The following is a 54,854-nucleotide window of genomic DNA, read 5'->3' on the forward strand; positions in this document are numbered from 1 at the left end:
ACAACCTCGCCCTCGCCGGATGACCGGCAGGGCACGTGCCCCAATGCTGCCAGGTGAGTTACGAGACAGCCTTTAGGGTGTCGTGACTGTCACAGCTGTCACTCTGTCACTGCAAGCTTGATGACCTGCGGTGACGGCAGTGACAGCGCAGTGACGGGCTCCGTGGCAGACGCAGATACCGAATCCACGGAGCCCGCCAGCTCCAGCCGGTGCTCCACCCGCTGGGCCGCCGCGTGGATTTCCGGCTCCGCCCGCCGGATGAACCTGCCGACGATGCTGTCCGGCCCGTACCGGCCCACGATCTCCGCGATCCGCGCCGGCGTCGTGGTCGCAGTGCCGTCCGGGGTGGTGGTCATGTCGCAGTAGATCAGCGCATCGACCAGCTCGGGCGTCTCCAGCGGGAACTCGTCCTCCAGCTCCTGGCGCAGCCCCCGCTCCTCGGCCTCCAGCAGAGCATAGGAGTGGTGCGCAACGAGCCGGACGACCCGCTCGTCCACGCGCTTGACGTTGCGGATGAACCGCGCGCCGTCGAGCGGGTGGAATCCGGTGTCGGTGATACGTGGCGAGTAGCCGATGTCGTGCAACACGGCGGCGGATTCGAGCAGTTCCGCGTCCGGCCCGAGAATGGGCGCCAGCAAGCGGGCCCGCTCGGCCACTCCCTGCGAGTGGGCCCAGCGGCGGGGAAGGTTGTCGGAGAGCAGGGATTCGGCGAGGTCGTAGGCCCACACGGTGGTGTCCTCCCTAGGAAGCGGGTGGTGCGGTGTTCGTCCCGGGCAGCGCGCGAACGAAGCGGCCCTTGCCCCGTCGGACTTCCAGCACGCCGGCGCCTTCGAGCTGGGCCAGTGCGCGGCGCACCGTACCGCGGGACGCGTCGGTCAACTTGCGCAGCTCGCTCTCCGACGGGAACTCGTCGCCCGGCTCCAGCCCTTGAATGGCGATTACCCCCAAGACCTGGTCGTAGACCGTAGGCGGCTCCTGGGCGACCGCGACCGTCCGGCGGGCACCCTGTCGCGAGCGGATGAGTCCTTCGTCCGCCAGCACTTTGAGCGCGCGCCCAACAGTCGTCCGAGCCACCCCGTACCGGGCCATGAGCTCCGCCTCGGAGGGGAGCATCGTCGGTCCGGAACTCTCGTCGAGTTCGGCGCGCAGCGCCTCAGCGATCTGCAGGTACGTACCGCGTGGACTTCGCTCACTCACTGGCCACCCCTGCTCATACTGTGATCTCCAGCCACGATGAAGGATGCCGCATCGCGGGAGCCTCATCGAGGGCTTGGCCAGTATGGCCGAGAGGTGACGGTGCTCGGACAGTACCCGAGCCGTAGCAACCCATCTCAGCGGGCTGCGGAACCCATATCAGGCACCGCGCCGGACAGCCAGTGACTAGGGTCTACTGTCCGGGCTGTCCGACTGTCCGGACATCCCACCTGAGTCGGGAAAATAGGCCGGACAGCTTGCATGGCTTGTCCGGGCACTGCGCCTACCTCTTGACCACTGGTGGTTCAGTCACAGGTACCCCACACCCCTTGGCGTTCCAAGTTCCCCATTATGTTAAGGCGCGCACAGCGTGCCAGCGCGCGACACTTCCCGCTCTCCAAAAGTCCTGCCTTCGTTCCCACTCCCGCGGCGTCCCGACTGCACACAAAATCGCGAAATAATTATCTAAGGCAATTGGAATAGGTTCCATCGCTTCATTGCGTTGCAGGATATGCAAACAGCGCCCTATCCACTTCTTTCCGTAATCCGCAAATTAAATATCAAGAAGCCCTTCCCCGCTGGATTCTCTTCCGAGCCAATTCAAATGACCTATTCGGGACAGGCGAGTCCGTAGATACGATTTGAAGATACTCATCGTTCAAGATCCTCACCTTTTCCATAATTCTGTCCATTTCTTCAACTTGGGATATAAGTTGAAGTTCAAGCTTGATTTTGTGTCGCAGCACAGTGTAGGCCCGAGCAGATCCAAGAAAATCTACAGACTTCTTGGCCCCTCCCAGGAATGAAGCAGTAGCAGCCACGGCACCAGCCACTGCTGAAACCGCACCCCAGATCGGTCGACTTGCGAGCGCCGACATAAAGCCAGCAGTGGCAGATGCACAGGCGGGCAAGAAAATCATCAGTCTTCCCCAGCGCTCAGATCGCTTAGATGCTTCAAAATATGCCTGAGCGCTGTACAGGCAATTCTCGTGCATCTCTTGCAGCTGTGCCTTGAGTAGGTCGGTCTGCTCTTGGGTCAACACTGGCATTTCACCTCTCAACAGATCGGGATAGTGGGGCGATCACTCAAATACCGACAAACCCATTTAAGGGGTGGCAGGTACTCTTGCACTTCATTAAGATAATTTCGGGAAATATTTCCTGATTCATAAAGTGCCATCAGGAGAGATCGGCGCATCGCGATACTGGGCTCATCTTCAAATTTATGCCGAAGCAGCTGCGCCTCCCCGATCGATGCATCGCGCCCCAGATATCTAGCTGCAAACTCGCGCGGGAAGTCCTCCCGATTCCTATCGTCGAAAATATTCCAGGCAGCCTCTTTGAGCTGCGCAGTTCGCTCTCCCGAAACTAGGAAGTAGCGTAGGATCCTCTGCTCCAGATAGGGATAACTCGCACTTCCTCCCGAAGTCATAAAACGCGAGAGTTCCCGCTCTATATCCCTGGCCCGACTCTTGCATGACCCCAGATACCTGAATAGCTCCTTGGCGACATGCGGCAAATAGGCAAGGTTATCGAGGCACCAGCCGATGGCGTAATCATCGCCAAATCTGGCAAATCGATTTAGAGCAAACCGGATCTGCGTCTGCTTTACTTTATCCTCCTTGATTGTCTCTTCAAAGAAAATGCGCACTTCGTCCTGAGCGCCAGGGATTTCCATACGGCAGGCCGCACTCAGCGAAGTCATCCTCGGATCTCGAATTTGCACTAGGCTATCAATTCGGTCCAGGATCGCCGTCTTCTGCGAAGATACAGAAAGCCGTCGAGACCGGAAGATTCGACTAACCTCCCCGAGGATATCCCTGAGCTCAGTCCAGTCAGAATGAAATATTCTAATGTCATCAGAATATCTAGCGAAATCCGCACCCGACCTCCCTAGAAACTCATCAACTGGGAACAAGTAAAGGTTCGCCAATATCGCGGAAGCATCGGACCCCTGCGGAAGTCCCCAGGCATGGTTAATTCGCTGAAAGGCAGAGAGGAATCGAATCAAGTTCTGCGTATCACCCCGACCTCCAGTAAGGCAGGATAGATCATCCGAAAGAATTCCCACATCTACGTGCTCATAAAAAGATGAGACATCCAGCGTCGCCATTCTCATCCAGGGGCTGCTATTCAGAAATCTTTGCGATATCTTCTGCATTGCACCCCAGAGCTTTGCCCAGAATATCGGCTCGCGGCGCCCATGATCCCATCGATAGCTCAGAACTCGACCGTCCGTATGCCTATCGACAATGGGCGCAATCGAATATATGAGAGCATCGTAGATTAGCCTGTCTCGTGCCGAAAACCTCGCCAGCGGCCTAAATGTAATCGCATCTTTAGGGAAATCAACAATCTCGGTATAAGTGGGCAGGCAATCCCCGTCGCGAATTGAAGCGATGAGCGCCTTCTTGTAGCCCTGATCCCACTGGTGTGATATGTCCGCATAGCCAGCCACATCGGGGATAGCCGAAAAGTCTTGATTTCCTGCCAGTAGGCGTTTGGCGAGATCCAGCGCATTGGCTGTCACGGCATCTCCAGCCGACTGCACCACTCGCCCCCAGCGCTCACCTAGCATGATTGTAAGAGGTAGGAGTCTACGTCGTCCCAGCCTGGCTTCCCAAGGCTTGGACGGTCTCAGGCTTGGTCAATCAGCTTTCGGCGGCTGAAGGTTCAGGCAGTTGACAGAAGTAGCGACACCACAGGCTGCAATGCCGCTCGCCTCTGGGCCGCCTGGGGGCCGTGCAAGGGTGGTTGACAGCACTCAACTTTGACGGTTGATAACGAGGTTCCCACAGGTCATCGCGCTTCCCGGTAGCAACGCCGCAGGCCACATCGACGGTGCGTCACTCCTGGTACTACTGGTCGACCCTGATCTGACCGGTCGTCATGGCTCGAACGGGCCGCCCCCTCCCCGGGTGCGGCCCGTTCGGCGTTTCGAGGGGTCGGGGCGTCAGGGCAGTCGCGGCGGGGCGGCCAGGGCGGCCGCGACCAGGGCGTGGACGGCGCGGTCGTCGAGGTCGCCGGCGAGGAGGAGGCCGCGGAAGAGCATCAGGCCGGCCCACATGTCGAGGAGGGTGAGGACGTCGGTGTCGGCGGGGAGGACGCCTCGGGCGACGGCGCGGCGCAGGACGGTGGCGGAGCGTTCGCGGCGGGGTTCGATCAGTTCGGTGCGCAGGCGGTGGGCGAGTTCGGGGTCGGTGGCGGCGTCCGAGATCAGGGCGGGGAGGATCGCCCGGACCTGCGGGGCGCCGTAGAGGCCGGCCAGCGCCCGGGCCACGGCGAGGATCTCGCGCGGGCTGTCGCCGAGGTCGTCCACCGGGACGTCGGGCAGCCGGGTGCGGACGGCGTCCAGGGTGAGGGCGGCCTTGTGCGGCCAGGAGCGGTAGACGGTGGCCTTGCCGACGCCGGCCTCCTGCGCGATGCCGCCGACCGTCGCCTTCGGGTAGCCGACCCGTGACAGGACCCGCAGCGTGGTCGCGAGGATCCGCTCCCGCGCCGCCAAGTCCCGGACGGGAGCGCCCTGTTCGTCGGACAGCGGGAGCAGGTTGCGCTTCTCCCCCATGGTGTGTCGCCTCCGTGGTGTCTCGGCTCAGCGACCGGCCAGCCAGCCGGTGATCAGTTCGGCGATGCCGCCGCCGGAGCGGGCCCAGCGGACGTGGTCGGCGGCTTCGCCCTCGGCGGGGACGTGGTGCCGGCGCTCCACGTCCGCGGCGGGGAGCTTGGCGACCAGGCGGTCGACCGCGGTGGCGGGGGCGAGGTGGTCGTCGGGGAGGGAGACGGCGAGCACCGGGAGGGTGAGCGCGGTGAGGGCCTGCTCGTAGTCGAGGTCGGCGCCGGTGGGCGCGTATCGGCCGGTGCGGCCGAGGCGGGCCCAGTCGCGCATCAGTCGGGCCGGCTGGCGGCCGCCGAAGCCCAGTCGGTCGCCGGGCCAGTAGCCCCACAGGGCGGCGACCAGGGCCACGAGTTGGGTGTTCGCCAGCACCCGCCAGCGGGCGGCGCCGGTGAATCCCCGGAAGTCCACCGAACCGGACGCGACCAGCACCAGGCCGTCCACCGCCTTGGGTTCGCGCGCGGCGGCCAGCACCGCGCTCTGCCCGCCGATGCTGTGGCCGAGCAGGAACAGCGGCACGTCCCCGCCGAACCGGCCCCGGGCGGCCGCCGTCGCCGCCGGGAAGTCCCGGGACGCCAGCGAGTGGTAGCCGTGCGTCGAACGGCGGGCGGCGGGCGGACCGCTCTCGCCCTGGCCGCGCAGGTCGACCGCGACGACGGCCACCCCGCGGGCGGCCAACTCGGCGCAGAACGGCCCGTAGTAGCCGGCCGGCACCCCGAGCGCGGGCCACAGCACCAGCACCGCCGACGGCGGGCCGTCCGGCGCCGTCACCGTCGCGGCCAGCGGCTCGGCACCGGGCACCGGTATCCGCAGCTTCTCCGGCTCCGCGATCGGCTCCGCCGCCATCGATTCCTCCGCCGTCCGTCGCCACCCGCGCCGCAGGTCGGAACGGGTCGTCTCGTCCGCACGCTAGCGACACCCGGTACGGGCCGTCAAGTACCGTTCCGGGAGCCGGTTTTGGCCCCTTGCGAGGCGCTTCGCCGAGCGATTACAGTCCGGGACGCCCAGCCCTGCTCGCCAGTCACTTCCAACCGCGGAGGCCCGCGTGACCCGTCAATGGACCCTCCGGGAGAGCGTCACGGTGCACGCGTCCGCCGAAGCGGTGTACGCCGCCCTCGGCGACCTGCAGAACCTGGCCCGCTGGAGCCCCGAGTGCATCGCGGTCCGGCGACTCGGCGGCGGTCCGGTCGTCGAAGGCACCCGCTTCCTGGGCTTCAACCGCAAGGGCCTGTTCCTGTGGTTCACCGACTGCCGGGTCACCACCGCCCGGGCCGCGCAGGAATTCGCCTTCCGGGTGTCCACGTTCGGCCTGCCGGTGGCCACCTGGGGCTACCTGGTCGAACCGGAGGGGCCCGACGCCGTCCGCGTCACCGAGTACTGGGAGGACCTGCGCACCGGACGCGGCTCCCGCCTGACCGAACTCCTCGGCCGGGTCTTCACCGGCACCCGCCCCACCGACCGCGCCGCCGTCAACAGCGCCGGCATGCGCGCCACCCTCGCCCGCCTCCGCGACGCCGTCGAGGCGGCGCACCCCGCGTAGGGCAGGTCGGGCATCGAGGTCAGCCGGCCGCTGTCTGCTCGGCCTTGCGGCCCCTCAGCAGGGCTGCGATGAGCACGAGCAGCGCCAGGCAGATGCCGCCGAGCACCCACAGGACGGTGTGGAAGGCGCCGTCGTAGGCGTGGACCAGGAGGTCGGTGAAGCTGCCGCGCCGCGCCTCGGCGACGTGTCCGACCGGGCCGGAGATGTTGCCGCTCGCGACGGTGCCGGCGACGGTGGCCGGGTCGCCGGCGTCGGCGAATTCGGCGATGCCGTCCCGGGTCCTGCCGCTGATGACGGTCGCGAGCAGCGAGCCGTAGACGGCCACGGCGACGGCCTCGCTGCCGAGGCGCAGGGTGTTGAGGAGACCGGCGGCCATGCCGGCCCGTTCCGGGGCGACGAGTGCCAGGGCCTGGCCGTCGACCAGGCCGGCCGCGAGGGCGAAGCCGGCGCCGGTGATCAGCATCGGCAGGGCGACCAGCCCGAGGTCGATCCCGGGCCGGAAGAGCTGGAGGCCGACGGCGCCGACCACCAGGAGGACCACGCTCAGGCGGATGATGCGCATCGCGGGGACGCCCCTGGCGACGAGCTTGGCGGTCACCAGCGGGAGGACCAGCATCGGGGCCGTCAGCAGCAGCATGGCCGCCCCGGCCGCGCCGCTGGACCAGCCGCCGGCGGCGGTGAGGTAGCCGGGCAGGTAGGTCAGCATGGTGACGAAGCCGAAGGAGCCGGCCACCGGCACCAGGCAGAGCGCCATGAACCGGCGGTCGGTGACGATGCCCAGGTCGAGCATCGGGTGCTCCGTGCGCTTCTCCACCGCGGCGAAGATCGCGAGGACCGCGATCGTGCCGGCGAACAGGCCGAGCACGCCCGGGCTCGCCCAACCCCACTGCGAGCCCTGGGCGATGCCGGTGGTGAGCAGCAGCATGGCGAGAACGAACAGGGCGGAGCCGCGGACGTCGATGCGCGCGCCGTCGACGCGGGTCTCCCGAACGGCGCGGCGCATGGTCGGGACGGCGAGCAGGGCCAGGGCCGGCACGATCGCGTGCACGGCGAACACCCAGCGCCAGCCGGCGCTCTCGATCAGCACGCCGGAGAGCGACGGGCCGAAGGAGACGCCGACGCCGGCGACAGTGCCGAAGAGCGCGAACGCCCGGCCGCGGGCGGGACCTTCGAAGACGGTGGACAGCAGCGCGGCGCCGCAGGCGAAGATCGCGGCGCCGCCGATGCCGGCCAGGGCGCGGGCGGCGTCCAGCAGGATCACGTTGCCGGCGAAGACGCTGACCAGCGAGGCGGCCGCGTAGATCGTGGCGCCGAGGGCGAAGGCGCGGACGCGGCCGATGATGTCGGCGACGGATCCCCAGGCGAGGGTGAAGCAGGCGAACGCCACGTTGAAGGCGTTGACGACCCACTGCAGGGGCACCAGGCCGGCGTCGAGGTCGGAGCCGATGTACGGCAGCGCCACGCCTGTGCCGGAGATGGACATGGGGACGACGAGGACGGCCAGCAGGACGGCGACCAGGATCAACGTCTGCCGTCGGCGCCCCGCCCCCTGAGGTCCGGCGCCTTCCCCGACGAGGGGAACTTCGGTCTGTGCAGCCATGGTTGAGGATGCTCCCGTTCCGGAGGACTCCGAGGACTCCGAACCCAAGGTTCGGTTTTTGTCGAACCTGAGACTGGCAGGAAGCAGAGGTATCATGCAAGTCGAACCTGACCCGCGACTGCGGCGGGCGAGCGACGGGAAGACGGAGAGATGGTCGACGCGGAAGGTCACCCGAGCCGGGACGAGATGGAGCTCGCAGCGGTCCTGAACGCCCTGTCGGACCCCTTGCGGTACCGGGTCGTCCAGGAGTTCGCGGAACTGCCGGACGGCACCGAGCGGACCTGCCTGTCCTTCGAGCTCGGGGTCTCGAAGTCCACGCTCAGCCACCACTTCCGCATCCTGCGCGAATCCGGGCTGGTCCAGCAGATCAACCGGGGCAACAGCCGGAAGGCGCACCTGCGCCGGGAGGACCTGGAGGCACGCTTCCCGGGGCTGCTCGACCTGATCGGCCAGAACCCGCCGCCCCGGAAGGATCCGGCGGACGACGCCGACGCCTGAGCACCGCGTTCGGTCACCTCGGGCGTGCGGGACCCCGGAAATCGGTGTGCAAACTCTTGACCCTCCGCCGTTCGGCGGCTTAGCTGACGGCCGCCGCCCGGTCTTTTCCGACGGGGCGTCACATCAACGACACGGGGGTCAAGTTGATCATCTCTCGCCTGCCCGCGCTCCGGACGGCGGCCGTCGCCGCCGCCGCGCTGGCCGTCAGCTGCACGCTCACCGCCGCCGCGCCCGCGAGCACCGCGGACGCCGCCCCGAAGGACCGTCTCACGCCGTTCACCCTGACCAGTCCGGACTTCCGCGACGGCGGCAAGCTGCCGGCCTGGACGGAGTTCGGCGGGCCGGGCTCCGAGGGCGCGTCGTGCCACGGCAAGAACCTCGCGCCCCAGCTGAACTGGCGCAACGCCCCGGCCGGCACGGCCGGTTACGCGCTGCTGGTGAACGACCCGGACGCCCCGCTGGCCGGCGGCTGGCACCACTGGGTGCTGTACGACATCCCGGGCTCGACGCACCGGATCGACGGCCACGGTGCCCTCCAGTTCACCCAGGGCGCCAACAGCTTCGACGTCTACGGCAGGCCGGTGGTCGGCTGGGGCGGTCCGTGCCCGCCCGCGACCGGTCAGCCGCACCACTACGTATTCACGCTCTACGCGCTCTCCACGCCCACCCTCCCGTCCGCAGGCCTGACGTACGAGCAGGTCACGGCCGCCATCGAGCCGTACGTCCTCGGGGCGACCAGCATCGTCGGCACCTTCGTCCGGGTGCCTGCCTGACACTGCTGAAGCACCGCCGGTGTGGCACTCCGGCGGCTGCGGGCACCCGCCTCTAGCATGGGCGGTGCCCGCAGCCGTCAGCAGCGGCCCTGCCGCTCGCGCGCCGGAGGTACCCCGTTGACCAGCGCACGCGAACTGTACGAACGCACCGTCGCCGAGCTGGCCCCGGCCGCCGCGCACAACCGCCTGGTCGAGCGGGTGGAGGCGGGCACCGCGCCGGTCGGGGCGCTGCAGCGGATCGCCGGGGAGGAGGACCGGATCATCCGCAGCGACCGCCGCTCGTTCGCCCTGCTCGCCGCCCGCTTCGCGGACTCCGGCCCGACCGCCGCCCCGTTCTTCCTCGGGCTCTCGCAGGGCGAGGGCCAGGCACTCGACCTGCTGCCGCCGTTCGCCGCCGCCGTCGGCCTCTCCCCCGCCGACCTGGCCGCCTACCGCCCCCGCGCGGCCGCCCAGACCTACCCGCACCACCTCGCCTGGCTGGCGCAGTTCGGCACCATCGCCGAGACCGTCCTTGCCCTGCTCGCCAACTTCGGCTTCTGGGGCGGCTACTGCGGCCGTCTCGCCACCGCCCTCCCCCGCCACTACGGGCTCTCCGCCGAGGCGACCGCCTTCTTCCGGTTCTTCGCCACCCTGCCCCCGGACTTCGAGCCCACCGCCCTCGGACTCCTCCAACACGCCCTCGACGAAGGCGAGTCCGCCGAGGACGCCCGGCACGCCGCCCACCTGATGCAGGCGTACGAGGCGTCCTTCTGGACGGCGGTGCTCTAACCTGCGCTCGGCCTCAGCCGGTACACCACCGTCCGGCGGTGCGGGCCCGGCGGCAGGGTCGGGTCGTCGAAGTCCGCCGCCGGGTCGTACGTCATGCCGAGGCGTTCCGCCACGGCGCGCGACGGGGTGTTCCCTTCCGCGATCAGGGCCAGGATCTCCGGCAGCGCCAACTCCTGGAAGCCGTACCGGAGTACGGCCTGCGCCGCCTCGGTGGCGTAACCGTGGCCCCAGGCGTCGCGGTGCAGGCGCCAGCCGGCCTCGACGCCCTCGACGGGCGCCTCCTCGTCCACCGGGTCGAGCCCGGCGAAGCCCAGGAACCGTCCTCCGTCGCGGAGTTGGACGGCCCACCAGCCCCAGCCGCGTTCGGCGAGCTCCGCCCGGAAGGCCGCCAGGGAGCCGGCCGATTCGGCGCGGGTCAGCAGACTGCCGAAGTGGCGGCGCACCTCGGGGTCGGCGTTCAGCTCCGCCCAGCGGTCCAGATCGCCGTCCTTCCACTGGCGCAACAGCAGGCGGGGGGTGGTCAGTTCGACGAACTCAGCCATGTCGGACCTCCGCCCCGGCCAGCACCTCGGCCGCCAGTGCCTCCGCCGCGTCCAGCACCGCGCCGAGCGCGGCCGGGTCGACGGCGCCGGGGGCGAACAGGGCCTGCGCCCGACGCTCGAAGTCCGGCGGTGCACAGGCGAGTTGACTAGCTGACGCGATCGCGCCCTTCTCGTTGACCAGCCACCGCCCGGCCCGGGCGTGCAGTGCGTGCACCAGCAGCCCGACCGCCCGGAACAGGCAGCCCTGCACGTGGCCGGCGTCGCCGCGCCGCGCGCCCTTGCGGGCGACCGCCAGCGCGAACGGCGCCTCCCATGCGGCGTCCGCCTCCAGCCGCTTCGTCAACTCGACTGGGAATTCCCGCACTTCGGCCCGGAGCGAGGCCAGCTCGCCGTCCGGGTCGGCGAGCACCCGCCCCAGCGCCAGCTCGCCGACGTACGCGTAGGACGGCACCCCGTACGGGTGCCCGGCCTGCTGGCCGGCGAGGTAGCGGCCGGCCCGGGCCTCGGCGGCGTAGTGGCGGACGCGGGCGATGTCCCGGTAGATCCAGTCGACGCGGGCCGGGCCGAGGTCGAGCCAGGCGCCGCCGTCCACCCACGGGCCCCAGCCGCCGGGTTCGGTCACCTCGACGGGGTGGCCGCAGAGTTCGGCGGCGAGGGCGCGCAGGGCGGCGGTGTCGAGTTCGCCGGCCCGGTAGTACAGGCCGAGGTCGTAGTCGGAGCCGTCGACGTGCGCCCCGCGGGCCCGGCTGCCGCCGAGGCAGACGCCGACGATGCCGTCGATCCCGGCGAGCCGGGCGGCGATCCGCCCGATCTCGCCCTCGATCGCTTCGCTGTTTCCGGTGTTCTCGTTCATCGTCCGTCAGGATGCCGCACCGCTCCCGCCCTCGCGAGGAGGTTTCGGTTCGGACGGGCGCGGCGCGACCGACTGGGGCCCGACGCGGGATCAACCGACCGTGCAGGCCACTCCGTTGAGCGAGAATCCGGTGGCGGCGGCCGGGTTGCCGGTGTGGTTGGCGTTGAACCCGAAGCCGGTGGACCCGCCCGCCGGGATGGCCGCGTTGTAGGCCAGGTCGGTGGCGGTGACCTGCCCGCTCGCGGGGCTGACGGCGGCGTTCCACGCGCTGGTGACGGTCTGTCCGCCGGGCAGCGTGAACTTGACCGACCAGCCGTTGACGGCGCTGCCACCGGTGTTGGTGACGGTGACGTTCTCGGTCAGGCCGGTGGCCCAGGCGTTGACCTGGGTGCTGACCCGGCACCCGGAGCCGGTCGGCGGCGTGGACGGCGAGGCGGAGGACGACGGGGACGAGGACGGCGAGGGCGAGCCCGCGGTGCCGCCGAGCGCGGTGACGGCCGAGCGGTAGGAGGCCTTCGGCTGGTAGTTGTCGTCGTACATGGTGGCGGCGCCGTAGCCGCCGAACGCGCCGGGGATCCACGAGTCGGCGTCGCCGACGCCCCACTGGGAGATGCCCACGCAGCCGCTGACGGCCAGGCAGTTGGCGATCACCGTGGCGTAGTCGGTGGCCTGCTGGGCCAGGTTCGCGGCGCCGGCGGGCACCTGCATCCGGTCGTCGAGTTCGGTGACGGCGACGTCCAGGCCGAGCGCGGCGAAGCGCTGGATGTTGGCCTTCATGGTACTCGGGACCTGGCCGACGATGAAGTGGCTCTCCAGGCCGACGCCGTCGATCGGCACGCCCTGCGACTTGAGCGAGGAGACCAACTGGTACATGGCGTCGCTCTTCGCGTTGACGCCTTCGATGTTGTAGTCGTTCAGGTAGAGCTTGGCGTTCGGGTCGGCGGCGTGCGCGGTGCGCAGCGCGTCCGCGATGTAGCCGCTGCCCATGGCGTTGTAGAAGGCGCTGGTGCGCAGCGAACCGTCCTCGTTGAAGGGCTCGTTGACGACGTCCCAGGAGTAGACCTGGCCCTTGTAGTGGGTGGCCTGGGTGGTGACGTGGTTCTCCATCGCGGCCTGCACCTGGGCGGTGGGCAGGCTGCTGACCCAGGACGGCAGTTGGCTGTGCCAGACCAGGGTGTGGCCGCGGACCCGCATGCTGTGGGCCTTGGCGAAGGAGACGATCTGGTCGCCGGGGCCGAAGTTGAAGGTGGTGGCGGAGGGTTGGGTGGTGTCCCACTTCATCTCGTTGCCGGGGGTGACCATGTCGAACTGGGCGCCGGCGACGGCGGTGAGCGTGGAGTTGCTCAGGTTGGACTGGGTGAGGGCGGTGCCGAAGTAGCGGCCCTTGGCCTCGGCGAGGTCGTGCAGGGTGCCGCCGGCGGCTCCGGCGGGGCCGCTGCCGAGGGTGGCGGCGGCCAGCAGTCCGCCGGCGGCGGCGACGGCGAGCGCCGCGAGGGCGCGCCCGCGCCGGCGTGCTGCGCGCAACTGTGCAGCCATGGTTCGTCCTTCCGGGGGTGGGTGGGTGGACGGACCGTACGGTCGGGTGCGCTCCCCGGGCAACGGACCGCCGAGGCACCGGTCGGCCGCGCCAACGGGCTTGACGCACACGGAAGTTCGACGGAAGTCAGCCCCGTCCGAGCCCCGACCTGCGGCGGGCCGGGAGAACGGCGGAGCGGCCGCCGCCCGCGGATCACGGGTCGACGGCCGCTCCAACCGGCCCGGCGGGTGCGAAAGTTACAGCGTGCCCAGCTCCTTGCCCAGGCAGATGCTGAGCTCGTGGTCCTTGTAGAAGCCGAACTTGCGGATCTCGGCGTAGCCCTCGGAGGCGTACAGGCCGACGGCCTCCGGCTGCAGGGTGCCGGTCTCCAGCACCAGCCGGGTGCGGCCGGCGGCGATCGCGGCGGCTTCGAGGTGGCGCAGCAGGGTGCGGGCGTAGCCCTTGCCGCGGGCTGCGGGGACGACGTACATCCGCTTGAGCTCGGCGTCGCCGTCGCGCAGGCCGTCCGCGTCGCGCTCCTTGACCCGCCAGCCGCCGCAGGCCACCGGCTCGCCGTCCTGGTAGCCGATCACGAACAGCCCGGCGGGCGGGTCGAAGTGGTCGGTGTGCATGACGGTCTGGTCGCCGTCGCCGTAGCGCAGGACGTACTCCTGCTGGACGTCGGCGGCGAGCTGCTGGGCGTCGGGGTGTCCGAAGCCGGTGGTGCGGATCTCCATGTCGGTCAAGGGTACGGGCCGCTATCGGGCGGCCGTGAGGCGGGCGGCCAGATCGTCCTTGCCGAACAGTCGGGCGGCGTCGAGCGCGGAGGGCGTGCCGGCGTGCGGGTCGGCGCCGTGGGCGAGCAGGGCGTCGACGACGTCGGTGGCGCCCTTGAAGACGGCGCCGGCCAGCGGGGTCTGGGCGCGGTCGTTGGCCCGATCGGGTTCGGCGCCGCGTTCCAGTAGTGCGGTGACGGTGGCGGCGTGGCCGTGGTAGGCGGCGAGCATCAGCAGGGTGTCGCCGCGGTCGTTGGTGAGGTCGGCGGGGACACCGGCGTCGAGGTGGGCGGCCAGCAGCGCGGTGTCGCCGGTGCGGGCGGCGTCGAACAGGCGGCCGGCGAGGGCGACGACCTCGGGGTCGGGCGGAGTGTGGTCGGTCATGCGCGAACGGTAGCGGACGCCACTCGGGGCGTGGTTCCGGACGGCCGTTCGGGCGATCTCCGGGCGGGCGGGGCGCGGTCGCGGCGGGCGGCCCGGTGAGATCCACCCGTTTGCCGCACACCATCATCTATTACTTTTTGTCACCATAAAGGCACTTTCTGTCACACTGTCCCCGCCCTTTGTGAGGAGCGTCCCGTGATTCTCTCCATCTCCGGCATCGTGCTGTTCGGCGTCATCGCCTTCCTGTTCTTCCGCCGGGACGGGCTGAAGATCTCGCATGCCCTGGTGTGCGCGCTGTTCGGCTTCTACGTCGCGGGCTCCTCGATCGCCCCGAGCATCCAGGCGGGCGGCGCGAGCCTGGCCAGCCTGATCGGCGGCCTGAAGTTCTGAACCGTCCCGGCTCCCGGCGGCCCGGGCGCGGAGGTCCCACCGCCCCGGGCCGCTCGCCGACCCGGGCCGACCCCGCCCCCGCCCGACCCACCGCCACCACCCCATCCCGCCACCGGAGCCCGCATGTCCTTCACCCGCCACTTCCACCGGGGCCGCGACCTCGCCCGCACCGCCGGCGACCACGCCGCCGACGTGTTCGCGCCGCTGACCGTGATCGGCCGCGGCCTGCGCCGCCACGCCGACTGGACCAAGGCCCGCTGGGCGGCCACCCCGAAGGAGCGCCGCGGCCCGACGCTGCTGGTCGGCGCAGCCGTCACGATCGGCGTCTTCCTGCTGCCGCACGGCCCGCTGATGGCGCTCGTCGCCCTGGTCGCCTCGGCCGCCTGGGCCGGCCGCGGCCCCAAGTCCGAACCCGAACCGGAGGCGGACCTCGCCGACACCAAGCTGACCGCGCTGTACGCGGCGCTCACCCCGTACCTCGGCGGGATCGACGAGCCGTTCGCGCTGTACCGACTGGACGGCGAGTGGCGGGCGGCGTTCTCCGGCTGGGAGTTCGACCCGGACGGCCGCCTCACCGCGCTGGAGATCTCCTACCCGGCGTACTTCACCGACACCGAGCCCGCCGCCCGGGCCCGGATCGAGCAGGTCGTGCAGGGCAAGGCCGGCCGCTCCCGGGAGTACCGCTTCGACTGGGACGAGGAGATCAACCGGCTGCGGGTGAGCGCGCTCGCCCCGCTGCCCGCCGACATCGTGGCGCAGCGGTTCGTCACCGCGCCGGGCGAGATCGTGCTCGGCTTCACCGACGGCGCGGGCAGCAACCGCACCATCCCGGTCGAGCAGGGCGGGGCCACCGAGCAGCAGCCGCCGGTGGTGTGGCGGGTCGGCCCGCGCTCCGCCGAACCGCACCTGCTGGCCCTCGGCACCGCCGGGTACGGCACCTCGACGCTGCTGCGCTCGATCGCCCTGCAGGCGCTGCCGCACGGCGACCTGGTGGTGGTCGACGGGGCGAGCACCGGCGAGCACGCCTGCCTGGTGAACCGTCCCGGCGTGTACACCGTGGAGACCAGCCTGCACGGGGCGCTGGCCGCGCTGGACTGGGTGGCGAAGGAGACCGAGCGCCGGCTGATCGCGCTGAACGCGGCACGCCACCACGGGGTGACCGCGCCGGCCGACGTCACCCGGCCGCTGTGGATCCTGCTGGACCACCTCACCGAGCTGTCCGAGCTCGCCCACGCCGAGGGCCGCACCGACCCGCAGGAGCTGCTGGAGGTGCCGCTGCGGCACGGCCGGGCGGCGCGCGTCACGGTGGTGTTCGTCGACGACCTGGAGGCCCGCCACCGGATCGCCGCCACCGTGCACGCCTGCACCCGGGCCCGGGTGGTGCTCGGTCCGATCACCTCCGAGTCCGGCTCGGCCGGGCTGGGCGTCCCACTGGACATCGCGCCCGCCGCGCACACCCCGCCCGGCCGCGGCTACGCCCGGATCGGCACCGCGGCCCCCGTCCGGGTGCAGGTCCCGGTCACGGTGGACCCGCTCGACGAGGAGGCCCCGCAGGCGCTGCGCGAGGCCGTGGTCGCGCTGCTGCCGCACCGCGACACCCGCACCGAGGAGTCCCCCTCCGCCGGAGCGGAGGTCACGGGGTCGGAGGCCGCCGGGACCGAGCCGGAGCGGGCCGAGGTCCGGCTGACCAAGGACCACGCTCCCGCACAGCCCGGGATGGCCTGACGACCCGCCCTCGACCCGTCCTCGACCTTCCCTCGATCGCTTCTTCGAACGCTCTGCGCGCGCCGACCAGAAGTGCACAAAATGTGACACGCCGGGTGATATCACCGCTCAGATGTGACAAATCGGGCGACCATGGGTACAAACAGGGGCGGCACGACAGGCGACGTATGTCCCGGACGGGAATCTTCGTCGGAGGTCGGGCGTTGGACCCATCGACGAAGACAGCGACCACTAGTCCTGTGGGCAAGAAGCCCGGGAGGCACGATTCATGAGCGAGCGAGCTCTCCGCGGCACGCGACTCGGGGCGACCAGCTACGAGACCGACCGCGGCATTGATCTGGCACCGCGCCAGACCGTCGAATACGCATGTCAGAACGGGCACCGATTCGAGGTTCCGTTCTCGGTCGAGGCGGAGATCCCCGTGGTGTGGGAGTGCCGTTTCTGTGGCCAGGAGGCCGCACTCCTCGACGGCGACGAGCCGGAGGAGAAGAAGACCAAGCCCACACGTACCCACTGGGACATGCTGATGGAGCGCCGGACCCGCGAAGAGCTCGAGGAGGTCCTGGCCGAGCGCCTGGCCGTCCTCCGCTCCGGCGGGATGAACCTGGCGGTCCACCCGCGGGATTCCCGCAAGTCCGCCTGACGGACCGAAACCCGCACCACTGCCGAAGGGCCCCGGAAGTTCCGGGGCCCTTCGGCGTTGCCTGCTATTCGGCGCTACCTGCTGTCGGGATCAGGAGCGGATCACGGGGCGATCGGCGGCCGGTACTCGGTGTCCGGCCCCTTCGGGCCGGCCGGCGGGTCGACGACCTCGCCCTGGACGATCTTGCCGTCCGGGCGGTGGATGCGCAGCTGCTCCTGCAGGCGCATCGCGTCCGCGAACCGGTCCGCGCCGACCGGGGCGGTGGAGCGCAGCACGCTGCCGGTGAGCCGGCGGGCGACGGCGCGCCACACGGCGCGGGTCGGCGGGAGCAGCAGGGTGGCGGCCAGCAGGTCCGACAGGAAGCCCGGCAGGATCAGCAGCACACCGGCCAGCACCGTCATCGAGGTGCCGGTCTGCGGCTGCGCGGACTGCGGGTCCTTGGACAGCTCGACGGCGGCGCGGAACGCCCGCGCCCCGGCGCGCTTGATCACCGTGCCGCCCAGGAACACCCCGGCCAGCAACAGCACCAACGTCAGGAACCAGCCCACCCAGCCGGCCACCACGGTGACCAGCCAGATCTCCAGCACCAGCCAGACGGCGATCAACAGCGGCACGATCCGGGCAAGACGCCCACGCCGGGTCGGACGGGCCGGGGTTGCTTGCTGGGACACGGTACGGATCCACTCCATCGCGGTGCTCTCAGCGACGACCGGCGACTCCGGCCGCATTCACGGCACCACCCTGGACAACGGCCCACCGGGCCCGCGTGTTCCGCCGTACGGGCCCGTGGCCCGTCCCGCCGCCCGATCGGGCCTGCGTGGCTGCTCGACGTCGGACCTGCCTCAGGGGTGCTTCCCGCCCGCCGCGAGGCGGCAGGCCGGGTAGCGGCAGGAGCCCGCTCCGCTGCCCACGGCGCCACTGCCAGACGTCGGACCCGCGAAGGCCGGCGGGCCGCCGAGGGCGAACCTCCCACCCTCGCCCGGCAGCGCTCCGTGCTCCGCCGCCCGGGCCGTGACGCGTCCGGCCGACCGCTCAAGCCTGCTTGGCCGCCCGGCGGCGCTGCAGGCCCGTCGCGGCCGCGAAGGCGCAGGCCAACAGGCCACCGAACGCGAACCTCCCGCCCACGCCCGGCGACGATCCGCGCGCCGCCACCCGGACCGTGCCCGCCCCGCCGCCCGCTCAGGCCTGCCTCAGGGATACCTGCCCGCCCGCCGCGAGGCCGCACGCCGAGCGGAGGCAAGGGCCCGCTCCGGCCGCACACTCCGCTGCCCGCGACCCCGCCACCTGACCTCGGACCCGCGTGACAACCCGGGGCCCCGCGAAGCCGAAGGCCGGCGGGCCGCCGAGCGCGAACCTCCCGCCCTCACCCGGCGGCACCCCGTGCTCCCGCCGCCCGGGCCCTGACACGTCCTACCGACCGCCCGGCCTGCTTGGCCACCCGACGACGCTCCAGGCCCGTCGCAGCCGCGAAGGCGCAGGCCAACAGGCCGCCGAACGCGAACCTCCCGCCCTCGCCCGGCGGCACTCCGTACTCCGCCACCAAGAGCGTGACGCGACCTGCCGACCGCTCAGGCCTGCTTGGCCGCCCGGCGGCGCTGCAGGCCCGTCGCGGCGGCGAAGGCGCAGGCCAGCAGGCCGCCGAGGGCGAGGATCCATTCGGGGCCGGCGCCGACCTTGTCGGCGATGGTCTGGCCGTCGCGCAGCGGGACCACGGCGTTGAGGACCTCCTGGTCGAGCTCCGCGGTGCGCTGCTGGACCTCGCCGTCCGGGGTGATCACGGCGCTGACGCCGCTGGTGGCCGCGATCAGCACGGCCCGGCCGTGCTCGACGGCGCGCAGTCGGGACATCGCCAGCTGCTGCTCGGTCTGGCCGGTCCGGTTGTAGGTGGCGTTGTTGGTCTGGACGACCAGCACCCGGCCGCCCTGGTTGACGGTGTCGCGGACGATCTCGTCGTACGCCACCTCGAAGCAGATCACGTCGCCGATCCGGGCCGGGCCGAGGTGCATGACGCCGCTGCCGGTGCCGGGGTAGAAGTCGCGGGCGACCCGCTGCAGGCGGGTGATCACCTTGGACAGTTCGGCGCGGAACGGCACGTACTCGCCGAACGGCACCGGGTGCTGCTTGGTGTAGGACTCCCCCGGGCCGGTCGTCGGGTCCCACACGATGCCCTCGTTGCGCACGTGCTGCTGGTCCGGTCCGTCGACCAGGGCGCCGACCAGGGTGGGGACGCCGATGGTCTTCACGGCCTCGTCGATCCGGGCGTAGGCCGCCGGGTCGGTGAACGGGTCGAGGTCGGAGGCGTTCTCCGGCCAGATCACCACGTCGGGCTTGGGCACCCGGCCGGCGGCGACGTCCGCGGCGAGCTGCTCGGTGGTCTTGGCGTGGTTGTTGAGCACCAGCATCGGCCGGCCCAGGAAGTCCATGCCGGGACGGTCCACGTTGCCCTGGACGATCGCGACCTTCACGGTGTCGGCGGCCGCGGTCGGCACCGGCACGACATAGCCGATCAGCACCAGCGCGACGGCCGCCAGGCCGCCCGCGACGGTGCGCCACGGCAGCATGGCGGTGCCGGCCCGGCGGGCCCGCAGCACGCACAGCACCGCCCAGGCGAGCAGCGTGCCGCAGCCGGCCACCGCGAAGGTCACCAGCGGGGCGCCGCCGAGCGCGGCGAGCGGCGTGAACGGGCTGGCGGTGTTGGCGAACGCCAGGCGGCCCCAGGGGAAGCCGCCGAACGGCAGCCGGTCACGGGCCCACTCCTGGGTCACCCAGAGCATCGCGGCCCACAGCGGCCAGCCGCGCAGCTTCGAGGTCAGCGCCAGGCCCGCGCCCATCAGCGCGAGGAACAGCGCTTCGATCGCCGACAGGCCGATCACGCCGTCCCAGCCCACCACCCGCAGCCAGGACAGCAGCACCACGAAGAACGGCACGCCGAACACGAAGCCCAGCCAGGCCCCGTGCCGGGCCCGCCGCCCCCGGGTCAGCAGCGTCAGCGCCGCCACCCCGAGGATCGACAGCGGCCACACGTCGTACGGCGGGAAGGCGAACGCCATCGCCGTCCCGCACACCGCGGCCAGCCCCGTCCGGGCCCACCATCCCCCGCGGCCGGGGCGCTGCGGCGCGCTGTCCGCCTGCCCCTCGGTCACGGGGTGCTCCTGCGAAACGGGCAGTGCCACCTGCGCACCATCTCTCTACTTCGTACGACGTCCCCCGAAAGGTACCTCACCCGAAGAGACGGCCTACTGGCCCTGGTGGGTGTGGACCGTCCGGCCCCGGACGACGGTGCGCAGGCAGGTGGGGAGGGGCTCGCCGGGGGTGAGGTCGGGGAGGCCGGGGGTGCCGGAGCGGGGGTCGGTGGACCAGCCGGCGATGCGGTTGTCGGGAGCCTGGACGACCAGGTCGGTGGTGGCCCAGACCGCGTAGGAGGCGATCGCGCCGGGCACCAGGACGCCGTCCGCGTCGTGGCCGAGGGCGCGGTGGCCGCCGCGGGTGTGGGCGGTGAACGCGGCGCGCACCGAGATCCGGTGCTCGGGGGTGCGGTGGAACGCGGCGGCGCGGACGGTGCCCCACGGGTCGAGCGGGGTGACGGGCGCGTCGGAGCCGAAGGCCAGCGGGATGCCGGCCCGCAGCATCGCGGCGAACGGGTTGAGCTGCGCGGCGCGGTCGGCGCCGAGGCGTTCCACGTACATGCCGTCGGGGCCGCCCCAGGCGGCGTCGAAGGCGGGCTGGACGGAGGCGGTGAGGCCGAGTTCGGCGAACGCGGCGAGGGTCTCCGGGGTGAGCGCCTCGGCGTGCTCGACGCGGTGCCGCATCGCCTTGACGCGTTCGGCGCCGAGCTTGTCGCCGGCGGCGCGGACGCCTTCGACGACGGCGGTGATCGCGGCGTCGCCGATGGCGTGGAACCCGGCCTGCAGGCCGGCCTCGGTGCAGGCGGCGACGTGCTCGGCGATCTGCCCGGCCGTCAGGTAGGCGACGCCGGTGTGGTCGGTGTCGGCGTAGTCCTCGTGCAGGCAGGCGGTGTGCGAGCCGAGCGCGCCGTCGACGAACAGGTCGCCGCCGGCGCCGACCGCGCCGAGCCGCTTGGCGGTCTCGACGCCCGCGGCGCCGAGTTCGCCCCAGTAGCCGAACACCTCGGGGCCGGGGGTCTCGGCGGCGAGGGCGAGCAGCGCGGCGAGGTCCTCGGCGGAGGAGATGTCGGGGCCGGCGCACTCGTGCAGCGCGCCGATGCCGAGTTCGGCGGCGCGGCGCAGCGTGGCGAGCTGGGCGTCGCGGCGCTGGGCGGGCGTGAGGTGGGCGAGCGCGGCGCGGCGGACGGCGTGGTGGGCGTCCTGGGTGAGCGGGCCGTCGGCGGAGTACCCGGCGCAGTCGGCCAGTGCCGGGACGAGGGCGCGCAGGGCGCTGGTGGCGAGGCCGGAGTGGACGTCGGTGCGGGACAGGTAGAGCGCGGCCCCGCCGGCGGCGGCGTCGAGTTCGGCGAGCGAGGGGGCGCGGCGCTCGGGCCAGCGGGTCTCGTCCCAGCCGTGGCCGAGCAGGACGCCGTCGGCGCCGCCCGCGGTGAACTCGGCGATCGCGGCGAGCGCTTCGGCGAGCGAGGCGCCGGCGGTGAGGTCGAGGCCGGTCAGGGCGAGGCCGGTGGAGGTGGCGTGCACGTGGGCGTCGACGAACGCGGGGGTGACCAGGGCGCCCTGCAGGTCGACGATCTCGTCGGCGACGTCGGCGTACGCCTCGGCGGCTCCGTCGCTGCCGACCCAGGCGATGTGTTCGCCCTCGACCAGCATGGCGGTGGCGAAGGGGTCGGCGGGGCTGTAGACGTTGCCGCCGCGCAGCAGGACGGTCCGGTCGGTGCGTTCGGTCATGGCGACCAGTCTCGCACCCTGGCCGATTGCACAGTCGGGGGGTCAGAGCTTCGGCGGGCGGGCCTCGTACGGGGTGGAGAGGACGACGGTGGTGCGGGTGGACACGCCGGCGGCGGAGCGGATCCGGGCGAGCAGGTCCTCCAGGTCGCCGGGGCCGGGGACGCGGACCTTGAGGATGTAGTTCTCGTCGCCGGCGACGCTGTGGCAGGCCTCGATCTCGGGGAGGGCGACCAGGCGTTCGGGGGTGTCGTCGGGGGCGCTGGGGTCGAACGGCTTGACGGAGATGAACGCGGTGAGCGCCAGATCGACCGCCTCGGGGTCGACGATGGCGGTGTAGCCGCGGATGACGCCGCGCTGTTCGAGGCGGCGCACCCGCTGGTGCACGGCCGAAGTGGACAGGCCGGTGGCCTTGCCCAGGTCGGTGTAGCTCATCCGTCCGTCCTGCAGCAGCAGCTGGACGATGCGCTGGTCGAGTTCCTCCACAAGGCGTCAACCTACTCGATGGACGGCCGGGCTGTGCAGACAGCTCGCTGGGGGCGCATTCGGGGGGCACATGCCAACGGAATGTGGCGAGGAACACACTTGGTGCATCACCGTGCGCCGGAGCGCAGGGTTATGACGCGTCGTCAGCGGGAAGTGCTGCTGGTGGCCCGGTCAACGAGTGATTCCGGCCCGATCCGAGGGGGATCAGATGCCTTCCACCGACCAGCGTCCCGACGTCGAGGACGAACCCGTCGCGTCCGAGCCGTCCTTCGGGACGGACCCGGGCGCGGCCGACAACTGGGACATCGTCCGGGTGCACTGCCCGGCCTGCGACCGCCCGATCGCCCTGATCGGGGACGAGGAGAGCCTGCCGCAGCACGCGGTGCTGCCCTCCGCGTGGAACCCCTTCCAATCGGCGATCTGCCGGGGCACCGGCGCGCCGACGGCCGACCTGCCGGAGAGCGTGGAGCAGCCCGAGCAGGGCGCCGTCGAAAACCTGGTGGCCCTGCCGACGGCGCTGGACTGGCGCACCCAGCCGTTCTCGCACGCGGGCGCCCACCGCGCCGTGCGCGCCCTGGTGCCCGCGCAGCGCGACCGCCGGGCGGCCTGACCCGCCCGTTCCCGTCGAGGGCGCCGCGGCTCCGGTGCCCTCCGGGAGCTCCCCGCCCAGCCACGTAGGCTGGCCGGATGACCGATGCCTTCCCCGACCTGTCCGCGCTGGCCGCGGGCCTGCTCGCGCTGCCGCCGTCGCTGGGCCCGGTGCGACTGGTCGCGGTGGACGGGCACGCCGGTTCCGGCAAGACCACCTTCGCCGGCCGGCTGGCGGCGGCGCTGGGCGGCGCACCGGTGGTGCACCTGGACGATCTGGCGACCCATCGGGAACCGTTCGGCTGGGTGGACCGGCTGCGCGCCCAGGTGCTGGAGCCGATGGGGCGGGGCGAGTCGGCCCGGCACGGCGTGTACGACTGGACGGCACGGCAGTTCGACGACGTGGTGACGGTGCCGCCGGCCCCAGTAGTGCTGCTGGAGGGAGTGGGCGCGGGCCGGCGGGCGGTGCGCCCGGCGCTGGCGGCGCTGCTGTGGATGGAGCTGGACGCGGCGGCGGCGCGGGCCCGCGGAGAGCTGCGGGACGGTCCGGAACTGGCCGAGTTCTGGGCGGGTTGGGCGGTCGCGGAACGGGCGCACTTCGCCGCCGATCCGAGCCGTCCGTTCGCCTCGCTGCGGGTCGACGGGATCACCGGGCGGATCGCCGGGGACACCCTGAGTGAACCGTTTGAACCACTCTTGACCTGCGACGTCGCCAGGATCTAAGTTCAGCCTGTCGCGGAAATCAGTTGAATCCGCAACCACAGACACGGCGTCTCCGGCTTGTTCCCCCGTGAGCCGGAGACGCCGTTCCCTTGCGCCCCGTGCGGTGTTCGCGCCCCCAACACCCGATCGTCTCGCGCCATTTGACCCGCGCGCCACCCTTACGGATCAGCTCCGCGCCGGTACCATGCCCACGCAGGCCCGTTTGAAGCGGCCCGAGGTCTGGCGGGGGGCGTCAGTGACGGTGGAGAGTTCCGGCGGCAAGGGGCCCGCCGCGGCGGGGCCGGATCCGGAGGCCGACCGCTCGTGGTCGCGTGCCATGGACGCCTACACGGCCGGTTCCTACGCCCGCGCGGAGGAGGAGTTCAAGGCCGCGGTCCGGGTCGACCCGGGCATGGCGGACGCCTGGCTGGGCCTGCACGCGCTGCGCAGCGACACCGCCGGCGCGCTGCTGGCGATGCACCGGCACCGGGAGCGGTTCGGCGAGCAGCGCGAGCGGCACCGTCGCCCGCTCAGTTCCTGGTACTGGCTGGGCTGGTGGGTGCAGCCGGTGCTGGAGAGCGCGCAGGACCTCGCCCTGGCGCACGCCTCGCACTGGCTGGACGGGCGTCATCTCACCGAGCTGGACCAGGCGTTGGCGTCCTGTCCGACGCCGGAGCAGGAGCCCGCGGTGCGGTTCCTGCACGCCTGTCGCTCCTACCTGCTGAAGGACTGGGAGCAGTTGATCCGGGACACCGACCGGCTGCTCGACGATCCGGTGCTGGGCATCGAGGCCGGCCTGTTCGCGGGGATGGCCCGGGTCCGGCTCGACATGTGCGCGCAGGCGCAGCGCCCGCTGGCGGCCTCGCTGGCCCGCTGCCGTTCCGAGCAGCCACAGCGCAAGGAGTTGCGCTACTGGCTGGGCCGGGCGTACGAGGGCGCGGGGCGCAGCGCGGCGGCGCTGCCGCTGTACCGGGCGGTGCACCGGGCCGATCCGGCGTTCATGGACACCGAGCAGCGGCTGGCGGCGATCTCCGCCGAGGACGGGCTGCTGGACGGCGCCGCGCTGTCGGGCGAGTCGTACGGCGAGTACCGGGGCGCGGTGGTGGAGAGCGCGGTCGAGACCTTGGAGGACGTCGAGCCGGAGCGGGCCCAGCCGTCGGCCGGGGAGCCGCGCGGCGGGCAGCTGGCCGAACGGGCGTCCGCCACTTCGCCGTTACCCCTGCGGCTGGGCAACTGGCCTGCGGCGGCGGCGATTCCGCCGGCCGGGCCGAACCCCGGTCCGGCGGCCCGGCTGGAGCTGGACCAGGCGCTGGCGGAGCTGGAGGCGATGGTCGGCCTCGACCCGGTGAAGCGTCAAGTACGGGCGCTGTCCGCGCAGTTGCGAATGGCCCGGCTGCGCGCGGACCGGGGGCTGCCGGTGCAGCCGCCGAAACGGCACTTCGTGTTCTCCGGGCCCTCGGGCACCGGCAAGACCACGGTGGCGCGGATCCTCGGCCGGGTCTTCCACGCCCTCGGGCTGCTCTCCGGCGACCACCTGGTGGAGGCGCAACGAGCCGACCTGGTGGGCGAGTTCCTCGGGCAGACGGCGGTGAAGGCGAACGAGCTGATCGACTCGGCGCTGGACGGCGTGCTGTTCATCGACGAGGCCTACTCGCTGGCCAACTCCGGCTACAGCAAGGGTGACGCGTTCGGCGACGAGGCGCTGCAGGTGCTGCTGAAGCGCGCCGAGGACAACCGGGACCGGCTGGTGGTGATCCTGGCCGGCTACCCGGAGGGCATGAACCGGCTGCTGGCGACCAACCCGGGCCTGAACTCGCGGTTCACCACCCGGGTCGACTTCCCCTCCTACCGCCCGGCCGAACTCGCCGAGATCGGCGCCCAGTTGGCCGGCGCCGACGGCGACGCCTGGGACGTCGACGCCGCCGAGGAGCTGGCCTCGATCTGCGCCCACGTGGTCGCCGAGGGCTGGATCGACCAGCTCGGCAACGGCCGCTTCATCCGCACCCTCTACGAAAAGTCCTGCGCCTACCGGGACTTGCGGCTCTCCGGCCAGCGCGGCATCCCGTCCCGCGAGGACCTGGCGACCCTGCGCCTGCCGGACCTGCTCCAGGCGTACGGCGAGCTGATCGACGGCCGCCAGTGACGGTCAGAAGGGCCAGATCGGCAGGCACTCCAGCAGCAGCAGGACCGCGACGACGCCGCTCACGGCAAGCGCGGCCCACGCGCCTCGGCGCCGCGCCTCCGGACTCCGATCGAGCCTATGGACATACGGGCTCCCGGCCCGTTCGAACTGCGCGATGCCCTCGCGGAGCAGCCAGAACAGCAGCGGGAAGGCGAGCAGTATGTCCGCCGCCACCAGCATCATCGTCGGAACGCTGCCGCCCCGGAGACAGGGCAGCATGATCGCGGGGACCAGCGCCGCGATGGAGAGGAATGCCTTCTGCCGGTTCCTCGGCTCCGTGTAGACGTGCAGCACCGCCGCCACGTTCAGCAGCTATCCGGCCGCGAGCAGGCACAGCACGAGGGGTATCGGCGGTGCGTCGATCAGTGCCATGGTTGTCGGTCCTCCCGCCGCGGCGCATGGATCGCCGCTCACTCTAGGCCCTGTCCGACCTCGGCATCTGCGCCTGTGTTCCCGTCAGGAAGGCGGTGAGGACGCGGCGCAGCCGGGGTTCGACCTCGACGATCGCGTGGCCGAGGCGGGGGTCGGAGGCGTAGAGGGCCTGCAGGCGGGGGCCGGGGGTGGCCATCTGCCAGAGGGCGCCGGCCATGCCGGTGGCGGTGGCGGCGAGGTCGAGCACCTGCTGTTCCGTCAGGCCGAGGAGGCGGTTCAACTCCGCGCCGATCAGGGCGACTTCGTCCAGCGTGACGAGCTTGAAGGCGCGCACGGCGTCCAGTGAGACGTTGCGTTCCAGGTTGAGCGGGGCCTGGGCGAGCAGGTCGCAGAACATCGGGCGGGCCGACAGGGTGGCGGCGAGCACCTCGGCGACCTCGGCGGGGGTGGCGTGCGCGCGGGCCGCGAGATCGGTGCGCAGCGCGCCGGACCACTCGCGCCAGCCCTGGGCGGTGAGTTCGAGGAAGATCTGCTCCCTGGTCTCGAAGTACCGCAGCAGCGCCGACTTGTGCATGCCCACTTCGGCGGCGATGTCCGTGAGGGTGACGTCGCGGATGCCGCGCCCTTCGCCGAGCGCGCGGGCCGCGTCCAGGATCGCCCCTTCGCGCGCCTGCTTGGCCTCGGCGCTGCGCGCCCGTCGGAAGGCTGGCTGAGTCATGGGGCCATTCTAGGAGCCTCTAACACAACGATGTTGCGTTAATAAGAGAACGGTGTTGTACTAAATCCATGAGCGAAGAAGCGCGCACCACCCAGCAGCAGGTCTGGTTCATCACCGGTTCGTCCCGCGGCTTCGGCCGCGCCCTGGTCACCGCCGCCCTTGAAGCGGGTGACCTGGTCGTCGCCACCGCCCGCCGCCCCGAGCCCCTCGCCGCGGAACTCGCCGAGTACGGCGACCGCGTCCTCACCGTGCCCCTGGACGTCACCGACCCCGTGGCGGCGCAGAGCGCGATCGACGCCGCGCTCGCCCGCTTCGGCCGCATCGACGTGCTGGTGAACAACGCCGGCTACGCGAACGTCTCGCCGGTCGAGACCTCGGACGACGCCGACTTCCGCGCCCAGTTCGAGACCAACTTCTGGGGCGTCTACCACGTCACCAAGGCGGCGCTGCCCGCGCTGCGGCGCCAGGGGTCGGGCACCGTCGTGCAGTTCTCCTCGGTCGGCGGGCAGGTCGGCGGCTCCCCCGGCATCGCCTCCTACCAGGCCGCCAAGTTCGCCGTCGACGGCTTCACCCGGGTGCTGGCCACCGAGACCGCGCCGTTCGGCATCCGGTACCTGGTGGTCGAGCCGAGCGGCTTCGCCACCGACTGGGCGGGCGCTTCGATGACCGCCTTTCCCGTCCCCGAGGCCTACGACGAAACGGTCGGCGCGATGAACCGGCGGATGCGCCAGGGCGAGGCCGGGGCCGCCGGCGACCCGGAGCGCGCCGCCGCGATCATCGTCCGCACCGTCAAGCGCGGCGACGCCCCGAGCCACCTGCTGCTCGGCGTGAACGCGGTGACCATGGCGCTCGACTGGTCCCGCCGCCAGCTCGCCGAGGCGACCGCCTGGGAGCAGGTCAGCCGCTCCGCCGACTTCGCCGAGCCGTACCCGGTGGAACTGCCGTAGACGGCGGCGGCCCCGCCGCAACAGGTGCGACGGGGCCGGGAGCAGCGGGTGATCAGTGTCGGTGGTCCGGGTCGTGGACCTCGCCGACCAGTTCCTCCAGCACGTCCTCCAGGGCGACCAGGCCGAGCTGGCGGCCGTCCGCGTCCACCACGGCCGCCAGGTGGGCGGCGGCGCGGCGCATGGAGGCGAGCGCGTCGTCCAGCCGCAGGCCGGAGCGGACCACCGTGATCGGCCGCCACAGCCGGTCCGGGACGGGCGCCGTCAGGTCGTCGACCTCCAGCGAGTCCTTGACGTGCAGGTAGCCGAGCACAGTGCCCTGCTCGTCGGCGACCGGGAAGCGCGAGAAGCCGGTGCGCACGGCGAGCTGCTGGATCTGGTCGCCGGTGACGTCGCGGCCCACGGTGACCAGCTGGTCGGCGGGCAGCAGCACCTCGGTGACCGGGCGGCTGCCCATCTCCAGGGCGTCCTCCAGGCGTTCGCGACGGGTGTCGTCGAGCAGGCCGGCCTCGCCGGAGTCGGCCAGCAGGTGCAGCAGCTGCTCGCTGGTGAACACCGAGTTGACCTCGTCCTTGGGCTCGACCCGGAACAGCCGCAGCACGCCGTTGGCGAAGGCGTTCAGCAGGGTGATCACCGGGGCCAGCCAGCGGGCCAGCCGGTCCAGCGGCGGGCCGAGCCAGAGCGCGGCCTTCTCCGGTCCGGCCAGCGCCAGGTTCTTCGGCACCATCTCGCCGATCACCATGTGCAGAAACACCACCAGGCTGAGCGCGATGGCGTAGCTGAGCAGGTGCATCGCCGAGTCGGGCACGCCGAGCGCGTGGAAGACGGGCTCCAGCAGGTGCGCGATGGTCGGCTCGGCGAGCGCGCCGAGCAGCAGCGAGCAGACGGTGATGCCGAGCTGGGCGGCGGCCAGCATCGCGGAGACGTTGGACAGCGCGTGCAGCACGGTGCGGGCGCGCCGGTTGCCGGCCTCGGCGAGCGGTTCGATCTGGCTGCGGCGCACCGAGATGACGGCGAACTCGGCGCCGACGAAGAAGGCGTTGCCGAGCAGCAGGAGCAGCGAGAAGGCGAGTTGCAGGGCGCTCATCGGTTGCTGTCCTGGTCCTCGTGGTCGTCCTCGGAGCGGGTGCGGCGCACCTCGACCCGGCTGGTGCGGTGGCGGTCGACGGCGGTCACCGTCAGTTCCCAGCCCGGCAGTTCGACGCTCTCGCCGACGGCGGGGAGCTTGCCGAGCAGGTCGGCGAGCAGTCCGCCGAGGGTCTCGTAGGGGCCGTCGGGGGCGTGCAGGCCGATCATGGCGAGCTGGTCGAGCCGGGCCCGGCCGTCGGCGTCCCAGACCGGCAGTCCGTCGCGCGGGGCGAGCGGGCGCAGGTCGGGGGTGTCGGCGGGGTCGTGCTCGTCCTGGACCTCGCCGACCACCTCTTCGACGATGTCCTCGATGGTGGCGACGCCGGCGGTGCCGCCGTACTCGTCGACCACCACGGCCATCGGTTCGCGGCCGCGCAGCAGGTCGAGCAGGCGCTCGGCGGGCAGCGTCTCGGGGACCAGCAGCGGCGGGGACGCCAGGTGGCGGACCTTGGTGTGGTCGCGGCGGTCGGCGGGGACGGCCAGGGCGTCCTTGAGCGTGACGGTGCCGGTGACGTTGTCCAGGCTGTCGCTGTACACCGGGAAGCGGCTCAGCCCGGTGGCCCGGGTGAGGTTGAGCACGTCACCGGCGGTGGCGTCCTGCTGGAGCGCGGAGACGTCGATCCGCGGCGTCATCACGGACTCCGCGGTCAGCTCGCGCAGGCCCAGGGTGCGCACGAACAGCGTCGCCGACTCCTCGTCCATCGCGCCGGCCTGGTACGAGTGCCGGGCAAGCGCGAGGAGTTCGTCGGCGGTGCGGGCGTGGCCGAGTTCCTCCTGCGGCTCGACGCCGAAGAGCCGGACGATCCGGTTGGCGGAGCCGTTCAGGAACGCGATCAGCGGGCGGCAGGCGGCGGAGAACACCCGCTGCGGTCCGACCACGGCGTAGGCGACCTGCATCGGGTGGGAGATCGCCCAGTTCTTCGGGACGAGTTCGCCGATCACCATCTGCAGCACGGTGGCCAGTACCAGGCCGACGATCAGCGCGGTGCCGCGGGCCGCCGAGTCGGGCAGGCCGACGCCGGTGAACACCGGCGAGAGCAGGGTGGACAGCGCCGGCTCGGCGAGCATGCCGACCACCAGCGAGGTGATGGTGATGCCGAGCTGGGCGCCGGAGAGCTGGAAGGACAGTTCGTGCAGGGCCTTGGCCAGGCCCTTCGCGCGGCCGTCGCCGGTGGCCGCGGCGCGTTCGACGGCACCGCGGTCGGCGGTCACGAACGCGAACTCGGCGGCCACGAACAGGCCGTTGGCGAGGATGAGCAGGAAGGCCGCGAGCAGCAGGAGCCAGGCGGTGGTCATCGGGCCGCCCGCCTTCCCTGGCTCGGAATGTGCATGGCGGCGCGGGTACTACCGGACGGATCGTCCATCGAGGGGAGGTGTCACTCCTCAGGTCGCGGGTGGACGCGGCAGGCCTGACACTGGTGGGCTTTGCCGCGGTTTTACCAGCGTAGACGATACCCGAACGGTCCTCCGGCGCTGTTCGGCCGGGCTGCCGGGGGCGTGTCAGCCCCGGGCCGCGCCCCGCTCCTCGACCAGGTCGCGCAGCGTGCGGGCGGCCGTGACGGCCTGGTCGCGTCCGCCGGCGGGCTGGATGCCGACGGCGGCCAGCGCGGTGCCGTCGGCGAGGTCGAGCATCACCCACGGGTCGCCGTGCTTGAGGTTGACCCGGACCACCTCGGCCCAGGCCAGCCGGCGGCTGCGGACGAAGTTGACCACGGTCAGCCCGTCGGCGTCGGCGACCACCTTGGGCCGGGCCAGCATCAGGCCGACGGCGGCGAACAGCAGCCCGCTGATCACCATCATCGCCCGGTCCCTGAGCTGCCAGTTCTCCGGCAGCGCGACGGCGAGCACGGCGAACAGCACCACCATCAGGGCGCCCAGCGTGAGCAGCACGGCACGGTTGCGGCGGGGGGCCCAGGTGACGGGCAGGGTGAGGGGGGTCGACACGGGTGGCTCCAAGAAGAAGCGGGGGCCGCCGGGCGGGCGACCCCCGTTCCGGTGACGGATCAGATGCGGCAGGCGTGGATGTTGGTGACCAGGATGGCGCGGGCGCCGATCGCCCACAGGTCGTCCATGATCCGCTGGGCCTCCTTGCGGAGCACCATGGAGCGGACCGCGACCCAGCCGGCGGTGTGCAGCGGCGACACGGTCGGCGACTCCAGGCCGGGCGTGAGCGCGACGGCCGCGCTGACGTTCTCGGCCCGGATGTCGTAGTCCATCAGCACGTAGCGGCGGGCCACCAGGACGCCCTGCAGGCGGCGCAGGAACTGGTCGACGCCGGCGTCCTGGCCGGCGCCCTTGGGCCGGACCACCACGGCGTCGGAGATCAGGATCGGGTCGCCGAACACCTCCAGGCCGGCGTTGCGCAGGCTGGTGCCGGTCTCCACCACGTCGGCGATCACGTCGGCGACGCCCAGGTGCACGGCGGTCTCCACCGCGCCGTCCAGCTTGGTGACGGTGGCCTTCACGCCGTGCTCGGCGAGGTGCTGCTCGACCAGCCCGGTGTACGAGGTGGCGATCCGCAGGCCGTCGAGGTCCTGCACGGTGGCGATCTCGGCACCGACCGGCTTGGCGAACCGGAAGGTCGAGCCGGCGAAGCCGAGCGCGAGCACCTCCTCGGCGTCCGAGGCGGAGTCCAGCAGGAGGTCCCGGCCGGTGATGCCGATGTCGAGCCGGCCGGAGCCGACGTAGACGGCGATGTCACGCGGGCGCAGGAAGAAGAACTCGACCTGGTTGTCCGGGTCGACCAGGACGAGTTCCTTGGGATCCTTGCGCTGCCGGTAGCCGGCCTCATGGAGCATCTCCGCCGCGGGACCCGAGAGCGAACCCTTGTTGGGGACGGCGATGCGGAGCATGAGAGGCGAACCCTTCGTCGACTGCGGTGGGATTTACAGGTACTTGTAGACGTCTTCGAGCGTCAGCCCGCGAGCGATCATCATCACCTGGACGTGGTAGAGGAGCTGGGACATCTCCTCCGCCGCTTCCTCGGGCGACTGGTACTCGGCGGCCATCCAGACCTCGGCGGCCTCCTCGACGACCTTCTTGCCGATGGCGTGAACGCCCTGCTGCACGAGCTGGGCGGTGCGGGAGGTCTCGGGGTCGCCGGTGGCGGCCTTCTGCTGGAGCTCTGCGAAGAGCTCCTCGAATGTCTTGGAAGCCATGATGACCTCACCTTACGGGGTGCGGGCTGACGGGCGGTAAACGGTTCCGCACCGTGGACAGTCCGTTGGACATCCGAACGGACCGCCACGGTGCGATCAGCCGATCAACGCCAGGGCTCGACGACCTCGCGGAGCGCGGCCGCGGTGGCGACGGCGGCGGTCGCCGCCTCGTGGCCCTTGTCCTCGACGGAGTCGGGCAGCCCGGCCCGGTCCAGCGCCTGCTGCTCGGTGTCGCAGGTCAGCACGCCGAAGCCGACCGGGACGCCGGTGTCCACCGCGACCTGGGTCAGGCCGAGCGTCGCGCCCTGGCAGACGTAGTCGAAGTGCGGGGTGCCGCCGCGCACCACCACGCCCAGGGCGACGATCGCGTCGTAGCCGCGACCGGCCAGCTGCTTGGCCGCGACCGGCAGCTCGAAGGTGCCGGGGACGCGGACCACGCTCGGCTCCTCGATCCCGACCTCCTTGAGCGCGCGCAGCGCGCCCTCCAGCAGCCCGTTCATCACCTGGTCGTGCCACTGCGCGGCGACGATCGCGACCCGCAGGTCGGCGCAGTTCTGCGGGGACAGCACGGGGGCTCCGTGTCCGGCCATTTTCGGTTCCTCTTTCGACGGTGCGTCAGAACGGGTGCTTCGACGGCTGCTTGTCGTCGACGGCTATTTGTTGTCGTCCTCTAGCCACGGCAGGTCGTGGCCCATTCGGTCGCGCTTGGTGCGCAGGTAGCGCAGGTTGTGTGCGCCGGCGGCGGTGGGCAGCGGGCGGCGGGCGGCGACCTTCAGGCCGTGCTCGGTGAGCGCGGCCTGCTTGGCCGGGTTGTTGGAGAGCAGGGTGAGCGAGCGCACCCCCAGGTCGGCGAGCATCTGCGCGCCGATCGAGTAGTCGCGGGCGTCGGCGGGCAGCCCCTGGTCGAGGTTGGCATCGACGGTGTCACGGCCCTGCTCCTGGAGCTGGTAGGCGCGCAGCTTGTGGGTCAGTCCGATGCCGCGGCCCTCGTGGCCGCGCAGGTAGAGCACCACGCCGCGGCCGGCCTCGGCGACGGCGCGCAGCGAGGCGTGCAGCTGCGGGCCGCAGTCGCAGCGCAGCGAGCTGAACACGTCGCCGGTCAGGCACTCGGAGTGCACCCGCACCAGCACGTCCTCGCCGTCGGGGAGCTTCCCGTCGGCGTCCAGGCCGCCGGCCACCAGGGCCAGGTGCTCGACGCCGTCGATGGTGCCACGGTAGCCGACGGCGGTGAAGTCGCCGTGGTCGGTGGGCAGTCCGGTGACGGCGACGCGGTCGACGTGCAGTTCGGTGCGGCGCCGGTAGGCGATCAGGTCGGCGATGGAGATGATCGCCAGGCCGTGCCGGCGGGCGAAGGCGTGCAGCTCGGGCAGCCGGGCCATGGTGCCGTCGTCGTTGACCACCTCGGCGATCGCCGCGGCGGGGGCGAGGCCGGCCAGCCGGGCCAGGTCGACGGCGGCCTCGGTGTGCCCGCCGCGCGCCAGCACGCCGCCGTCCACCGCGCGCAGCGGGAAGACGTGGCCGGGCCGGGTGAGGTCGCCGGGCTCGGTGCCCGGGGAGGCCAGCAGCCGGACGGTGCGGGCCCGGTCGGCGGCGGAGATGCCGGTGTCGATGCCCTCACGGGCGTCCACCGAGACGGTGTAGGCGGTGCCCTTGCGGTCCTCGTTGACCTGGGTCATCGGGGGCAGCCTGAGCCGGTCGAGCTCGGCGCCGGTCATCGGGGCGCAGACCACGCCGGAGCTGTAGCGGATGGTGAAGGCCATCAGCTCGGGGGTGGCGGCCGACGCGGCGAACACCAGGTCGCCCTCGTTCTCGCGGTCCTCGTCGTCGACCACGACCACGGCACGGCCGAGCGCGATGTCGGCGATGGCGCGTTCGACCGGGTCGAGGGCGATCGGTTCTTCGGGCTGGTCGGCGCTCATGCGGCAACTCCCTCGGCGCGCGGGACGGTTCGGACGGTGCGGGCCTTCGTCCACCAGCTGGCCAGGCCGGCCACCACCAGGACGAAGTAGACGGTGAAGGTGAGCGCGGAGAACACGTAACCGTGGGCGTAGCTGTACGGCACGCTGATCACGTCGACGGCGATCCAGGCGAACCAGAACTCCACCCAGCCGCGGGCCTGGGCGTACATCGCGGCCAGCGTGCCGGTGAAGATGTACGCGTCCAGCAGCGGGTTCCAGGACAGCTTCGGGAAGGCGTTGAACAGCGCGGCGACGGCGGCGGTGCCGGCCGCGGTGGCCAGGACCAGCACGGCGCGCTGCCGCCAGCCGGCGAACCGGACCTCGATCTCGCCGGTGTCGCGGCGGCCGCGGTTCCACTGGGTCCAGCCCCAGATCGCGGTGACCACCACGATCACCTGCTTGCCGATCAGGCCGGGCACCTGCCCGCCGAGGAAGACGCTGATCAGCACGGCGCCGGCCAGCAGCTGGGCGGGCCAGGTGAGCACGGAGCGCCGCCAGCCGAACGCCAGCCCGGCGAGCCCTATCAGGTTGCCGACCATGTCGGCCACCTTCACCTTCTCGCCGAAGGCGGTGAAGGTCAGATCTGCGATCGCGCTCACTTGGATTCCCCCAGGGTGTCGGGCAGGGCACGGGTTTCGAGCAGTCGTTCCACGTACTTGGCGAGCACGTCCACCTCCAGGTTGACGGGGTCGCCCACCGCCTTCACCCCGAGCGTGGTCAGGGCGAGCGTGGCGGGGATCAGCGAGACGGTGAAGCTGTCCAGGGCCGCCTCGACGACGGTGAGGCTCACTCCGTCCACGGTGATCGACCCCTTCTCCACCAGGTAGCGCGAGATCGGCTGCGGCAGGGAGAAACGCACCACCTCCCAGCGCGGATTCCCGTCCGCGTCCAGGTCGCCCGGCTCGCGGGAGAGCAGAGTGCCGGTGGCGTCGACGTGGCCCTGCACCAGGTGGCCGCCGAGTCGGGCGCCGAGCGCCATCGCCCGCTCCAGGTTGACCCGGGAGCCGGGGCGCAGCGCGCCGAGGCTGGAGCGGCGCAGCGTCTCGCGCATCACGTCGGCGCTGAACTCGCCTTCGCGCTTGGCCAGTTGCTCGCTGTCGTCGACGACGGTGAGACACACGCCGTTGACCGCGATGGAGTCGCCGTGGCGGGCGTCCGCGGTGACCAGCGGGCCGCGCAGGCGGATTCGCGAGGATTCGCCGATCTCCTCGATGGAGACAACCTCGCCGAGCTCTTCGATGATGCCGGTGAACACCCGGGTTCTCCTCGCGCTTGGGGGCGCGGACTCCGGGGCGGCATTCGGGAGTTGACTGCGGACGTGGCGTGCCGAGGACGCCCCCGCGAGGCCATGACTCGTCGTCGTGGCACGGGTTCGCCGCCGGAAATGCCGTGCTTCCGCACCCCGGCCCTCGGGTGGGCCGTGGTGTGAACACACCTGTCCGCCGCGCACGCCTCCCATCCGGACTTTAACCGTCGGTCCAGGAATTTCACCTGGTCAACCGGCCGCTGGCTGCGGACGGGTCGCGGACTGTAACCGCCGGCTCGGAATTTCACCGACCCCGGAGTGCGCTGAACGTCACTGCTACTGCACCAGCATTCTTGCACGCGCATGTACGTCGAAGGCAAGAAACGCTCCCTGTGGCCTGGTTCACGCCCCGGGGCGCAGGGTGGAGGTGAGCGCCCCCGCACGGGGGGCTCCCGGCCGAGGAGTTGAGCGACGATGACGATGTTCATGGACGTCCACCACGGGATGGCCGGCATCACCGCCGAACAGTTGAAGGCCGCCCACGAGGCGGACCTCGCGGTGCAGGACAGGGAAGGCGTGGAGTTCCGACAGGCCTGGGCCGACCCGGAGTCCGGCACCGTCTACTGCCTGTCCTCCGCACCGTCCAAGGAGGCCGTCCAGCGCGTCCACGAGCGCACCGGACACCCCGCCGACGAGGTGCACCCCGTTCCGCTGCAGGTCTGACCCGCTCGCCGCGGACGCGGTGAACGGGGATAGGGTCGGGTCGCGTGATCTTCGACGCCCTCGCCGCTGAGGCGATCCACGACCCGGCCCGACTCCGGGAGTTGTACGAGCAGCCGAGCCCGCTGGTGCAGCGCAAGCAGGTCGACCGCCTGCACGAGGCGGCCCGCCTGCTGATCGGCTGCGCCTCCCTGGTGTTCGTCGCCACCGCCGACGCGGACGGCAACTGCGACGCCACCCCGCGCGGCGGCCCGCCCGGATTCGTCTCCGTGCTGGACGAGCGGACGATCGCCGTCCCCGACGCCACCGGCAACCGCCGGCTGGACAGTCTGCACAACATCGTCGCCACCGGAAAGGCCGGGCTGATCTTCCTGGTGCCCGGCCGGGCCGCCACCCTGCGCATCAACGGCCGGGCCTGCGTCAGCACGGACCCGCGGCTGCTGGAACAGCTCACCCCGGTCGGCAAGCCGCCGCGCAGCGCGATCGTGGTGTCCACCGACGAGGTCTACGGGCACTGCCCGAAGGCGCTGCTGCGCAGTTCGGCCTGGAATCCCGAGCAGTGGCTGGCCGCCGACGCGATGCCCAGCTCCGCCGAGATCACCCTGTCCCACCTGGACGACCCGTCGCTGACCCTCGACCAGATCCTGGCCGCCGAGGAGGAGTCGCTGCGCCTGCGCTACGAGTGAGTCCGGGCCGGTCCGGGGGCGGGGCGGCGCTTCGTGCATGCTGGAGGGCACGGGGAAAGCCGCATAGGCAGAACTTTGGGGGGCCATAGCTTCGACTTATGACGACATAAGCCGAAGCACCGTACCGGGCGCGCCCGCACGCCGGAAGGCTGGCGGTACGCGCCCAGAGCCGAACAGGAGTACCTGCCCATGTCCCGCCCCGTCCGGGTGGCCATCGTCGGTGCCGGCCCCGCCGGGATCTACGCCGCCGACGCGCTGCTGAAGTCCGAGCTGGCCACCGCTCCCGGTGTCTCCATCGACCTGATCGAGCGGCTGCCCGCCCCCTTCGGCCTGATCCGCTACGGCGTCGCCCCCGACCACCCGCGGATCAAGGGCATCGTCACCGCCCTCCACCAGGTCCTCGACAAGCCGCAGGTCCGCCTGCTCGGCAACGTCGACTACCCCGGCGACCTCTCCCTCGACGAGCTGCACCGCTTCTACGACGCCCTGGTCTTCGCCACCGGCGCCGAGGCCGACCGCGACCTGGCGATACCCGGCATCGAGCTCGACGGCTCCTACGGCGCCGCGGACTTCGTCTCCTGGTACGACGGCCACCCCGAGGTCCCCCGCGAGTGGCCGCTGGAGGCCGAGCAGGTCGCCGTCCTCGGCGTCGGCAACGTCGCCCTGGACGTCGCCCGGGTGCTCGCCAAGACCGCGGACGAGCTGCTGCCCACCGAGATCCCGCCGAACGTGTACGAGGGCCTGTCCGCGAACCGCGCCGTCGAGGTCCACGTGTTCGGCCGCCGCGGCCCCGCGCAGGCCAAGTTCTCCCCGATGGAACTCCGCGAGCTCGACCACTCCCCCACCATCGAGGTGGTCGTCGACCCCGAGGACATCGACTACGACGACGCCTCGATCGCCACCCGGCGCGCCAACAAGCAGGCCGACATGGTCGCCTCGACCCTGGAGAACTGGGCGATCCGCGACATCGGCGACCGCCCGCACCGCATCCACCTGCACTTCTTCGAGAACCCCGTCGAGGTCCTCGGCGAGGACGGCCGGGTCGTCGCCCTGCGCACCGAGCGCACCGAACTCGACGGCACCGGCAACACCGTCGGCACCGGCGCCTTCCGCGAGTGGCCCGTCCAGGCGGTCTACCGCGCGGTCGGCTACCGCTCCGACGAGCTGCCGAAGCTGCCCTTCGACGCCCTCTCCTCGACCGTTCCGCACGAGGCGGGCCGGGTCCACGAGAACGGCGCCCACCTCCCCTCGGTCTACGTCACCGGCTGGGTCAAGCGCGGCCCCGTCGGCCTGATCGGCCACACCAAGGGCGACGCCAACGAGACCGTCGCCTGCCTCGTCGCCGACCACGCCTCCGGCCGCCTCCGCCCCGCCACCGAGCCCGCCGAGGACGCGGTGGTCGACTTCCTCCGCTCCCGCGGCGTCGACTTCACCACCTGGGAGGGATGGAACCGGCTCGACGCGTTCGAGAAGTCCCTCGGCGACGCGGAGGGCCGCGAGCGGGTGAAGGTCGTGGACCGGGTGGCGATGCTCGACGCTTCGGCGAGCGACCGGGTGGCGGAGCGCAAGCCTCAGTAGCCGGCGGGCTCGAACCCGGCAGCGCACCACCAGGGGCGCGTGGGGGCACCTCCCGGCCCGCCAGGGCTGGGGGAGAACTGCGCGACAAGCGCACGCCCGTCCGCAAGGTCGCGATCACGTGCAGGTCGTTCTCCTGCGTCGCGATCTTGCGGACGGGGTGCCTTCCGCTGCGCGCAGTTCCTCGCGCCCCTGCTTTCGCGCTCGCCTACATCGAAATCACCTCTGTCGCCGCGTCCACGACCACCGGATCGTGGGTCGCCACCAGTGCCACGCAGCCGCGTGCGCGGGCGGTGCGGGCGATCAGGTCGGTGAGGGCGCCGGCCTGGTCGCGGTCGACGGCTGCGGTGGGTTCGTCGATCAGCAGGAGCTGGGGTTCGAGGAAGAGGGCGCGGGCCAGGGCGACGCGTTGCCGCTCGCCGCCGGAGAGCTGGTCCGCGCGGTGGCGCAGGCGGTGGCCGAGGCCGACGTCGCCGAGGGCCGTCTCCGCCGCGGCGCGCAGCCGCCTGGCGGGGCGCCCGGCGATGGACGCGGCGGCCAGCAGCTGCTCGACGGTGGTGAGTCCGCCGAGCAGGTTGCCGCTCTGGAACATGTAACCGATCCGTTCGCGCCGGGCCTTGGCCCGCCCGCCGTCCCCGAGCTGCGCCAAGTCCGTGTCGCCGAGCAGCACTTGTCCGCTGTCGGGTCGCAGCAGCGCACCGGCCACGGCGAGCAGGGTGGACTTTCCGGAGCCCGACGGTCCGACCAGGGCGGTCAGCTCGCCGGGGCGGCACGCGGCGGAGACGCCTCGCAGGACGGGTGTCCTCGCGTCGCCGTGGCCGAGCGAGACGGACACCTGGCGCAGGGTGAGTGAGGTCATCGTCCGGCTCCCAGCATGGTCATCGGGTCGGCGTTGGCGACCCGGCGGAGGGTGAGGGCGGCGCCGGCGAGGGCCGCGAGGGCGACGGTGGCCATGGTCGCGGTGAGGGCCAGTCCGGGGAGGCTGAACGGGACTTCGGCGCCGACCAGGAGGCCGACGGCGGAGGCGAGCGCCGCGCCGGCCAGGGTGCCGCCGAGAACGACGGCCGCAGCCTGGACCAGGGTGTGCCCGAGGAGCCGGCGCCGGGAGGCGCCCATCGCGCGCAGCAGGGCGAGCTCGGGTTGCCGTTGGACGGTCCAGACGCCGAAGAACGCGCCGACCACCAGCGGGGCGATCAGGTACAGGAAGAACTGGATGGACGTCATGGTGACGCGTTCGCCGGTGTAGCCGGGCGCGGCGGCGTACGCGTCGGTCACCGAGACGGTCCTGGTCCCGAGCTCGCCGTCCGCGCCGTCGAGGTCCGCGGAGGACGCCGCCCGCAGGGCTATCGCGCTGTACTGCTGCGGCAGCCCGGCGGCGGGCGTGCTCGCGCCGGGGGCGGTGAAGCGGATCGCCTGCCAGGTGGCGGTGGTGACGTAGCCGGCCGGGACGTGGCCGTAGGAGGCGCGGCCGGTGATGCCGGTGACCTTGAGGGCGATGCCGAGCCGGTCGACGGTGAGGGTGTCGCCGATCGCGACGCCCTCTTCGGCGAGCTTCCGGGAGATCACCAACTGGCCGTCGCCGCCGAGGCGTTGACCGTCCTCGACGGCCGGGTCGAGGAACGAGCCGACCTCGACGCCGAACGCGGCGAGGTCGACCTCGGCGTGCCGGTCGGTGGTGCCGCGGGTGATGGTGACGCCCAGCGGGGTGGCCTGCACGCCGGGGCGCTGCTGCCAGCCGGCCAGGGTCTCGGCGGGGACGAGGCTGCGGGCGAACTGGTCGGACTTGGCGTCCGGGGAGAACGCCAGGTGGGTCGCGGGCAGGCGGCGCAGCGCGGAGACGGTGTCGTCGCCGAGTCCGGTGGTGAATCCGGAGACGATTCCGACCAGGGCGGCGACCAGCAGGACGACGCAGCCCATGAGCAGGAAGCGGCCGCGGGCGGCCTTGAGTTCGAGCAGGGCGAGGTACACCGTGCTCCTTCCGAGAGGCGGACAGTGATGGGGACAGTGCGTCCCCAAGATAAACATGGCGACACCGCGTCCCCAACACCGGGGGTACCGCCTCCTAGACTGTCGGGGTGCCGAAGATCAGCGCCGCCACGGTCGCCGACCATCGCGCCCAGCAGCGCCGGGCGCTGGTCGACGCTGCCCGCGAGCTGCTGGAGAGCGAGGGCGACGCGGCCGCCGTCACCTTCGCCGCGGTCGCCCGCCGCACCGGCCTGGCCCGCAACAGCGTCTACAAGTACTTCGCGGACCGCGCCGAACTGCTCTCCGCCGTGGTGCGGGAGTCCGCCCCCCGCTGGACGGAGCGCATCACCGCCGCGATGGCCGCCGCCGACACCCCCGAGCAACGGGTCGCCGCCTACGTCCGCGCCCAGTGCGAGCTGGTCCGCGACGGCGAGCACCGCATCGCCCGCGCGCTGGCCGGCGACCGCGACGCCGCCGCCCTGCGCGAGGCCGCCGGCCACGCACACCGCGAACTGCTCACCCCCCTGATCACCGCCCTCGTCGAACTCGGCGACAACAGACCGGAGTTCACCGCCCAACTCCTCCAGGGCCTGGTGAACGCGACCGTCACCGCCCTCGAATCCGGCGCCCCGTACGCCCCCACCACCGACCGCGCCACCACCATGGCCGTCGCCGCCCTCGGCGCAATCCGGGGCGCACAGCACAACCAGACGTGATCGCGGCCTTCCGCGTGAGCGTTCTCGCGCCCGTTCGGGCGACCGGCGGTGTGTCAGGCCCCGCACTCGCTCCTGTACTTCGCGGCCGCGTGTTCAGCTCAGGACGCCCCTATCGCCGATCCGACGGGTCGTCATGCGCACTCTGCGGGTTCCTGCTCATCGCCGCGGTCCTCGCGGCACTCCCCGGTGCGGCCGCGGCCGCACCGGAGGCTTCCGACGCCTTGCTGGTCACGTACGTCGCGCGGGTGTGCGACAACTACGACGAGGTGATGGCCAACAGGGCCCGCAACAATCTCCAGGAGTCGTTGCGGGATCTCGGCCCGGATTCGAACTACGCCCCGGGCGTGGCGGTCAATCCGACCAACGAGGCGGAGGGGACGCCCGTCCCACCGTGTCGTCCGCTGCCCGGGTGGTCGTTCAGCACCGGGACGGGGTTCTTGGACGCGAACGAGCTCGCGGCCGCCCGGAAGGCCGCGCTGGTCGCGCAGGGCGGCACCAAGTCCGCGCCGCTGAACGGGATGCAGGACACCTACGGCTTCGCCGCACTGCGCTGCTCGCAGGACAACCAGAACGGCGACAACGCGGAGTACGTGGACTTCCCGTCCGGCACCACGCACGTGTTCTGCTACTACTACGCGATCACCCCGCCGCCGGGCGCGGGCACCATCACGGTGACCAAGCGGATCGTCGACGGCTCCAACGGCGTGGGCTCGTTCCGCTACGACGGCAACCTGTCGTACGCGGACACCAACAACGACGGCGTCAACGACTTCGTGCTGACGGCGAGTTCGACCAATTCCGCGTCGATGAGCTTCGTCCGCGGCGAGACCCGGGAGGGGGACGAGCCGTGGCACATCACGGAGTTCGTCGATCCGGACAGCGGGTGGGTGCTGGTCGGACGGCCGGTGTGCACGGCGGTGAACGCCGGCGGCGGGCCCGGCACCAGCACCTCGGTGACCGACCACAGCGGGCTGGCCTCGGTGACGCTGGCCGCCGGTGACCATGTGACGTGCGTGTACAACAACGAGCGGGCGGCGGGCCCGGCCCTGCTGGAGAAGGAGAGCCTCGGCGGGACGGGCGCCTTCGACCTCACCGTCACCGGGCCGCCCGAGGCGGAGATCACCGCCGAGAACGTCGTCACCACCACCGACCCGGGCGTGCCCGTCACCGTCGCGTACGCCGCGCACCCGGTGCCCGGGCACTACGAGCTGAGCGAGGTGATCCCGGCGCCCGACGCCACCGGCCACTGGGCGACGCCGACGGCGTTCTGCAACGGCACCGAGCTGCCCATCACGGTCGGCACGCCGACCCCCGCCGCGCCGAACGGCACCTGGCGGGCCGGGTACGACCTGGTCACCGACGTCGAGGCGAAGTGCCTGATCACCAGCCGCTTCGTGCCCGGCGGCCGGATCGACATCGAGAAGGTCACCGAGGGCGGCACCGGCACCTTCCGCTACACGATCAGCGCCGGCCCCGAGCCGCGGGACGAGAGCGTCGCATTCCCGAACCCGCAGTCCGCGGTCGTCACCACCACCGCCTCGGGCACCCCGACCACCGCGCACCCCGCCGACGGCTCCTCCGGGCCGGCCGCCGACCTGCTCCCGGTCGGCACGGGGCAGCCTTACGTCATCCAGGAGCTGCTGCCGGCGCCGCCCGAAGACGGCTGGTGGGAGCTGGAGGCGGCGGACTGCGGGTCCGGCCAGGGCCGGACGGACCTGGAGCAGGCCGTGGTCGAGGTGAACCTGACGGCCGACCACCCGACGCCGACCTGCCGGTTCACCAACCGGCTGCACCACTTCACCGGCCTGGACGTGGTCAAGGTGACCAGCGACGACACCGGGCTGCGCCCGGGCGCCGCCCACCTGGACCTGCGCTGCCCCGCCTACGCCGAGCCGCTCGGCCTGGACGTCCCGCCGGGCACGGACCGCGGCGAGATCGAGGTGCGCACCTCCATCCCGCCGGCCACCTGCGTCCTCACCGAGCCCGCCACCGGCGCGGCCGACGACGTCACCGTCGTCACCAGCGCGGTGCTGACCGGCGACGACGGCAGCAGCACGCCTGTCACGCTGGGCGAGGAGTTCACCGTTCCCGCCGAGCACACCTCGACGGTCACCGTCACCAACCGGATGACCCGCCGGGCCCCGTCGCAGTCGCCGTCCCCCACGTCGACGCCGACGCCGCCCCCGTCCGCCGGCGCCCCGGGCGGCCCGCAGCCGTCCGCCCCGGAGGGCCCCGGGTCGGAGGAGGCGGCGGGGACGCCCGGCCACCATGCGCTGCCCAGCACCGGCTCCTCGCCACTGCCGCTACTGGTCGCGGTGTCGGCCACCGTCCTGCTGCTCGCCGGCGGCACCCTGTTCGCGGCGGCCCGCCGACGCCGGCACTGACGGCGCGGCCGACGAACCCTCACCCGCCCCGGGCCGCGTCGAGCGGTTCCGGGGCGGGTTGCAGTTCGGCCCGGCCGGCGGCGTCGGAGAGTTTGATCAGGACGGCGGTCAGCAACCAGTTCGCGGTCAGCGAGGAGCCGCCCGCGGCGAGGAACGGCAGGGCCTTGCCGGTCAGCGGTATCAGCCCGGTGACGCCGCCGACCACCACGAAGACCTGCAGCGCCACGGCGGCGGCCAGGCCGGAGGCGAGGAGTTTGCCGAACGGGTCGGTGACGGCGACGGCGGTGCGCAGGGCGCGCTGCACGAACAGGCCGTAGAGCAGCAGGACGGCCATGCCGCCGGCCAGGCCGAGTTCCTCGCCGATGGTGGTGAAGATGAAGTCGCTGCGTCCGGCGAACCCGATCAGGAAGGGTTTGCCCTGGCCGAGTCCGGTGCCCAGCACCTGGCCGCTGCCGAGGCTGAACATCGCCTGCGCGGGCTGGTCGGAGACCAGGGCCGGGTTGTGCACCGGTTTGTAGTAGTCGAGCGGGTGCAGCCAGGCCTCGACCCGGCCGTGCACGTGCGGTTCCAGGTCGCCGACCACGGACGCGCCGGCGGCGGCCATCAGCAGGCCGATCAGCACCCAGCCGGTGCGTTCGGTGGCGGTGTAGAGCATCACCACGAAGACGCCGAAGAAGATCAGCGAGGTGCCGAGGTCACGTTCGAAGACCAGCACCAGCAGGCTGACCACCCAGATCGCCAGCACCGGCCCGAGGTTGCGGCCGCGCGGCAGGTTCACGCCCCACACCTTGCGGCCGGTCAGCGCGAGCGCGTCCCGGTTGGCCGTCAGGTAGCCGGCGAAGAACACCGCGATGGCGACCTTGACGAACTCGTCGGGTTCGAAGGAGAGCCCGCCGAGCCGGATCCAGCGCTTGGCGCCGAAGCTGTCGCCGGGGAAGAACGCGGGCGCGGCCAGCAGCACCAGGGCCCCCGCCATGATCAGGTAGACGTACTTCTGGAACAGCCGGTGGTGCTTGACCACCGCCAGCAGCACGGCGGCCGCCAGCATGGCGATCACCGTCCACTGCACCTGGCTGGGCGCGGCGGGGATCTTCTGCCAGTCGCCCTTGGCGGCGTGCCAGATCGCGTACGAGTGGTCGAGGCGGTCGAGGAGCACCAGGCCGAAGCCGGTGAGCAGCACCGCCAGCGCCAGGATCAGCGGGTCGGCGTAGGGGGCGAAGCGGCGCACGACGAGGTGCAGGACGGCGGCGAGGGCGGTCAGGCCGGCGCCGTAAGGGAGCAGGCCGGGCGGGAGGGTGCCGCGCAGGGCGAGGTTCGCGGTGCACCAGCCGGCCAGGCAGACCGTCACGGCGAGGGCCAGCAGGCCGAGTTCGACGTTCCGGCGGTGTGCGGCGCGGCGGCTGCCGACACTGCGTTCGGTGCGTCCCACCCGGCCCCCCTCCCAGTAGATTTCTACAGGCGTGTAGAACTTCAGTGCCGGATCCTCGCACGGACCCCGGCGCTGCGACGACGCCGGGCGCCCGCCTCCGGTTCCACCCGCCGGGCGACGCGGCCGGAAGACGACCGAAGGAGAGCCACCGCCATGTCCCGTTCCGCGCCCTGGCACTGGTCGGCGCTGGCCGACACCTGGACCTTGGAGCCGGCCGTCGCCGCCCTGACCGTCCTGCTGGCCGGCAGCTACCTGGTGGGCGTCCGCCGCCGCGGCGGCTGGCCCTGGTACCGGACGGCGGCGTTCCTCGGCGGCCTCGCGGTGTGGGTGTGGACCACCAGTTCCGGCCTGGGCGTGTACGAGCGCGTGCTGTTCACCGACCGCGCCGTGCAGCTGGTGCTGCTGCTGATGCTGGTCCCGTTGCTGCTGGCGCTCGGCGCCCCCGTCTCGCTGCTGGCCGACACCCTGCCGGCGGCCGGCCGGGAGCGGCTGCGCGCGGCGCTCGGCGGCCGGGTCTCCCGGGTGCTGATGTTCCCGCTGGTGTCGACCGTGCTGCTGGTCGCCCCGCCGTGGCTGCTGTACTTCACGCCCTGGTACCGGGAGACGCTGACCAGCACCGCCGGGAACATCGGCTTCCACCTGCTGCTGGTGCTGCTCGGCCTGCTGTACTTCTGGCCGCGGCTGCAACTGGACCCGGTGGCGCACGAGTACCCGCTGCTGCTGAGCGTGGTGATCACCTTCGTCGAGGTGGTGTTCGACGCGGCGCTCGCCCTGGTGCTGCTGTACGGTGGCCATCTGGTCGCCGAGCCGTACTACGCCTCGCTGGCCCGCGACTGGGGTCCCTCGCTCGCCCGGGACCAGTTCGTCGGCGGCAACGCGATCTGGATCCTCGGCGACCTGGTCGGCCTGCCGTTCCTGGTCGCGCTGATCCGCCGCCTGATCGTCACCGGCCGGGCCGAGACCGCCGCCGTGGACGCCGCGCTGGACGCCGCCGAACGGGCCGCCGAGCGAGCGGTGGACGCGGGCGAGGCCCCGGCGGGCGACCGGCCGTGGTGGCTGGACGACCCCAATCTGCGCCACCGCTACGGCGGCTGACCGCCGTCCGGCAACCGGGTGAGACGCGCGTCACCCGGCGCGTCCGGGAATGCGCCTCCCGACAGTCCGGTTGCACCCGACGTACGCTGAATACCCATGGGGGTATCGAAGCGCCCCAATTCGGACAACGCGGCATCGACCAGAGAGGCTCGGCGACATGACCGACGACTTCACCGCCCTCCTGAACCACCCGTTCACGGACGCGGCCGACCGGGTCCGCGCGGCCCTCGCCGAGCAGGGCTTCGGCATCCTCACCGAGATCGACATGCCGGCCACCCTGAAGGCCAAGATCGGCGTCGACATGGAGGACTACCTGATCCTCGGCGCCTGCAACCCGGCGCTCGCGCACCGCGCCCTGGAGATCGACCGCCGGGTCGGCCTGCTGCTGCCGTGCAACGTGGTGGTGCGGGACATCGGCGGCAGCGTCCTGGCCGAGGCCATGGACCCGCAGCTGATGGTGCAGTTCACCGGCCGTCCCGAGCTCGGCGCCGTGGCCGACGAGGCCGCCGCCAAGCTGCGCGCCGCGATGGCCGCCCTGAAGGCCTGACCCGCACACCCCGGCAGGGGGCGCCCCCACGCCCCCTGCCCGCTCCGCATTCGCACCCTGGCCCCCGCCCGCCTCCGCATATACCCCCCTAGGTATTACCCTTGGACCGGCGGACCCCCGCCCGCTTGGAGAGAAACCTGTGAACCGCTCCGCCCCCGCGCCGGCCGCCTCCGCGCCCCCGGCCGTCGCCCCGCCCCGGGACGGGCTGCTCGGCCGCCTCGGCGTCTGGTCCGTCCACCACTTCAAGACCGTGCTGGTCGGCTGGCTGATCGTGGTGATCGGCCTCGGCGCCTTCGCCCCCAAGGTCACCTCCGCGCTCTCCGGCGCGGGCTGGCAGGCCAACGGCTCCGACTCGGTGAAGGTCCGCACCCTCGCCGAGGAGCACTTCGCGGGCAACGCCTCCTCCGCGATCCAGATCGTGGTGCACGCCGACCGCCCGGTGACCGACCCCGGCGTGCAGCAGGTGGTCGACCGCGTCACCGCGCTGGCCGCCGCCGACTCCCGGATCTCCACCGTCGTCCCGCCGCAGCCCGGCGCGACCATCAGCCAGGACGGCCGCACGGCCGTGCTGCTGGCCGGCGCCAACGCCTCGCCGGACGACATGGTGCGCGCCGCCGACGACCTGAAGGAGCCGCTGCGCGAGCTGTCCGGCGGCGGCGTGGACGTCACCGCGACCGGCGCGTCCGTGCTGTGGAGCGACTTCAACACCGCCAACCACGACGCGATGATGAAGTCCGAGATCATGTCCTGGCCGGTCACCCTGGCCATCCTGGTGCTGGCGTTCGGCTCGCTGGTCGCCGCCGGACTGCCGCTGCTGCTGACCATGGCCGGCCTGGCCGCCTCGGCCGGCTCGCTGGTGCTGATCAGCCACCTGTTCCCGGTCTCCATCTGGGCGATGAACTTCGCCATGATGTTCGCCCTCGCGCTGGGCATCGACTACGCGCTGTTCCTGGTCGTCCGGTTCCGCGCCGCCCGGGCCAAGTCCGGACGCGGCAGCGACAGTTCACGGTCGGTCGCGGAGACCATGGACACCGCCGGCAAGGCCGTGCTGCTCTCCGGCGCCACCGTGCTGGTCAGTCTGTCCGCCGTGATGCTGGTCCCGTCCCCCGCGTTCCGCTCGATGGCCGGCGGCATCATGCTGGCCGTGCTGTTCGTGCTGGCCGCCACCCTGACCCTGCTGCCCGCCGTGCTCGGCAGGCTCGGCCACCGCGTCGACGCCCTGTCGCTGCCCTGGGCCAAGCGCGAGGCGCAGACCTCGCCGCGGTTCGAGGCCTGGGGCGAGCGGCTGTGGAAGCAGCCGCTGCGCTGGGGCGCACTGGCCCTGGTCGCCCTGCTGGCCCTGGCCGCGCCGGTGATCGGCCTGCGCACCGCGATGCCCTCGATCAACGTGCTGCCCGACGACGCCAGCGCCAAGGCCGGCTACACCGCCGTCCAGCAGGCGTTCGGCGACGGCGCCCCCGGCACCCTGCAAATCCTCACCCCCACCGACCAGGCCGCGGCCACCGCGCAGACCGTCGCCAACACGCCCGGGATCGCCGGCGTGATGCCCGCGATGCCGGCCGCCGACGGCGCGAACTGGTCGATGATCCAGGCCGTCCCGTCCGTCGACCCGTCCGACCCGCAGCTGGGCCACACCGTGAACACGCTGCGCGCCGAACTGCCCGACCACACCCTGGTCGGCGGCGCCTCGGTGGAGAACCTCGACCTGCAGCACCTGCTGACCGAGAAGACCCCGCTGGTGATCGGCGTCGTCATGGTGCTCGGCTTCGTGCTGCTGCTGCTCGCGCTGCGCGCCCCGCTGATCGCGGCGCTCGGCACCGCGGCCAGCCTGCTGTCCACCGGCGCGGCGTTCGGCGTCGCCCGGCTGGTCTTCCAGGACGGCCACGGCTCAGGGCTGCTGGGCTTCACCCCGCAAGGCTTCCTGGACGGCTGGGCGCCGGTGTTCTTCTTCGCGATGATCTTCGCGATCGCGATGGACTACACCGTCTTCCTGCTGGCCTCCGCGAAGGAGCAGTACGAGCGCACCGGCGACCCGCGCAAGGCGATGGTCGGCGCGCTGTCCCACTCCGGCCGGGTGATCTTCGCGGCGGCCGCCGTGATGGTCGCGGTGTTCTTCACCTTCGCCATCTCCGGCCCGCTGCCCCCCAAGGAGATGGGCATCGTGCTCGGCGTCGCCGTCCTGCTGGACGCCGCCCTGGTCCGCCTGGTCCTGCTGCCCGTCCTGCTCCGCCTGACCGGCCGCGCCGCCTGGCACACGCCCCGCTGGCTCGACCGCATCCTCCCCAACATCCCCTTCTCGCACTCCTGACACCCCCTCCCCCGAAAGGACCCACCACCATGTGTCGTCGCATCACCTGCAAGACCTGCAACAAGCCCTCCTACGCCGGCTGCGGCATGCACGTCGAGCAGGTCCTCGCGGGCATCCCCAAGTCCCAGCGCTGCTCCTGCACCCTGGCCGACAAGGCCTCCTCGGGTTCCTGGCTGAGCCGGATCTTCGGCCGCTGACCCGACCGGACCGCGCCCCCGCCCACCGTCAGGGCGGGGGCGCTCCGCGTTCCCGGGGGTCAGACCCCGGCGGGCTCCGCGCTGTCGGGGGAGGCGGCCAGGACGCGTTCGGCCATCGCGGGGTCGAGGGCGGCGCGGACCAGGGCGTCGGCCAGCCGGTGGAGGTCGGCGGGGTCGATCAGATCGGCGAGCTCGGCGGGGTCGGTGGGGAGACCGAGGCGTTCCGCGCCGACGGTGGCGCGGGGGTCGAGGGCGGGGCGCAGGTGCGGCCAGACCGCCTGGGCCTCGCGGCAGAACGCGGCCGCGCCGGCCGGGCCGATGCCGGGGAAGCGCTGCAGCAGGGCGCGGGTGCGCTCGGGGCGGCCCTGGGACGCGGCGGCGAGCTTGCGCAGGTCGCCGCCGTACTCGCCCTCGGCCAGCCGGGCGCATTCGCCGAGCCGGGTGGCGGTGCCGTCGGCGAAGTGCTGGTAGCGGCCGGCGATCAGCGCGTCCTTGCGCTGCTGCCAGTCGAGTTCCAGCGTGCCGGCGGGCGTGCCGGCGCCGGCCGCGACCAGGGAGGCCGTGCCGGTGACGGCGATCTCGGCCTGGATCCGGGCCGAGACCAGGTTGCTGAGCATCAGCAGCTGCCACAGTTCGGCGGGGCGGTCGGCGATCTCGATGCCTGCCTGTTCGGCGTGGGTGGTCCCTGCGTCCGCCACCAGCACCGCCACTCGTTGTCGCGCGTCCATACCGGCCTCCCTGGATCCCTTCGCTGACGAACCGTCAGCCCTCCGGCCCGACGGTACGCGGAGGGGGGCCCGGGCGGCCCGGAGGCACGCCGCGCAGGGGGTCAGTCCAGGAGTAGGGCGACCTCGGCCAGGGTGCGGACCCGGGGCACCTCGACGGCGACGCCGGTGGGCTCGCGCTCCAGCCAGATGCCGAGCAGCCCGGCCTCGGTGGCGGCCTGCGCGTCCACGTCCAGCCGGTCGCCGACGTACGCGGTGCGCCCGGGGGCGACGCCGAGGGTGCGGCAGGCCAGGTGGAAGATCGCCGGGTCGGGTTTGGCGCAGCCCGCCTCGGCGGAGGCGGTGGTGTGCGGGGCCAGGACGCCGAGGCCGACGGTGCGCAGCTTGTCGCGCTGTATGTCGCCCTCGCCGTTGGTGATCACGCCGAGCTTCCGCCCGGCCCCCAACTCGCGGATGGTGCGCGGCACTTCGGGGAACGCCCGCCAGGATCTCCGGTACCTGCGCAGGTAGCCGGCGAACCAGGCGTCGGCCCGTTCGTCCGACCACTCCCCCAGCCCGAGGTGCCGGGCCAGGCCGAGCGCGCGGACCCGGCGCTGCTGCTGCACCGTCAACTCGCCTGCCAGGTAGCGGTCGTACTCGCGCTGTTCCAGCTCCCGCCAGAACTGCAGCAGCCCGTCGCGGTCCAGCTCCCGCCCGGGGAGTTCGGCGGCCGCGCCGGCCAGCACGGCGGCCTCGGCGGCCCCGTCGTGGTCCATCAGCGTGCCGTCGAGGTCGAACAGCACCGCCTCGATGCGCATCCGCCCCTCCTCGGCCCGTCCTGCCTGCACCGTCACCCTATCCGGCGCGCCGACGGACCGTCACCAGGGCCCCGCCGGCAGCGGCCCGCGGGTCTGGAGCCGGCCCTCCAGTTCCATGACGGTGGCCAGCAGTACGCCGGGCCGGCGGGCGCCGTTGCAGTGGGACGGGTGCGACTCGACCTCGGCGCCGACGGCCCGTTGCCCACTGCCGGACGGGATGACCTGGATGGCGGCGACCTCGTCCCCGGAGACGGCGAAGTGCAGGTGCAGGACGCCCTCTTCGGCCCGGGCCACCCAGCGCGCGGCCCGGTAGCCGGCCCGGTAGCGGTTCCACTGCTCCTCGGCGAAGTGCATCGCCTCCGGGACGGGGTGGGGCCGGGGCAGCCGCATCCGGGTGAGGTGCGGCAGCGGCGCGGGGATGCCGCCGGGGGCGGGGAACGCCCAGCCGGGCAGCGGTTCGCGGGCGTCCAGCCAGGCGGCGGGGATGCCGGCGGCGCCGGTGCGGGCGGCGACCACGCCGCCGGTGATCGCGGCGACGGTGTCCATGTCGCCGCCGGCGCCGATCGCCGACCGGACGGCCGTCGGGTAGTCGTCGAGCCACCGGGCGGCGCACCAGAGCGCGAACGGGACGGTGTCGAGGGCGCTGGTGCGGCTGCCGTTGCCGAGCACGGCCGCGACCTCGCGGGCGTCGCCGCGGTCGAGCAACTGCCGGGCCTGGTACAGGCCGTCGCGGACGACGCCGTACGGGGTGAGGTCGGCGACGGCGGACAGGAAGCGCTCCGCGGTGAGCGGTTCGGTGCGGCAGCGCACCGCGTGGGCGGCGGCGACGGCCACCGCGATCGCGCCGTCCACCGCGTCCGGGTGGGTGTGGGTGATCACGGCGGTGTCGGCGGCCGGCCGGACGACGGCGGCCGGGTCCTCGGCGTACGCGGCGCCCAGCGGGGCCACCCGCATGGCCGCGCCGTTGCCGAACGAGCCCTGGCCGTCGAAGAGTTCGGCCGCCAGTCGGCGGGCGTCGCCGCCCTCCCGGATCAGCCGCAGCAGGCGGTTCGCGGCGGGCCCGTAGCCGCGGTCGAAGTCGTGGCGGTACGCGAAGGCGTGGGTGAGGTCGTAGCTGTCGATGGCGCCGCGCTCGGTCTGCGCGGCGTACACCGAGCAGGCCATCTCGGTGTCGTCGGTCCACGGCCAGGGGCCGGGCGGGACGGTGCCGGCGGCGAAGTGGGCGCGGGCGGTGGCGGGGACGAAGAACTGGGCGCCGAGGGCGTCGCCGACGGACAGGCCCTGGAGGGCGTCGAACGCGGGGCCGGTGTGCGGGGCAGGCGTGGTCATATGGCCCCCACCGAAGCGCGCCGGACGCCGGTCCGTCAAGTCCGGCCCAGTGGGCGGTAATTCGTTTGCGGCACCGCGTGGACCGGTCGAGAATCCGCTCCCATGAGTGTCCTTTCCGAGCAGCAGATCGAGCGTTTCGTCACGGACGGCTTCGTCCGTCTGGAGGGCGCGTTCTCGCCCGAACTGGCCGCCGAGTGCCGGGAGTTCCTGTGGCAGGAGATGGGCCTCGACCCGGCCGACCCGGCGGGCTGGACGCAGCCGGTGGTGCGCCTGGCGGGGTTCGGGCAGGAGCCCTTCCGGCGGGCCGCGACCACCGAGCGCCTGCACGGCGCGTTCGACCAACTGGTCGGCGCAGGCCGCTGGACGCCGCAGCCGTGGCTGGGCGGCTTCCCGATCCGCTTCCCGCACCCGGACGACCCGGGCGACGCCGGCTGGCACATGGACGCGAGCTTCACCCCGGACGGCGAACAGGGCTACTGGCTCAACCTGGTCTCGCGCGGCCGCTCGCTGCTGATGCTGTTCCTGCTGTCCGACGTGGACGAGGCGAACGCGCCGACCCGGATCAAGGTCGGCTCGCACCTGGACCTGCCGCGCCTGCTGGAGCCGGCCGGGGACAAGGGCGTGGAGATGTTCGCGTTCTGCGCCGAACTCGACCGGGCCGGAGTGCTCGACAGCCCCGAGCGGGAGATCGCCCTCGCCACCGGACGGGCGGGGGACGTGTACCTGTGCCACCCGTTCCTGATCCACGCCGCGCAGCCGCACCACGGCACCGAGCCGCGCTTCCTCGCCCAGCCGGCGCTGCTGTCCACCACCGACCTGGTGCTGGAGCGCGCGGACGGGGCGTACTCGCCGGTGGAACGCGCCGTCCGGCTCGGCCTGGGTCGCGCCTGACGCCGTCCCCTCCTGCGAGGATCGGGACAGGTTCGCGGAAGGGGAAGCCATGATCGGCGTGTTGCTGGTGGTCGTACTGCTGCTGGTGGTGGGCGGCTGCGGCTGCGTGGTGTGGGCCGAGCGCGGCGGGCCCGCGTGGGTCCGTGCCGTGTCGCGGGCGACGCTCGGCGCGGGCGAGGCGACCCGGCGGGCCGCGCGTCGCCGGGCGATCGAGCAGCGCCGCCACCGGAACGACTCGGGCGACACGGACTGAGACCGACGGCGCGTCAGTCCGCGATCCCCAGTGGGTCGGGGGCCTCGGCAAGCAACTGCGGGCCGTTCTCGGCGACCCGGTTGACGGCCGTGGGCACCGCCCGGACCAGGATGTCGCCGTCCGCGGGGCGGTGCAGCAGGTGGTGCAGGTCGGCCCGGTCGCTGTGCGCCGGGTCGAGCCAACTGTCCACGTCCTGGCGGGTGATGGTGAGCGGCATCCGGTCGTGCACCCGCCCCGCGCTGTCGGTGGCGTCGGTGGTCAGGATGGTCGCCGTCGCCAGCCAGGCCGCCGGGTCGTCCTCCGGCAGGCTCGCGTCCCGCCAGAACTCGTACAGCCCGGCCATCAGCATCAGCTCGCCGGTGCTCAGGAAGTACGGCTGCTTGTACGCCTTGCGGCCGTCGCCCGCCGGGACGGGCCGCCACTCGTAGTAGCCGTCGGCGGGGATCACGCAGCGCCGGGCGGCGAACGCCTTGCGGAACGAGGGCTTCTGGTCGACGGTCTCCGAACGGGCGTTGATCAGCCGGGCCGCGCCGGAACGGTCCTTCGCCCAGGACGGCACCAGGCCCCAGCGCAGCGTCCGCAGCTGGCGCACCACCTCGCCGGTGTCGTGGTCGACCCGTTCCAGCACCGCCGGGATCGGGTCGGTCGGCGCGACGTTCCAGCTCGGCGCGAGCGCCTCGGTGGGGTTCCAACGCGCGACGTCGAGCAGGGCGACCAGGTCACCGGGCTCGGTGGTGGAGACGAAGCGACCGCACATGCGCCCCACCCTGCCACCGAACCCCGACAACCGCACGCACCCCACGCGATCCCGGACGGCTCAGGAGTAGAAGTTCCGGTCCCAGCGGTGCCCGGCCAGCACCTTCAACTGGCCCTCGGCGAGCGGCACTCCGTCACCGACCGCGGCGTTGCGCTCGACGTTGCGCACCGAGCGCATGCCGGGGATCACGGTGGACACCGCCGGCTCGCTCAGCACGAACCGCAGCGCCGCCTCCGCCAGCCCGTCCGCCCCGATGCCCAGGTCCGCGGCGATCGCGGCGGCCCGGCGCTCGACCTCCGCCAGCCGGTCGCCGCGGAAGTAGCGCTGCCGGAAGTCGCCGTCCGGGAACACCGTGTCGGGCGTCAGCCGGCCGGTCAGCCCGCCCTCGTCCAACGCGACCCGGACGATCACCCCGACGCCGTGCTCCTGGCAGGCCGGGAACAGCTCGTCCAGCGGCGACTGGTCGAAGACGTTGAAGATCACCTGGACCGCGTCGACCGCGCCGCTGCGCACCAACTCCACGGCGCTGTGCGGCTCGTGGTCGTTGATGGAGACGCCGAACAGGCCGATCAGCCCCTCCTCCTTGAGCTCGGTGACGGTCTCCAGCCAGTCGCCGCGGCCCATCCACTCGTCGTGCCAGACGTGGAACTGCACCAGGTCGAACCGCTCCAGGCCACTGGCCCGCAGCGAGGTCTGCACGCTCTCCCGGATGTGCGCTCCCGGGAAGGTCTCCGCCGGGTCCACCCCCGGACGGGCCGGCCACTGCCGGTTCAGCGGCGGCACCTTGGTGGCCACCCGCACCTGCTGCCCGGCCGCGGCGCGCTCCCGCACCACCTTGCCCACCAGCCGCTCACTCTCGCCGTACCCGCGGGCGGTGTCGATGAAGTTCACCCCCAGGTCGATCGCCCGGTGCAGCGCCGCCAGCGACTCGTCCTCCCGCGCCCCGATCCAGCCCGACGCGCCGATCCCCCACGCCCCGAAGCCGACCTCCGACACCTCGACCCCGCTGCGCCCCAACTGCCGGTACCGCATTCGTCGTTCCTCCTCCGCGCCGAAAGTCCCTCAGCTCGCGACGATAGGCGGCGGGGCCGCCGGAAGCCAGCGAAATCCGGTCCTCCCGAACGGCCCGACTACACTCCGCGCCATGACCGTCCCCCCGCCGCTGTCCGCCCTGGGCCCGTACTTCGCGACCCTCGCCGGCGACCCGCCCGCCGGGTTCCGGCCGCTGCGCGAACTGTCCGCCCCGGACGGCCCGTTGGCGGCCCGGATCGCCGAGGTGGCCCGGCTGCTGGGCACGGACGAGACCCGCGTCGCCGCCTCCACCGCCCACCTG

At 72.3% G+C, this 54,854-nt stretch carries 58 protein-coding genes and 1 riboswitch (1 of these 59 running past the window's edge); of the genes, 23 read left to right on the forward strand and 35 right to left on the reverse strand.

Annotated elements, in window-relative coordinates; translation table 11 throughout:
* Positions 1-98 precede the first annotated feature (98 nt).
* The 6 genes from IEZ12_RS24020 to IEZ12_RS24045 form a co-directional block, all read right to left on the reverse strand.
* Entirely contained in the window at positions 99-728 is a 630-nt protein-coding gene (locus IEZ12_RS24020; RefSeq protein WP_189274570.1) for an HD domain-containing protein, read from the reverse strand.
* A gap of 13 nt (positions 729-741) precedes the next feature.
* Positions 742-1,197 carry a GntR family transcriptional regulator gene (locus tag IEZ12_RS24025; protein WP_189274572.1) on the reverse strand — a complete coding sequence of 152 codons (456 nt, stop codon included), beginning with the start codon at positions 1,195-1,197 and terminating at the stop codon, positions 742-744.
* Between the two features lie 557 nt (positions 1,198-1,754).
* On the reverse strand, positions 1,755-2,234 hold the full coding sequence (locus IEZ12_RS24030) for an SLATT domain-containing protein (RefSeq protein ID WP_189274574.1): 480 nt from the start codon (positions 2,232-2,234) through the stop codon (positions 1,755-1,757).
* A 17-nt stretch (positions 2,235-2,251) separates the two neighbouring features.
* The gene (locus IEZ12_RS24035) at positions 2,252-3,724 is read right to left on the reverse strand and encodes an RNA-directed DNA polymerase (RefSeq protein WP_189274576.1); all 1,473 of its coding nucleotides are present in this window, start codon (positions 3,722-3,724) and stop codon (positions 2,252-2,254) included.
* Between the two features lie 423 nt (positions 3,725-4,147).
* Complete coding sequence (locus IEZ12_RS24040; protein WP_189274578.1) at positions 4,148-4,759, reverse strand: TetR/AcrR family transcriptional regulator; 612 nt, start codon at positions 4,757-4,759, stop codon at positions 4,148-4,150.
* A gap of 27 nt (positions 4,760-4,786) precedes the next feature.
* Positions 4,787-5,653, reverse strand: a complete 867-nt coding sequence (locus IEZ12_RS24045; RefSeq protein ID WP_189274580.1) for an alpha/beta hydrolase family protein — start codon at positions 5,651-5,653, stop codon at positions 4,787-4,789.
* Positions 5,654-5,852: 199 nt separating this feature from the next.
* On the opposite strand from IEZ12_RS24045, the gene IEZ12_RS24050 reads away from it, so the two are divergent.
* Positions 5,853-6,347, forward strand: coding sequence for an SRPBCC family protein (locus tag IEZ12_RS24050; RefSeq protein WP_189274582.1), 495 nt, complete (start codon positions 5,853-5,855; stop codon positions 6,345-6,347).
* 19 nt (positions 6,348-6,366) lie between these two features.
* Here IEZ12_RS24050 and IEZ12_RS24055 read toward each other — a convergent pair whose 3' ends face one another.
* Entirely contained in the window at positions 6,367-7,947 is a 1,581-nt protein-coding gene (locus IEZ12_RS24055; RefSeq protein ID WP_229847882.1) for an MFS transporter, read from the reverse strand.
* A 186-nt stretch (positions 7,948-8,133) separates the two neighbouring features.
* Here IEZ12_RS24055 and IEZ12_RS24060 point away from each other — a divergent pair, with 186 nt between their 5' ends.
* The 3 genes from IEZ12_RS24060 (at position 8,134) to IEZ12_RS24070 (ending at position 9,986) form a co-directional block, all read left to right on the forward strand.
* Positions 8,134-8,445, forward strand: a complete 312-nt coding sequence (locus IEZ12_RS24060; RefSeq protein ID WP_373295523.1) for an ArsR/SmtB family transcription factor — start codon at positions 8,134-8,136, stop codon at positions 8,443-8,445.
* A gap of 143 nt (positions 8,446-8,588) precedes the next feature.
* Positions 8,589-9,218, forward strand: coding sequence for a YbhB/YbcL family Raf kinase inhibitor-like protein (locus IEZ12_RS24065; RefSeq protein WP_189274588.1), 630 nt, complete (start codon positions 8,589-8,591; stop codon positions 9,216-9,218).
* A 117-nt stretch (positions 9,219-9,335) separates the two neighbouring features.
* Positions 9,336-9,986, forward strand: a complete 651-nt coding sequence (locus IEZ12_RS24070; RefSeq protein WP_189274590.1) for a thiaminase II/PqqC family protein — start codon at positions 9,336-9,338, stop codon at positions 9,984-9,986.
* Here IEZ12_RS24070 and IEZ12_RS24075 read toward each other — a convergent pair.
* From IEZ12_RS24075 to IEZ12_RS24095, 5 genes are all read right to left on the reverse strand, one after another.
* A complete protein-coding gene (locus IEZ12_RS24075) occupies positions 9,983-10,528 on the reverse strand; it encodes a GNAT family N-acetyltransferase (protein WP_189274592.1) in 546 nt (181 codons plus the stop codon). The genes IEZ12_RS24070 and IEZ12_RS24075 overlap by 4 nt on opposite strands.
* Positions 10,521-11,381 carry a nucleotidyltransferase domain-containing protein gene (locus IEZ12_RS24080; RefSeq protein WP_189274594.1) on the reverse strand — a complete coding sequence of 287 codons (861 nt, stop codon included), beginning with the start codon at positions 11,379-11,381 and terminating at the stop codon, positions 10,521-10,523. The genes IEZ12_RS24075 and IEZ12_RS24080 overlap by 8 nt, the downstream gene beginning before the upstream one ends.
* Positions 11,382-11,471: 90 nt before the next feature.
* Entirely contained in the window at positions 11,472-12,917 is a 1,446-nt protein-coding gene (locus IEZ12_RS24085) for an endo-1,4-beta-xylanase (RefSeq protein ID WP_189274595.1), read from the reverse strand.
* Between the two features lie 237 nt (positions 12,918-13,154).
* Entirely contained in the window at positions 13,155-13,634 is a 480-nt protein-coding gene (locus IEZ12_RS24090) for a GNAT family N-acetyltransferase (protein ID WP_189274597.1), read from the reverse strand.
* Positions 13,635-13,655: 21 nt separating this feature from the next.
* Positions 13,656-14,057, reverse strand: a complete 402-nt coding sequence (locus IEZ12_RS24095) for an ankyrin repeat domain-containing protein (RefSeq protein ID WP_189274599.1) — start codon at positions 14,055-14,057, stop codon at positions 13,656-13,658.
* A gap of 195 nt (positions 14,058-14,252) precedes the next feature.
* Between IEZ12_RS24095 and IEZ12_RS24100 the strand changes: the two genes are divergently transcribed.
* The 3 genes from IEZ12_RS24100 (at position 14,253) to IEZ12_RS24110 (ending at position 16,815) form a co-directional block, all read left to right on the forward strand.
* Positions 14,253-14,447 carry a hypothetical protein gene (locus IEZ12_RS24100; protein WP_014134294.1) on the forward strand — a complete coding sequence of 65 codons (195 nt, stop codon included), beginning with the start codon at positions 14,253-14,255 and terminating at the stop codon, positions 14,445-14,447.
* A gap of 123 nt (positions 14,448-14,570) precedes the next feature.
* Positions 14,571-16,172 carry a hypothetical protein gene (locus IEZ12_RS24105; protein ID WP_189274601.1) on the forward strand — a complete coding sequence of 534 codons (1,602 nt, stop codon included), beginning with the start codon at positions 14,571-14,573 and terminating at the stop codon, positions 16,170-16,172.
* Positions 16,173-16,440: 268 nt separating this feature from the next.
* Entirely contained in the window at positions 16,441-16,815 is a 375-nt protein-coding gene (locus tag IEZ12_RS24110) for an RNA polymerase-binding protein RbpA (protein WP_043908226.1), read from the forward strand.
* A gap of 101 nt (positions 16,816-16,916) precedes the next feature.
* Here the strand turns inward: IEZ12_RS24110 and fxsA are convergent, their stop codons facing one another.
* The 4 genes from fxsA to IEZ12_RS24130 all read right to left on the reverse strand — a co-directional run bounded on the left by fxsA (position 16,917) and on the right by IEZ12_RS24130 (position 22,151).
* Positions 16,917-17,486 carry an FxsA family membrane protein gene (gene fxsA, locus IEZ12_RS24115; protein ID WP_043909382.1) on the reverse strand — a complete coding sequence of 190 codons (570 nt, stop codon included), beginning with the start codon at positions 17,484-17,486 and terminating at the stop codon, positions 16,917-16,919.
* An 897-nt stretch (positions 17,487-18,383) separates the two neighbouring features.
* Positions 18,384-19,958 carry an apolipoprotein N-acyltransferase gene (gene lnt, locus IEZ12_RS24120; RefSeq protein ID WP_229847883.1) on the reverse strand — a complete coding sequence of 525 codons (1,575 nt, stop codon included), beginning with the start codon at positions 19,956-19,958 and terminating at the stop codon, positions 18,384-18,386.
* A 93-nt stretch (positions 19,959-20,051) separates the two neighbouring features.
* On the reverse strand, positions 20,052-21,668 hold the full coding sequence (locus IEZ12_RS24125) for an amidohydrolase (protein WP_189274605.1): 1,617 nt from the start codon (positions 21,666-21,668) through the stop codon (positions 20,052-20,054).
* A 42-nt stretch (positions 21,669-21,710) separates the two neighbouring features.
* Entirely contained in the window at positions 21,711-22,151 is a 441-nt protein-coding gene (locus IEZ12_RS24130; protein ID WP_035859581.1) for an Lrp/AsnC family transcriptional regulator, read from the reverse strand.
* A gap of 208 nt (positions 22,152-22,359) precedes the next feature.
* Here IEZ12_RS24130 and IEZ12_RS24135 point away from each other — a divergent pair, with 208 nt between their 5' ends.
* From IEZ12_RS24135 to IEZ12_RS24145, 3 genes are all read left to right on the forward strand, one after another.
* A complete protein-coding gene (locus IEZ12_RS24135) occupies positions 22,360-22,761 on the forward strand; it encodes a hypothetical protein (protein WP_189274607.1) in 402 nt (133 codons plus the stop codon).
* 77 nt (positions 22,762-22,838) lie between these two features.
* Positions 22,839-23,462 (forward strand): uridine kinase family protein, encoded by a 624-nt coding sequence (locus tag IEZ12_RS24140; protein ID WP_189274609.1) that lies wholly within the window; start codon positions 22,839-22,841, stop codon positions 23,460-23,462.
* Positions 23,463-23,778: 316 nt separating this feature from the next.
* A complete protein-coding gene (locus IEZ12_RS24145; protein WP_229847921.1) occupies positions 23,779-25,584 on the forward strand; it encodes an AAA family ATPase in 1,806 nt (601 codons plus the stop codon).
* 3 nt (positions 25,585-25,587) lie between these two features.
* Here IEZ12_RS24145 and IEZ12_RS24150 read toward each other — a convergent pair whose 3' ends face one another.
* Both IEZ12_RS24150 and IEZ12_RS24155 read right to left on the reverse strand, forming a co-directional pair.
* On the reverse strand, positions 25,588-25,926 hold the full coding sequence (locus IEZ12_RS24150) for a hypothetical protein (protein WP_189274610.1): 339 nt from the start codon (positions 25,924-25,926) through the stop codon (positions 25,588-25,590).
* 112 nt (positions 25,927-26,038) lie between these two features.
* Positions 26,039-26,713: a TetR/AcrR family transcriptional regulator gene (locus IEZ12_RS24155; protein ID WP_189274612.1), complete on the reverse strand. Its 675-nt coding sequence runs from the start codon at positions 26,711-26,713 to the stop codon at positions 26,039-26,041.
* A gap of 68 nt (positions 26,714-26,781) precedes the next feature.
* Between IEZ12_RS24155 and IEZ12_RS24160 the strand changes: the two genes are divergently transcribed.
* Positions 26,782-27,660: an SDR family NAD(P)-dependent oxidoreductase gene (locus IEZ12_RS24160; protein WP_189274614.1), complete on the forward strand. Its 879-nt coding sequence runs from the start codon at positions 26,782-26,784 to the stop codon at positions 27,658-27,660.
* 52 nt (positions 27,661-27,712) lie between these two features.
* Here IEZ12_RS24160 and IEZ12_RS24165 read toward each other — a convergent pair whose 3' ends face one another.
* The 9 genes from IEZ12_RS24165 to IEZ12_RS24205 form a co-directional block, all read right to left on the reverse strand.
* A complete protein-coding gene (locus tag IEZ12_RS24165) occupies positions 27,713-28,744 on the reverse strand; it encodes a hemolysin family protein (protein WP_189274616.1) in 1,032 nt (343 codons plus the stop codon).
* Positions 28,741-30,081 (reverse strand): hemolysin family protein, encoded by a 1,341-nt coding sequence (locus IEZ12_RS24170; RefSeq protein WP_189274618.1) that lies wholly within the window; start codon positions 30,079-30,081, stop codon positions 28,741-28,743. Before IEZ12_RS24170 ends, IEZ12_RS24165 begins: the two co-directional genes overlap by 4 nt.
* A gap of 204 nt (positions 30,082-30,285) precedes the next feature.
* Positions 30,286-30,729, reverse strand: coding sequence for a PH domain-containing protein (locus IEZ12_RS24175; protein WP_229847885.1), 444 nt, complete (start codon positions 30,727-30,729; stop codon positions 30,286-30,288).
* Between the two features lie 59 nt (positions 30,730-30,788).
* Entirely contained in the window at positions 30,789-31,637 is an 849-nt protein-coding gene (gene hisG / locus IEZ12_RS24180) for an ATP phosphoribosyltransferase (protein WP_043908251.1), read from the reverse strand.
* 33 nt (positions 31,638-31,670) lie between these two features.
* A complete protein-coding gene (locus tag IEZ12_RS24185) occupies positions 31,671-31,943 on the reverse strand; it encodes a phosphoribosyl-ATP diphosphatase (protein ID WP_043908254.1) in 273 nt (90 codons plus the stop codon).
* Positions 31,944-32,047: 104 nt separating this feature from the next.
* Positions 32,048-32,533, reverse strand: coding sequence for a 6,7-dimethyl-8-ribityllumazine synthase (gene ribH / locus IEZ12_RS24190; protein WP_043908255.1), 486 nt, complete (start codon positions 32,531-32,533; stop codon positions 32,048-32,050).
* A 63-nt stretch (positions 32,534-32,596) separates the two neighbouring features.
* Positions 32,597-33,862, reverse strand: a complete 1,266-nt coding sequence (locus IEZ12_RS24195; RefSeq protein ID WP_189274620.1) for a bifunctional 3,4-dihydroxy-2-butanone-4-phosphate synthase/GTP cyclohydrolase II — start codon at positions 33,860-33,862, stop codon at positions 32,597-32,599.
* On the reverse strand, positions 33,859-34,440 hold the full coding sequence (locus IEZ12_RS24200; RefSeq protein ID WP_189274754.1) for a nicotinamide mononucleotide transporter family protein: 582 nt from the start codon (positions 34,438-34,440) through the stop codon (positions 33,859-33,861). The genes IEZ12_RS24195 and IEZ12_RS24200 overlap by 4 nt, the downstream gene beginning before the upstream one ends.
* Before the next feature lie 56 nt (positions 34,441-34,496).
* The gene (locus IEZ12_RS24205) at positions 34,497-35,156 is read right to left on the reverse strand and encodes a riboflavin synthase (protein WP_189274621.1); all 660 of its coding nucleotides are present in this window, start codon (positions 35,154-35,156) and stop codon (positions 34,497-34,499) included.
* A 188-nt stretch (positions 35,157-35,344) separates the two neighbouring features.
* Positions 35,345-35,472: riboswitch (FMN riboswitch) on the reverse strand.
* Positions 35,473-35,621: 149 nt separating this feature from the next.
* On the opposite strand from IEZ12_RS24205, the gene IEZ12_RS24210 reads away from it, so the two are divergent.
* The 3 genes from IEZ12_RS24210 (at position 35,622) to IEZ12_RS24220 (ending at position 38,131) form a co-directional block, all read left to right on the forward strand.
* Positions 35,622-35,870 (forward strand): SCO4226 family nickel-binding protein, encoded by a 249-nt coding sequence (locus IEZ12_RS24210; protein ID WP_043908261.1) that lies wholly within the window; start codon positions 35,622-35,624, stop codon positions 35,868-35,870.
* Positions 35,871-35,914: 44 nt separating this feature from the next.
* The gene (locus tag IEZ12_RS24215; protein WP_229847888.1) at positions 35,915-36,553 is read left to right on the forward strand and encodes an MSMEG_1061 family FMN-dependent PPOX-type flavoprotein; all 639 of its coding nucleotides are present in this window, start codon (positions 35,915-35,917) and stop codon (positions 36,551-36,553) included.
* Positions 36,554-36,742: 189 nt separating this feature from the next.
* A complete protein-coding gene (locus IEZ12_RS24220; protein WP_189274623.1) occupies positions 36,743-38,131 on the forward strand; it encodes an FAD-dependent oxidoreductase in 1,389 nt (462 codons plus the stop codon).
* A gap of 205 nt (positions 38,132-38,336) precedes the next feature.
* Here IEZ12_RS24220 and IEZ12_RS24225 read toward each other — a convergent pair whose 3' ends face one another.
* Both IEZ12_RS24225 and IEZ12_RS24230 read right to left on the reverse strand, forming a co-directional pair.
* A complete protein-coding gene (locus tag IEZ12_RS24225) occupies positions 38,337-38,987 on the reverse strand; it encodes an ABC transporter ATP-binding protein (protein ID WP_189274625.1) in 651 nt (216 codons plus the stop codon).
* Positions 38,984-40,096: an ABC transporter permease gene (locus tag IEZ12_RS24230; protein WP_189274627.1), complete on the reverse strand. Its 1,113-nt coding sequence runs from the start codon at positions 40,094-40,096 to the stop codon at positions 38,984-38,986. The genes IEZ12_RS24225 and IEZ12_RS24230 overlap by 4 nt, the downstream gene beginning before the upstream one ends.
* A 107-nt stretch (positions 40,097-40,203) precedes the next feature.
* Here IEZ12_RS24230 and IEZ12_RS24235 point away from each other — a divergent pair, with 107 nt between their 5' ends.
* Positions 40,204-40,809: a TetR/AcrR family transcriptional regulator gene (locus IEZ12_RS24235; protein ID WP_189274629.1), complete on the forward strand. Its 606-nt coding sequence runs from the start codon at positions 40,204-40,206 to the stop codon at positions 40,807-40,809.
* A 221-nt stretch (positions 40,810-41,030) separates the two neighbouring features.
* On the forward strand, positions 41,031-43,193 hold the full coding sequence (locus tag IEZ12_RS24240) for a prealbumin-like fold domain-containing protein (RefSeq protein WP_189274631.1): 2,163 nt from the start codon (positions 41,031-41,033) through the stop codon (positions 43,191-43,193).
* Between the two features lie 19 nt (positions 43,194-43,212).
* Here the strand turns inward: IEZ12_RS24240 and IEZ12_RS24245 are convergent, their stop codons facing one another.
* Positions 43,213-44,622, reverse strand: coding sequence for an FtsW/RodA/SpoVE family cell cycle protein (locus tag IEZ12_RS24245; RefSeq protein ID WP_189274633.1), 1,410 nt, complete (start codon positions 44,620-44,622; stop codon positions 43,213-43,215).
* A 153-nt stretch (positions 44,623-44,775) separates the two neighbouring features.
* Between IEZ12_RS24245 and IEZ12_RS24250 the strand changes: the two genes are divergently transcribed.
* The 4 genes from IEZ12_RS24250 (at position 44,776) to IEZ12_RS24265 (ending at position 48,769) form a co-directional block, all read left to right on the forward strand.
* Complete coding sequence (locus tag IEZ12_RS24250; protein ID WP_189274634.1) at positions 44,776-45,717, forward strand: cytochrome c oxidase assembly protein; 942 nt, start codon at positions 44,776-44,778, stop codon at positions 45,715-45,717.
* 157 nt (positions 45,718-45,874) lie between these two features.
* Positions 45,875-46,264, forward strand: a complete 390-nt coding sequence (locus IEZ12_RS24255; protein WP_189274636.1) for a DUF302 domain-containing protein — start codon at positions 45,875-45,877, stop codon at positions 46,262-46,264.
* 139 nt (positions 46,265-46,403) lie between these two features.
* The gene (locus IEZ12_RS24260) at positions 46,404-48,572 is read left to right on the forward strand and encodes an MMPL family transporter (RefSeq protein WP_189274638.1); all 2,169 of its coding nucleotides are present in this window, start codon (positions 46,404-46,406) and stop codon (positions 48,570-48,572) included.
* A 29-nt stretch (positions 48,573-48,601) separates the two neighbouring features.
* Positions 48,602-48,769, forward strand: coding sequence for a DUF8730 family Cys-rich protein (locus IEZ12_RS24265; RefSeq protein ID WP_167349374.1), 168 nt, complete (start codon positions 48,602-48,604; stop codon positions 48,767-48,769).
* A 59-nt stretch (positions 48,770-48,828) separates the two neighbouring features.
* Here IEZ12_RS24265 and IEZ12_RS24270 read toward each other — a convergent pair whose 3' ends face one another.
* The 3 genes from IEZ12_RS24270 to IEZ12_RS24280 form a co-directional block, all read right to left on the reverse strand.
* Positions 48,829-49,497 (reverse strand): HhH-GDP family DNA glycosylase, encoded by a 669-nt coding sequence (locus tag IEZ12_RS24270; protein ID WP_100585239.1) that lies wholly within the window; start codon positions 49,495-49,497, stop codon positions 48,829-48,831.
* Between the two features lie 101 nt (positions 49,498-49,598).
* Positions 49,599-50,291 carry an HAD family hydrolase gene (locus IEZ12_RS24275; RefSeq protein WP_189274640.1) on the reverse strand — a complete coding sequence of 231 codons (693 nt, stop codon included), beginning with the start codon at positions 50,289-50,291 and terminating at the stop codon, positions 49,599-49,601.
* A 60-nt stretch (positions 50,292-50,351) separates the two neighbouring features.
* A complete protein-coding gene (locus IEZ12_RS24280) occupies positions 50,352-51,620 on the reverse strand; it encodes an ADP-ribosylglycohydrolase family protein (protein ID WP_189274641.1) in 1,269 nt (422 codons plus the stop codon).
* 102 nt (positions 51,621-51,722) lie between these two features.
* Here IEZ12_RS24280 and IEZ12_RS24285 point away from each other — a divergent pair, with 102 nt between their 5' ends.
* Complete coding sequence (locus IEZ12_RS24285) at positions 51,723-52,511, forward strand: phytanoyl-CoA dioxygenase family protein (protein WP_189274644.1); 789 nt, start codon at positions 51,723-51,725, stop codon at positions 52,509-52,511.
* 49 nt (positions 52,512-52,560) lie between these two features.
* The gene (locus IEZ12_RS24290; protein ID WP_189274646.1) at positions 52,561-52,764 is read left to right on the forward strand and encodes a hypothetical protein; all 204 of its coding nucleotides are present in this window, start codon (positions 52,561-52,563) and stop codon (positions 52,762-52,764) included.
* Between the two features lie 13 nt (positions 52,765-52,777).
* On the opposite strand, the gene IEZ12_RS24295 is transcribed toward IEZ12_RS24290, so the two are convergent.
* Entirely contained in the window at positions 52,778-53,521 is a 744-nt protein-coding gene (locus IEZ12_RS24295; protein ID WP_043908296.1) for an SOS response-associated peptidase, read from the reverse strand.
* A gap of 60 nt (positions 53,522-53,581) precedes the next feature.
* Positions 53,582-54,553, reverse strand: a complete 972-nt coding sequence (locus tag IEZ12_RS24300; protein ID WP_189274647.1) for an aldo/keto reductase — start codon at positions 54,551-54,553, stop codon at positions 53,582-53,584.
* 112 nt (positions 54,554-54,665) lie between these two features.
* Here IEZ12_RS24300 and IEZ12_RS40145 point away from each other — a divergent pair, with 112 nt between their 5' ends.
* A protein-coding gene (locus IEZ12_RS40145) for a (2Fe-2S)-binding protein (RefSeq protein WP_189274649.1) crosses the window boundary here: on the forward strand, positions 54,666-54,854 show its start. 492 nt of this gene lie beyond the right edge of the window; only the first 189 of its 681 coding nucleotides appear in the window; its start codon is at positions 54,666-54,668; the stop codon falls past the right edge of the window.

The organism is Kitasatospora griseola (genome assembly GCF_014648555.1).
Lineage (GTDB): Bacteria > Actinomycetota > Actinomycetes > Streptomycetales > Streptomycetaceae > Kitasatospora > Kitasatospora griseola.

Bases quoted from the DNA above. Each gene is read 5' to 3' on its own strand.
- IEZ12_RS24095 (WP_189274599.1), bottom strand. From the start codon at position 14,057: ATGACCGACCACACTCCGCCCGACCCCGAGGTCGTCGCCCTCGCCGGC.
- IEZ12_RS24165 (WP_189274616.1), bottom strand. From the start codon at position 28,744: ATGAGCGCCCTGCAACTCGCCTTCTCGCTGCTCCTGCTGCTCGGCAAC.
- IEZ12_RS24270 (WP_100585239.1), bottom strand. From the start codon at position 49,497: ATGGACGCGCGACAACGAGTGGCGGTGCTGGTGGCGGACGCAGGGACC.
- IEZ12_RS24045 (WP_189274580.1), bottom strand. From the start codon at position 5,653: ATGGCGGCGGAGCCGATCGCGGAGCCGGAGAAGCTGCGGATACCGGTG.
- IEZ12_RS24265 (WP_167349374.1), top strand. From the start codon at position 48,602: ATGTGTCGTCGCATCACCTGCAAGACCTGCAACAAGCCCTCCTACGCC.
- IEZ12_RS24300 (WP_189274647.1), bottom strand. From the start codon at position 54,553: ATGCGGTACCGGCAGTTGGGGCGCAGCGGGGTCGAGGTGTCGGAGGTC.
- IEZ12_RS24060 (WP_373295523.1), top strand. From the start codon at position 8,134: ATGGAGCTCGCAGCGGTCCTGAACGCCCTGTCGGACCCCTTGCGGTAC.
- IEZ12_RS24105 (WP_189274601.1), top strand. From the start codon at position 14,571: ATGTCCTTCACCCGCCACTTCCACCGGGGCCGCGACCTCGCCCGCACC.
- IEZ12_RS24125 (WP_189274605.1), bottom strand. From the start codon at position 21,668: ATGACCGAACGCACCGACCGGACCGTCCTGCTGCGCGGCGGCAACGTC.
- IEZ12_RS24110 (WP_043908226.1), top strand. From the start codon at position 16,441: ATGAGCGAGCGAGCTCTCCGCGGCACGCGACTCGGGGCGACCAGCTAC.
- IEZ12_RS24155 (WP_189274612.1), bottom strand. From the start codon at position 26,713: ATGACTCAGCCAGCCTTCCGACGGGCGCGCAGCGCCGAGGCCAAGCAG.
- IEZ12_RS24225 (WP_189274625.1), bottom strand. From the start codon at position 38,987: ATGACCTCACTCACCCTGCGCCAGGTGTCCGTCTCGCTCGGCCACGGC.
- IEZ12_RS24140 (WP_189274609.1), top strand. From the start codon at position 22,839: ATGACCGATGCCTTCCCCGACCTGTCCGCGCTGGCCGCGGGCCTGCTC.
- IEZ12_RS24210 (WP_043908261.1), top strand. From the start codon at position 35,622: ATGACGATGTTCATGGACGTCCACCACGGGATGGCCGGCATCACCGCC.
- IEZ12_RS24055 (WP_229847882.1), bottom strand. From the start codon at position 7,947: ATGGCTGCACAGACCGAAGTTCCCCTCGTCGGGGAAGGCGCCGGACCT.
- IEZ12_RS24250 (WP_189274634.1), top strand. From the start codon at position 44,776: ATGTCCCGTTCCGCGCCCTGGCACTGGTCGGCGCTGGCCGACACCTGG.
- IEZ12_RS24160 (WP_189274614.1), top strand. From the start codon at position 26,782: ATGAGCGAAGAAGCGCGCACCACCCAGCAGCAGGTCTGGTTCATCACC.
- ribH (WP_043908255.1), bottom strand. From the start codon at position 32,533: ATGGCCGGACACGGAGCCCCCGTGCTGTCCCCGCAGAACTGCGCCGAC.
- IEZ12_RS24185 (WP_043908254.1), bottom strand. From the start codon at position 31,943: ATGGCTTCCAAGACATTCGAGGAGCTCTTCGCAGAGCTCCAGCAGAAG.
- IEZ12_RS24275 (WP_189274640.1), bottom strand. From the start codon at position 50,291: ATGCGCATCGAGGCGGTGCTGTTCGACCTCGACGGCACGCTGATGGAC.
- IEZ12_RS24080 (WP_189274594.1), bottom strand. From the start codon at position 11,381: ATGAACGAGAACACCGGAAACAGCGAAGCGATCGAGGGCGAGATCGGG.
- IEZ12_RS24280 (WP_189274641.1), bottom strand. From the start codon at position 51,620: ATGACCACGCCTGCCCCGCACACCGGCCCCGCGTTCGACGCCCTCCAG.
- IEZ12_RS24285 (WP_189274644.1), top strand. From the start codon at position 51,723: ATGAGTGTCCTTTCCGAGCAGCAGATCGAGCGTTTCGTCACGGACGGC.
- hisG (WP_043908251.1), bottom strand. From the start codon at position 31,637: ATGCTCCGCATCGCCGTCCCCAACAAGGGTTCGCTCTCGGGTCCCGCG.
- IEZ12_RS24090 (WP_189274597.1), bottom strand. From the start codon at position 13,634: ATGGAGATCCGCACCACCGGCTTCGGACACCCCGACGCCCAGCAGCTC.
- IEZ12_RS24075 (WP_189274592.1), bottom strand. From the start codon at position 10,528: ATGGCTGAGTTCGTCGAACTGACCACCCCCCGCCTGCTGTTGCGCCAG.
- IEZ12_RS24200 (WP_189274754.1), bottom strand. From the start codon at position 34,440: ATGGTCGGCAACCTGATAGGGCTCGCCGGGCTGGCGTTCGGCTGGCGG.
- IEZ12_RS24145 (WP_229847921.1), top strand. From the start codon at position 23,779: ATGGACGCCTACACGGCCGGTTCCTACGCCCGCGCGGAGGAGGAGTTC.
- IEZ12_RS24290 (WP_189274646.1), top strand. From the start codon at position 52,561: ATGATCGGCGTGTTGCTGGTGGTCGTACTGCTGCTGGTGGTGGGCGGC.
- IEZ12_RS24295 (WP_043908296.1), bottom strand. From the start codon at position 53,521: ATGTGCGGTCGCTTCGTCTCCACCACCGAGCCCGGTGACCTGGTCGCC.
- IEZ12_RS24085 (WP_189274595.1), bottom strand. From the start codon at position 12,917: ATGGCTGCACAGTTGCGCGCAGCACGCCGGCGCGGGCGCGCCCTCGCG.
- IEZ12_RS24135 (WP_189274607.1), top strand. From the start codon at position 22,360: ATGCCTTCCACCGACCAGCGTCCCGACGTCGAGGACGAACCCGTCGCG.
- IEZ12_RS24170 (WP_189274618.1), bottom strand. From the start codon at position 30,081: ATGACCACCGCCTGGCTCCTGCTGCTCGCGGCCTTCCTGCTCATCCTC.
- IEZ12_RS24195 (WP_189274620.1), bottom strand. From the start codon at position 33,862: ATGAGCGCCGACCAGCCCGAAGAACCGATCGCCCTCGACCCGGTCGAA.
- IEZ12_RS24040 (WP_189274578.1), bottom strand. From the start codon at position 4,759: ATGGGGGAGAAGCGCAACCTGCTCCCGCTGTCCGACGAACAGGGCGCT.
- IEZ12_RS24255 (WP_189274636.1), top strand. From the start codon at position 45,875: ATGACCGACGACTTCACCGCCCTCCTGAACCACCCGTTCACGGACGCG.
- IEZ12_RS24220 (WP_189274623.1), top strand. From the start codon at position 36,743: ATGTCCCGCCCCGTCCGGGTGGCCATCGTCGGTGCCGGCCCCGCCGGG.